Annotated in this window: 46 protein-coding genes, 1 tRNA gene and 1 pseudogene (2 of these 48 only partly in view); 17 read left to right on the top strand and 31 right to left on the bottom strand. The window is 40.5% G+C overall.

Annotation, left to right across the window (positions count from 1 at the left end; translation table 11 throughout):
* The 3 genes in view from addA to LfDm3_RS02165 are tightly spaced (each overlapping or abutting the next) and all read right to left on the bottom strand, a layout consistent with a single transcriptional unit that may run on beyond the window.
* Positions 1-1,689, bottom strand: the beginning of a protein-coding gene (gene addA / locus LfDm3_RS02175; protein WP_052236572.1) for a helicase-exonuclease AddAB subunit AddA. Its footprint begins 2,049 nt before the window's first position; 1,689 of the gene's 3,738 nt are visible here — the first part of the coding sequence; its start codon is at positions 1,687-1,689; the stop codon falls past the left edge of the window.
* A complete protein-coding gene (locus LfDm3_RS02170; RefSeq protein WP_039143707.1) occupies positions 1,676-5,263 on the bottom strand; it encodes a PD-(D/E)XK nuclease family protein in 3,588 nt (1,195 codons plus the stop codon). The genes addA and LfDm3_RS02170 overlap by 14 nt, the downstream gene beginning before the upstream one ends.
* On the bottom strand, positions 5,263-5,838 hold the full coding sequence (locus LfDm3_RS02165) for an NAD(P)H-binding protein (RefSeq protein WP_052236571.1): 576 nt from the start codon (positions 5,836-5,838) through the stop codon (positions 5,263-5,265). Before LfDm3_RS02165 ends, LfDm3_RS02170 begins: the two co-directional genes overlap by 1 nt.
* 174 nt (positions 5,839-6,012) lie before the next feature.
* Between LfDm3_RS02165 and LfDm3_RS02160 the strand changes: the two genes are divergently transcribed.
* Positions 6,013-7,326, top strand: coding sequence for an NCS2 family permease (locus LfDm3_RS02160; RefSeq protein ID WP_039143704.1), 1,314 nt, complete (start codon positions 6,013-6,015; stop codon positions 7,324-7,326).
* Between the two features lie 234 nt (positions 7,327-7,560).
* Positions 7,561-8,985: an NAD-dependent succinate-semialdehyde dehydrogenase gene (locus LfDm3_RS02155; RefSeq protein WP_039143701.1), complete on the top strand. Its 1,425-nt coding sequence runs from the start codon at positions 7,561-7,563 to the stop codon at positions 8,983-8,985.
* 60 nt (positions 8,986-9,045) lie between these two features.
* Here the strand turns inward: LfDm3_RS02155 and cls are convergent, their stop codons facing one another.
* Entirely contained in the window at positions 9,046-10,518 is a 1,473-nt protein-coding gene (gene cls, locus LfDm3_RS02150; protein ID WP_039143698.1) for a cardiolipin synthase, read from the bottom strand.
* A 120-nt stretch (positions 10,519-10,638) separates the two neighbouring features.
* Between cls and LfDm3_RS06825 the strand changes: the two genes are divergently transcribed.
* Positions 10,639-10,797 (top strand): hypothetical protein, encoded by a 159-nt coding sequence (locus tag LfDm3_RS06825; RefSeq protein ID WP_153218755.1) that lies wholly within the window; start codon positions 10,639-10,641, stop codon positions 10,795-10,797.
* 63 nt (positions 10,798-10,860) lie between these two features.
* Here the strand turns inward: LfDm3_RS06825 and LfDm3_RS02145 are convergent, their stop codons facing one another.
* Positions 10,861-11,046: a hypothetical protein gene (locus LfDm3_RS02145; protein WP_039143696.1), complete on the bottom strand. Its 186-nt coding sequence runs from the start codon at positions 11,044-11,046 to the stop codon at positions 10,861-10,863.
* A 977-nt stretch (positions 11,047-12,023) separates the two neighbouring features.
* On the opposite strand from LfDm3_RS02145, the gene LfDm3_RS02140 reads away from it, so the two are divergent.
* Complete coding sequence (locus LfDm3_RS02140) at positions 12,024-12,659, top strand: transmembrane-type terpene cyclase (protein WP_039143693.1); 636 nt, start codon at positions 12,024-12,026, stop codon at positions 12,657-12,659.
* A 76-nt stretch (positions 12,660-12,735) separates the two neighbouring features.
* Here LfDm3_RS02140 and LfDm3_RS02135 read toward each other — a convergent pair whose 3' ends face one another.
* The 3 genes from LfDm3_RS02135 to lepB form a co-directional block, all read right to left on the bottom strand.
* Complete coding sequence (locus LfDm3_RS02135; RefSeq protein WP_039143691.1) at positions 12,736-14,061, bottom strand: C1 family peptidase; 1,326 nt, start codon at positions 14,059-14,061, stop codon at positions 12,736-12,738.
* 76 nt (positions 14,062-14,137) lie between these two features.
* Positions 14,138-15,226 carry a hypothetical protein gene (locus LfDm3_RS02130; RefSeq protein ID WP_052236570.1) on the bottom strand — a complete coding sequence of 363 codons (1,089 nt, stop codon included), beginning with the start codon at positions 15,224-15,226 and terminating at the stop codon, positions 14,138-14,140.
* A 62-nt stretch (positions 15,227-15,288) separates the two neighbouring features.
* Positions 15,289-15,891: a signal peptidase I gene (gene lepB, locus LfDm3_RS02125; RefSeq protein WP_039143688.1), complete on the bottom strand. Its 603-nt coding sequence runs from the start codon at positions 15,889-15,891 to the stop codon at positions 15,289-15,291.
* A 162-nt stretch (positions 15,892-16,053) separates the two neighbouring features.
* Between lepB and LfDm3_RS02120 the strand changes: the two genes are divergently transcribed.
* The 3 genes from LfDm3_RS02120 (at position 16,054) to LfDm3_RS02110 (ending at position 19,705) form a co-directional block, all read left to right on the top strand.
* Positions 16,054-17,241 (top strand): multidrug effflux MFS transporter, encoded by a 1,188-nt coding sequence (locus LfDm3_RS02120; RefSeq protein ID WP_039143685.1) that lies wholly within the window; start codon positions 16,054-16,056, stop codon positions 17,239-17,241.
* A 158-nt stretch (positions 17,242-17,399) separates the two neighbouring features.
* Positions 17,400-18,905, top strand: coding sequence for an RNA-binding domain-containing protein (locus LfDm3_RS02115; RefSeq protein ID WP_082019950.1), 1,506 nt, complete (start codon positions 17,400-17,402; stop codon positions 18,903-18,905).
* 203 nt (positions 18,906-19,108) lie between these two features.
* The gene (locus tag LfDm3_RS02110; RefSeq protein WP_039143680.1) at positions 19,109-19,705 is read left to right on the top strand and encodes a cadmium resistance transporter; all 597 of its coding nucleotides are present in this window, start codon (positions 19,109-19,111) and stop codon (positions 19,703-19,705) included.
* 21 nt (positions 19,706-19,726) lie between these two features.
* On the opposite strand, the gene LfDm3_RS02105 is transcribed toward LfDm3_RS02110, so the two are convergent.
* Positions 19,727-20,635 (bottom strand): alpha/beta hydrolase, encoded by a 909-nt coding sequence (locus tag LfDm3_RS02105; RefSeq protein ID WP_039143678.1) that lies wholly within the window; start codon positions 20,633-20,635, stop codon positions 19,727-19,729.
* Positions 20,636-20,953: 318 nt separating this feature from the next.
* On the opposite strand from LfDm3_RS02105, the gene LfDm3_RS02100 reads away from it, so the two are divergent.
* The gene (locus LfDm3_RS02100; RefSeq protein WP_052236577.1) at positions 20,954-23,728 is read left to right on the top strand and encodes a cation-translocating P-type ATPase; all 2,775 of its coding nucleotides are present in this window, start codon (positions 20,954-20,956) and stop codon (positions 23,726-23,728) included.
* A 63-nt stretch (positions 23,729-23,791) separates the two neighbouring features.
* Here LfDm3_RS02100 and LfDm3_RS02095 read toward each other — a convergent pair whose 3' ends face one another.
* Positions 23,792-24,331 (bottom strand): TetR/AcrR family transcriptional regulator, encoded by a 540-nt coding sequence (locus LfDm3_RS02095; RefSeq protein WP_039143673.1) that lies wholly within the window; start codon positions 24,329-24,331, stop codon positions 23,792-23,794.
* A 104-nt stretch (positions 24,332-24,435) separates the two neighbouring features.
* Here LfDm3_RS02095 and LfDm3_RS02090 point away from each other — a divergent pair, with 104 nt between their 5' ends.
* The 5 genes from LfDm3_RS02090 (at position 24,436) to LfDm3_RS02075 (ending at position 27,681) form a co-directional block, all read left to right on the top strand.
* On the top strand, positions 24,436-25,248 hold the full coding sequence (locus tag LfDm3_RS02090; protein ID WP_039143671.1) for an oxidoreductase: 813 nt from the start codon (positions 24,436-24,438) through the stop codon (positions 25,246-25,248).
* Positions 25,249-25,319: 71 nt separating this feature from the next.
* Positions 25,320-25,823 carry an NADP-dependent oxidoreductase gene (locus LfDm3_RS06915; RefSeq protein ID WP_225349300.1) on the top strand — a complete coding sequence of 168 codons (504 nt, stop codon included), beginning with the start codon at positions 25,320-25,322 and terminating at the stop codon, positions 25,821-25,823.
* A complete protein-coding gene (locus LfDm3_RS06910) occupies positions 25,823-26,275 on the top strand; it encodes a zinc-binding dehydrogenase (RefSeq protein ID WP_225349299.1) in 453 nt (150 codons plus the stop codon). The genes LfDm3_RS06915 and LfDm3_RS06910 overlap by 1 nt, the downstream gene beginning before the upstream one ends.
* Positions 26,276-26,447: 172 nt before the next feature.
* The gene (locus LfDm3_RS02080; RefSeq protein ID WP_039143669.1) at positions 26,448-27,092 is read left to right on the top strand and encodes a hypothetical protein; all 645 of its coding nucleotides are present in this window, start codon (positions 26,448-26,450) and stop codon (positions 27,090-27,092) included.
* Entirely contained in the window at positions 27,052-27,681 is a 630-nt protein-coding gene (locus tag LfDm3_RS02075) for an Abi family protein (protein WP_082019949.1), read from the top strand. Before LfDm3_RS02080 ends, LfDm3_RS02075 begins: the two co-directional genes overlap by 41 nt.
* Positions 27,682-27,822: 141 nt before the next feature.
* Here the strand turns inward: LfDm3_RS02075 and LfDm3_RS02070 are convergent, their stop codons facing one another.
* From LfDm3_RS02070 to LfDm3_RS02045, 7 genes are all read right to left on the bottom strand, one after another.
* On the bottom strand, positions 27,823-28,620 hold the full coding sequence (locus LfDm3_RS02070; protein WP_039143664.1) for a fructose permease: 798 nt from the start codon (positions 28,618-28,620) through the stop codon (positions 27,823-27,825).
* A 13-nt stretch (positions 28,621-28,633) separates the two neighbouring features.
* The gene (locus LfDm3_RS02065) at positions 28,634-29,647 is read right to left on the bottom strand and encodes a zinc-dependent alcohol dehydrogenase family protein (RefSeq protein WP_029327137.1); all 1,014 of its coding nucleotides are present in this window, start codon (positions 29,645-29,647) and stop codon (positions 28,634-28,636) included.
* Positions 29,648-30,011: 364 nt separating this feature from the next.
* Positions 30,012-30,320, bottom strand: coding sequence for a helix-turn-helix transcriptional regulator (locus LfDm3_RS02060; protein ID WP_052236569.1), 309 nt, complete (start codon positions 30,318-30,320; stop codon positions 30,012-30,014).
* A 520-nt stretch (positions 30,321-30,840) separates the two neighbouring features.
* Positions 30,841-30,969: a hypothetical protein gene (locus LfDm3_RS06965; RefSeq protein WP_259739973.1), complete on the bottom strand. Its 129-nt coding sequence runs from the start codon at positions 30,967-30,969 to the stop codon at positions 30,841-30,843.
* A 162-nt stretch (positions 30,970-31,131) separates the two neighbouring features.
* Positions 31,132-31,689, bottom strand: coding sequence for a DapH/DapD/GlmU-related protein (locus LfDm3_RS02055; protein ID WP_039143662.1), 558 nt, complete (start codon positions 31,687-31,689; stop codon positions 31,132-31,134).
* 23 nt (positions 31,690-31,712) lie between these two features.
* The gene (locus LfDm3_RS02050) at positions 31,713-32,039 is read right to left on the bottom strand and encodes an LbetaH domain-containing protein (protein WP_191978912.1); all 327 of its coding nucleotides are present in this window, start codon (positions 32,037-32,039) and stop codon (positions 31,713-31,715) included.
* A gap of 113 nt (positions 32,040-32,152) precedes the next feature.
* The gene (locus tag LfDm3_RS02045) at positions 32,153-33,379 is read right to left on the bottom strand and encodes an ammonium transporter (RefSeq protein WP_039143660.1); all 1,227 of its coding nucleotides are present in this window, start codon (positions 33,377-33,379) and stop codon (positions 32,153-32,155) included.
* Positions 33,380-33,563: 184 nt separating this feature from the next.
* Here LfDm3_RS02045 and LfDm3_RS02040 point away from each other — a divergent pair, with 184 nt between their 5' ends.
* Both LfDm3_RS02040 and LfDm3_RS02035 read left to right on the top strand, forming a co-directional pair.
* Entirely contained in the window at positions 33,564-34,313 is a 750-nt protein-coding gene (locus LfDm3_RS02040) for an SDR family oxidoreductase (RefSeq protein WP_039143657.1), read from the top strand.
* Positions 34,314-34,463: 150 nt separating this feature from the next.
* A complete protein-coding gene (locus LfDm3_RS02035) occupies positions 34,464-35,201 on the top strand; it encodes an SDR family oxidoreductase (RefSeq protein ID WP_039143654.1) in 738 nt (245 codons plus the stop codon).
* Positions 35,202-35,291: 90 nt separating this feature from the next.
* Here LfDm3_RS02035 and LfDm3_RS02030 read toward each other — a convergent pair.
* The 6 genes and pseudogenes from LfDm3_RS02030 to LfDm3_RS02005 all read right to left on the bottom strand — a co-directional run bounded on the left by LfDm3_RS02030 (position 35,292) and on the right by LfDm3_RS02005 (position 39,629).
* A pseudogene (locus tag LfDm3_RS02030) lies at positions 35,292-35,671 on the bottom strand (DUF2255 family protein).
* 15 nt (positions 35,672-35,686) lie between these two features.
* Positions 35,687-36,730, bottom strand: coding sequence for a zinc-dependent alcohol dehydrogenase family protein (locus LfDm3_RS02025; protein WP_039143651.1), 1,044 nt, complete (start codon positions 36,728-36,730; stop codon positions 35,687-35,689).
* Between the two features lie 24 nt (positions 36,731-36,754).
* Positions 36,755-37,357, bottom strand: a complete 603-nt coding sequence (locus LfDm3_RS02020) for an NAD(P)H-binding protein (protein ID WP_039143649.1) — start codon at positions 37,355-37,357, stop codon at positions 36,755-36,757.
* Positions 37,358-37,380: 23 nt separating this feature from the next.
* Positions 37,381-38,217, bottom strand: a complete 837-nt coding sequence (locus LfDm3_RS02015; RefSeq protein WP_039143646.1) for an aldo/keto reductase — start codon at positions 38,215-38,217, stop codon at positions 37,381-37,383.
* 122 nt (positions 38,218-38,339) lie between these two features.
* Positions 38,340-38,828, bottom strand: coding sequence for a GNAT family N-acetyltransferase (locus LfDm3_RS02010; RefSeq protein ID WP_039143644.1), 489 nt, complete (start codon positions 38,826-38,828; stop codon positions 38,340-38,342).
* 81 nt (positions 38,829-38,909) lie between these two features.
* The gene (locus LfDm3_RS02005; RefSeq protein WP_039143641.1) at positions 38,910-39,629 is read right to left on the bottom strand and encodes a nicotinamide mononucleotide transporter; all 720 of its coding nucleotides are present in this window, start codon (positions 39,627-39,629) and stop codon (positions 38,910-38,912) included.
* A 206-nt stretch (positions 39,630-39,835) separates the two neighbouring features.
* On the opposite strand from LfDm3_RS02005, the gene LfDm3_RS02000 reads away from it, so the two are divergent.
* Together LfDm3_RS02000 and LfDm3_RS01995 are read left to right on the top strand one after the other, a co-directional pair.
* A complete protein-coding gene (locus LfDm3_RS02000; RefSeq protein WP_039143638.1) occupies positions 39,836-40,975 on the top strand; it encodes a trans-sulfuration enzyme family protein in 1,140 nt (379 codons plus the stop codon).
* A 307-nt stretch (positions 40,976-41,282) separates the two neighbouring features.
* The gene (locus LfDm3_RS01995) at positions 41,283-42,209 is read left to right on the top strand and encodes an L-lactate dehydrogenase (RefSeq protein WP_039143636.1); all 927 of its coding nucleotides are present in this window, start codon (positions 41,283-41,285) and stop codon (positions 42,207-42,209) included.
* A 73-nt stretch (positions 42,210-42,282) separates the two neighbouring features.
* Here the strand turns inward: LfDm3_RS01995 and LfDm3_RS01990 are convergent.
* The 8 genes from LfDm3_RS01990 to asp2 form a co-directional block, all read right to left on the bottom strand.
* Positions 42,283-42,355: transfer RNA gene (locus LfDm3_RS01990), tRNA-Lys, on the bottom strand.
* 289 nt (positions 42,356-42,644) lie between these two features.
* A complete protein-coding gene (locus LfDm3_RS01985) occupies positions 42,645-52,778 on the bottom strand; it encodes a KxYKxGKxW signal peptide domain-containing protein (RefSeq protein ID WP_052236568.1) in 10,134 nt (3,377 codons plus the stop codon).
* 180 nt (positions 52,779-52,958) lie between these two features.
* On the bottom strand, positions 52,959-53,912 hold the full coding sequence (locus LfDm3_RS06675) for a helix-turn-helix domain-containing protein (RefSeq protein WP_052236567.1): 954 nt from the start codon (positions 53,910-53,912) through the stop codon (positions 52,959-52,961).
* 5 nt (positions 53,913-53,917) lie between these two features.
* The gene (locus LfDm3_RS01975; RefSeq protein WP_010022144.1) at positions 53,918-54,106 is read right to left on the bottom strand and encodes a hypothetical protein; all 189 of its coding nucleotides are present in this window, start codon (positions 54,104-54,106) and stop codon (positions 53,918-53,920) included.
* A 20-nt stretch (positions 54,107-54,126) separates the two neighbouring features.
* Positions 54,127-54,981: a hypothetical protein gene (locus LfDm3_RS01970; RefSeq protein ID WP_039143632.1), complete on the bottom strand. Its 855-nt coding sequence runs from the start codon at positions 54,979-54,981 to the stop codon at positions 54,127-54,129.
* On the bottom strand, positions 54,959-56,425 hold the full coding sequence (locus LfDm3_RS01965) for a glycosyltransferase (RefSeq protein WP_039143798.1): 1,467 nt from the start codon (positions 56,423-56,425) through the stop codon (positions 54,959-54,961). The genes LfDm3_RS01970 and LfDm3_RS01965 overlap by 23 nt, the downstream gene beginning before the upstream one ends.
* A gap of 35 nt (positions 56,426-56,460) precedes the next feature.
* Entirely contained in the window at positions 56,461-57,189 is a 729-nt protein-coding gene (asp3, locus tag LfDm3_RS01960) for an accessory Sec system protein Asp3 (protein ID WP_225349310.1), read from the bottom strand.
* A 13-nt stretch (positions 57,190-57,202) separates the two neighbouring features.
* Positions 57,203-57,671 carry the 3' portion of an accessory Sec system protein Asp2 gene (gene asp2, locus LfDm3_RS01955; RefSeq protein ID WP_052236566.1) on the bottom strand. The gene runs 1,106 nt beyond the window's last position, so 469 of the gene's 1,575 nt are visible here — the last part of the coding sequence; the start codon falls outside the window, past its right edge; the stop codon is at positions 57,203-57,205.

Below are 57,671 nucleotides of genomic sequence, written 5' to 3'. Positions count from 1 at the left end.
TATCAAATCCTGAATCTGATCGGCCACCATGCGAACTTGACCTTCGGAATTAGTGTCAGGTTTCAACGTTAAATTTTCGTCATCATCTTTAGAATTATCATCAACATACATCATGACGTTGGCGTTTGATTTGACGGAATTACCATAATAGGTCGCACCATACTTCAACTTGGCGTTTCCGGTATAGTCCATTTCACCAAGACCACGATCCATGATCTGAGAAAAAACCAAGTTGGTAAAATCATCGACGTTTTTAACCGAACGGAAATTGTCAGACAATTCAACCGCGGTATCCTTATTATCAGATTCCTGATAATGATCCAGTTTTTCCAAAAACATTCCCGGATCCGCCAAACGAAAACCGTAAATTGACTGCTTAACGTCGCCCACCATAAACATGTTTTCGTGCTGCTGATTCTTCATCGCATTTAAGATCGCATCTTGTAGTCGGTTGTTGTCCTGATACTCATCAACCATGATTTCATCAAAGTAATTCTGCAATTGTCGCTTAATTTCTTGGCTGTCTTCACTCTTACCAGTCAGGATGTTCAACGCAAAATGTTCAATATCAACAAACTCGTAAGCATGCTTCTGTTTTTTGACTGCTGCATAACGCTTTGAAAAAGTTTGAACAACCTCCACTAATTTCTTAACTAATTTTTCCGCCTGCTTAATGACATCTAAATTAGCATCTTCTTTGGCAAAGAAGTACTTGGAACCAATTTTATCGATAATTTTTTTAGCTTCTTTGCGCGAATCCATTGCAACTTTCTGGAACTCTTTTTGAGAATCATCTATTTTTTTACTTATACCCTTTTGATTCATAGATTCCAACTTAAAGGGGTTAAATAATTCATAAAGTGCATCCCACGTTGCGGTACCTAGCCGATCGTAGATTCGATTTAATTTTTTAATATCTTTATCAATTAAATCCGCACGACTAGAGAGCGCCCCATCCAAGAATTCCTGCTTAGCCTGTTTGAAAATTCCAATGGCTTGCTTAATCTTATTTTGAATTTCAGGCAGCAGGTACTTCTGGTAAAAATTGCTTTGGGTAATGTTGTCATCCATTTGGTACAAATCAACTAAATGATTAAGCCATGCCTCAGGATCTTGATTGGCGTTAGAAAAATCATAAAGACTCAATACCACGTCAGTTAAACCATCATCGCCACGATCGTTAGAAAAGTTTCTGGTTAATCTGGCAAATGAACCGTCTTCGTCATTACCGTATAGATCCTCTCGGACGTCTTCCCAGACGGAATCACGCAACATTTCTTGCTCAGTTTTATCGGCTAAAATCCGAAAATTAGGATCTAGATCAATGGCGTAGTAATCCTTCTGGACCAACCACTGACAGAAGGCATCCATCGTAGAAATGTGCGCAACCGACAACTTTCGGATCTGTTTTACCAGGTTACGCTTCTGTTCGTCATCATTAGACTGATTAACCTCGTCCTGTAAACCTTTTTTGATCCGATCACGCATTTCCTTAGCGGCTGCTTTGGTAAACGTCACAATCAAAAGGTGGTCAACATCGACCCCGTGTTCCACCTTATTGAGTACCCGTTGCACCAAAACTCTGGTTTTTCCCGAGCCAGCTGAAGCTGACACCAAGGCGTTTCCAGGAAAATTTTCCGTGATGGCCTTTTTCTGTTCTGGGGTAAAATTCATACTATTGTCCGCCATTATTGCGTTCCTCCTCTCTTAAGAAGTTAATAACATCCTTATTATTCCCCATGTCTTTCACAATTCGATAATTATTTTCAGTTAATAATGAGTCAAATTGCATAACCGATTTGTAAGGAGAATAATCAATCTTTGATTTATCCTTATACTGAGACGGTTCCAACTTAATGTTCCCAGCAAAAATTTGTTTCCCAGCATTCTTAATCCGTTCCTCAGTTCGTCTCAACAGTAGTTCCAAGTCATGGGGCTCAATGATACTTTTTTTAATGGAAATTGCGTCCAATTCTTTACCACCTTTTTTAAATTTATAAGGATAGATCATGGAAGAATCAGCAACGTTATTCACCATGTCTTTCAACATGCCATCGTTATTAACCAATAAGCCACTGTACTTATGTTTCTTCATCAAAACTGCTTCAATCTGTTTTATGTCATCGAAATTTTCGACTTCACTAGGTTTTAAAACCGGATCAAAGATGTGCATGTACAAGGCACTAGCTAATTTCGCCTTGTCGGTACTGGAGAGCTTATCTTGATTTTGAACGACGGCATCGAGGTACGTCATCATCTGCATCCGCGTCCCGTCGTAAGCCTCCGACAGATCAATATCTCTGTCACTAGATTTGTAGTCAACAACACCAAGATACTCAGTCCCATCGAGGAACATTTGGTCAATGCGGTCAATTCGTCCCCGCACGTTTACCGAATGATGATCGCCCAAATCAAAGTTCAAGCCGTCAATGCCGTTGGTTTCACTTGGTTCACCAAAGATGATTTCGGTGTTCTTCGGACGCATCTTGGTGTAATGGGACTGATCACGCAAAGTGGTCGCCATCTGCATTACCGTTTGAACCAATTGTTTAGAAATGTATTCCATTCGGTTAGAACTCTTTAAAATTTCGTACTGCAGGTCCGGATCATCCTCAATAATGGAACCTGTAATTTCGTTCACCATGTTTCTGATCTGTTCATTGGAAAGATCCGTAATATCAATGTGCTTATCGTTAATCTCTTTAATCAACTTATCGAGTGATTCGTGATAGAAGGTTCCGGTACTGCTGGGATCGAGATTAAATTCATCTCGTTCTTTCAAGCGTAGTCCGTACTTTAAGAAATACTCATACGGGTCATAGTAAAATTCTTCTAGCTTAGAAATGGAAGTTGTGATGGAATTACCGTACAAGCCGGTCACAATCTCTGGTTTTAAAGCGGCGGGAACATTCTTGTACGTCAAACTCCCCATTAATTTCTGGGTGATAGTTCGCATGGTTGGATCGTTTTCTAAGTACGCTTTAATTTGAGTCCAGGCTTGCCCTAATTGCTTGCCATTAACTTTGGCATCAAGTGAAGCCTTTACCAGGTATTTCAACGTGGCTCGCTTGGAACCAACATACTGCCGAATATCATTTGAATCAGGACTGGGAGTAGCGGAGACGTGCTTTTCTTCCAGGTTGAAATGATCCTTAATTCGAGCTACATATGGTGAAATGGCCTGGGTTACGTCACTTTCTCCCCCACCCAAGTTATACGAAAAGACCAGCTTGGAGTCGGGCGTCATGAACGCCAGGTAGTTTAAGTAGGGTTCGTTAACCATTTGCGTCTCACTATTATCATTTAAGTACTGATCATCGGTGAATTGTTCATTCATCTGATCGCGATCGGCATCGTTTAAAAGACTGTTGTTTTCAATGGTAGCTGGCATACTATTGTCGTCGGCCCCCATCACAAAGGTTACTTTTTTATTATTGAGCTGGACTAAACCAGTTTCAGAAATGGTGACCTGATCCAAGGTTGATGGGATCTGGGAGTATGAAGCTCCCTCAAATCCAGCTTTCAAAAGATCCAAGAAGTTATCCATTTCAAAGGGATGGTCACCTAGAAAGGTCACAAAGTCATCCAGCAAACCACACAGCGTGTTCCAAACTTGTTCAGATTGACCAGCTTCCTGTAAATCACCACGTTCGGTGGCCTCATCCTGCCAGTGTTTTAGTTCATTAATGACTCCGTTCTCATCCAAAAATTGATACAGGATGTTGGCGGCGTCTTTCCCAGTTTTGGCCTTAGCCATCTTCTTATAAAATGGTGGTAACGTGTCTTTTACAAAATGGCGAATCACGTTGATGTCAGCGGAAATTTCCTTATTCCGATTGGAGACAATGCCAGTGTCATTATCAGAAATGGTGGCGTATTCCCAGTCTTCATCTTGTGTCCAACGTTTCCCCTCGTAACCATTTTTTAGAACTAAATTTTCACACAACGAAAGACAACGACGATAACGATCGATATTCATCGGGTTGCCATCCTGGTCATGAGGAATTAATAACTCAGACTTAAGTAAACGCATCACATCGTCATAACGATAGTTACGCTTGCGATCCGCGCGATAGATAGAGAACAACGCATCAATTAGTTCCACTAGAGGATGATTATCCATGTGTTTCTGAATGTCCACGAAGTACGGAATTTGTTGCATCTGAAAAATGGGATCGATGACGTTTTGATACTTATCCAAGTGTCTAGTAACCACCATAAAATCAGAGTATCGGAAACGTCCCGTTGCGACCATTTGGCGAATCATCGTGGCAATGTTCATCAGTTCATCGTAGTTTGAATCAGCCCGAAAGAGGGCTACGTCAGGATTACCATTTGTCTTGGGTTGAATTGGGGAACCAACTTCACTACTTGCGATCCAGTAGTCCTCAAGTTTCCTTAACCCGTCACTACAACGACAGCCGTCAGCGTACTGGTCGGTCATAACCTTAGTTCCACTTGCCCGAGCGTACTGGTACAACTGATGATAAAGTCGTCCTGAGCGTAAGAAGAACGCCGAACTATCTGGCATTTCGTTTGGATAGGCATGGTCAAGGTTGAGGTCAATCGTGATGTCATTAGCCTTATCAATTAGAGCCTTGACGATCTCAAGTTCTTGGGCCGAAAACTGCGAAAAACCACTGATGTAGAAGTGCATCTGGGACAAATCGGTGTCAGTCAGATACTGATTCAACATTTCCAGTGTGACAGAGGAATCAACGTATTTTCCGTCCGTCTCTTTCAAAAATTCACGATAAATTACGCTGATATCATGCAATTTTCCCTGTAATTCGGGATTAATCGTTCCGGGATCGAGATCAGCAATCTTGTCCAACGTATCTGGGTCGATCTTCCCCTGCTGCAATTCGTTAATTTGATCTGCCACTTGGGAAATAAAACCAGGTTGGGCTCCCTCACCCTTAAACACGGTCAGCTTGTCCTGGTAATTCTCAATGATCTGAAAGATGATCATGTTAACGGCATCCTTTGAGAGTCGGGGTAGTTGATAACCTTTACTGTTACCAAGGAAATACCACATCAATCGAGAAAACGAGAAGACCTGAACGCGAGTCTCGGCAAACGTGCTCTGGTCATCATGATTCAGTTGTTTGAGCGTTCCTAGTTCGGACTCGAACTTAATGTGATTCGGTACCAAATAGAAATAAGTATCATGTGGATGTTGCTGCATGGAGTGGTCAAGGTTATCGATCACCTTTTTAAAGTGATCGTTACTGGCCTTGCCGAGTACGAATTGTAGTGCCATTATTCTTTCCTTTCTGAGCGTTCCTCAATGAGAGCCTGGGACTGATTCTTAAAACTGCCGTTCACGATCGCATCAATCACGAAATGGGCAATCGTTTCATGTGAAACATTTCCAACCGGCACGGGCTGCCCTTCTTCAATCGTGTGGCCGTCATTGTGCTTGGTATTAACTACGTTAACGAGTCGAAAAATGGTGTACGGAATTTCTGATTCATCAATAACTTTAATGGCGTACTGTTGTTGTTTTAAAAATTCACTAACGTCATCGACCCCAGGGTAATCCAGTTCACCGTCGACTTCCTTATCAATTCCCGCGGCTGACAGAAAAATGATCCGAGTGGGATTTAGACGTCCCGAATAAATGACGGAAAAGAGTGCCTCCATGTCTAAATCAACGTCCAAAGGTCCTAAAAAGGAAACGATCACGTCGACATCTTTCAGGTGACCTCGGTACGTCTGTTCCTGCGTAAAATCACCCGTCGTTATTTCATGAACTTTAAATTCATTTTTTGAATTAAAATAGTTAAAGACCATTTGTTCGGCCTGCGTTTTTCCAAGTAGTAAAATATTTTTCATCTCTAAAACCCCATTTATATCTTTATTCTATCAAATTTGTCAACGACCGTTAATGCATATTTTTTTGCGACCAATTAACATTGTTCGTGATTTGACACATTTTAACATTATGTTATCCTAATATCGTGGTTCATTTTTTTAAAACCGAATATTAATGTGATAGGAGTTGTGGAAATGGCTAATCGAATTGCCTCGTTTTTTCACTTTCAGGAACTGGGAACAAACTTTACCCGTGAAACCATCGCGGGAGTCACGACCTTTGTTTCCATGGTGTATATCTTATTCGTAAACCCGAACGTTTTGGGTGCTGCAGGAATGGATAAGGGTGCCGTCTTTACCGCGACCGCTCTTGCCTCTGCATTTGGCTGTTTCCTAATGGGAATCATCGCAAACTACCCGTTTGCGTTATCTGCTAGTCTGGGTCTGAACGCTTTCTTCGCTTACTCGGTATGTATTGGGATGCACATCCCCTGGCAGACTGCCCTTGCTGGTGTGTTCGTTGCCTCAATCCTCTTCGTTATCTTGACGCTACTCAAGTTGCGTGAAAAGATTATCGACTCGATCCCGTCCGACCTTAAGTCCGCCATTGCTGGTGGAATTGGATTGTTCATCGCCTTTCTTGGCTTAAACAATGGTGGACTAGTGGTTGCCAACAAGTCAACCCTAGTAGGCTTGGGATCTTTCAGTAACCCACTCACGTTGCTGACGGTCGCTGGACTGGTCATCACGTTATTCCTGATGGCCGCTAACGTTCCCGCATCCATCTTCATTGGAATGGTTGCTTCAGCTGTAATTGGCGTGCTCTTCGGTTTAATCAAGATGCCTACCGGGATCGTCTCCGGAGTTCCAAGCATCAAGTCCACTTTCTTAGTTGGACTATTCAACGTTGATAAAATCAACACGCCTCAACTAATCGTTGTCGTGCTAACGTTCCTACTGGTAACTTTCTTTGACACCGCCGGAACACTGGTTGGTTTGGCCGAACAGGCTGGTTACATGAAGGACAATAAGATTCCCCGCATTGGTCGTGCTTTGGGTGCTGATTCCGTAACCATGCTGGTTGGATCACTTCTAGGAACTTCACCAATGGGTGCCTACGTTGAATCATCAGCGGGAATTGCTGTTGGTGGACGTTCTGGATTCACCGTTATCATTACCGGAATCCTATTCTTACTCGCCATGTTCTTCTCACCACTTTTGACCGTCATTACCAGTCAGGTCACCGCACCAGCCTTGATCATCGTGGGAATTTTGATGGCCAAATCACTTGGAAACATCCACTGGAACAAATTCGAAATTGCTGCCCCAGCCTTTCTAATTGCGATTGGGATGCCGTTAACCTACAGTATTTCAGATGGAATTGCGCTCGGTTTCATTGCCTATCCAATTACCATGATCGCCGCTAAGCGAGGTAGGGAAGTCGGTTGGATGATGTACGCCTTAGCCATTATCTTCCTGGTCTTCTTGTGGATCTTGAACATTAAATAATTAAAAACAAAAATATCTTCATAGAATATATATTCTATGAAGATATTTTTTAATTCATATTCTCTTACAATAGCATATATAGGCTCACTTATTTTAAAAATTCAAGCTACTCTTTTGCATATGCTCACTAATGAACTATACTAAGGGTGAGATTTGAGTTAGCTAACTGATTCTCATAGTTATTGGTAATTAATGTGATAGATCGTGTTTTTTATAAAACAAAGGAGAATTACTATGGCATATGAGACTGTTAATCCATTCAACAATGAAACTATCAAAACCTATCCCAACGCTACTGACAAGGAGTTAGAGCAAGTCTTAAAGACTGATGATGCCCTCTACAAAAAGACCAAGAAACAAGATATCAAAAAGCGGGCCAAAGTCCTTCATAACGTTGCTAGCGCACTACGAGACAACAAAGACGAACTCGCTAAGACCGCCACAATCGAAATGGGTAAGTTATTCCGTGAATCACAAGGTGAAGTTGAACTATGTGCGATCATCGCTGATTGGTTTGCCGATCACAGTGAAGAACTACTTCAGCCTAAAGCCCTTACTTCAGCGGTTACTGGTCAAGCCGAGATGCACTATCACGCTCTTGGAACACTAGTAATGGTTGAACCTTGGAACTTTCCTTACTATCAAATCATGCGGGTCTTTGCCCCTAACTTTATGGTTGGAAATCCCATGATTTTAAAGGATGCTTCTAACATTCCTAAGTCAGCCCAGTCGTTTGCGGACGTAATCAAAGAAGCTGGTGCTCCTAAAGGCGCATTGACCAACATGTTCTTATCATACAACCAGGTTACTAAGGCCATCGAAGACAAACGGGTTCAAGGTGTCGCCCTAACCGGATCCGAACGTGGTGGATCATCAGTTGCTGAAGCGGCCGGTAAGAACCTTAAGAAGAATTCGATGGAACTCGGTGGAATGGATCCGTTCATCATCTTGGACGATGCTGATTTAGATAAAGCTGAGGACATTGCCTGGCGGGTTCGACTCTATAACGATGGTCAAGTTTGCTGCTCTGACAAACGGTTCATCGTGATGGATAATGTCTACGACAAGTTTGTTGCAAAATTAAAGGAGGACTTCAGCAAGGTTAAAATGGGTGACCCGATGGATCCATCTACTACCCTTGCTCCAATGAACTCAAAGAAAGCGAAAGATAAACTTCAAGCTCAAGTTGATGCAACCGTTAAAGCGGGAGCTAAGGTGGTTTACGGTGATCAACCAGTTGATCTCCCTGGCCAATTCTTCATGCCAACCATCTTAACCAACATCGACAAGTCCAATCCAGGTTATTCAACTGAATTCTTTGGGCCAGTTGCCTCGGTCTACAAAGTTCACAGTGAACAGGAAGCCATTGAGATGGCCAACGATAACCCTTATGGATTAGGTGGAATTGTCTTCTCTGGCGATCCTAAACGTGGTGCCAAGGTAGCCGATCAGATTGAAACCGGCATGGTCTTTGTCAACAACTTTCTGGCATCCCTCCCATCATTACCATTTGGTGGCGTTAAAGGATCTGGATACGGCAGAGAAATGAGTGACATTGGTCAAATGGCGTTCGTTAACCAACAATTAATCGTCACCGCGCAGGAACCAGACATGCATAACTTAGCTGGGGCCTTAATCGCGACCGATCCACAAAAATAAATAATAAATAGTCATTAAAAAGGGATGAACCCAGTGAGGTTCATCCCTTTATTTTTTAATTTATAGAATTGGTGACAACAAGCGGCTAAAATGCTGCTTGAAGTTCAACCACCATGACTCAGACTCAAACATCTTAGTGGTTTGTAGCGTGCTCTTCTTTAGGTCTTCCTCAAAAATCTTTCCCATTCGTTTCCCAAACTCTTCATCGTAGGTAAACGAATTAATTTCAAAGTTCAACTTGAAACTTCGGTAATCCATGTTGGCAGACCCAACCGAGACAATTTTGTCATCGACCACGACGGTCTTAGCATGCATGAAGCCATTGTTATAGTAGTAGACTTTCACACCCAATTTGGTTAATTGACTTGCGTAGTACTGCGTAGCTCGATAAACAAACGGATGATCCGGCATGTCGGGAACGATAATTTGCACATCGACCCCCGACATGGACGCAATCTTTAGGGCGTCTAAAACGGATGGATCAGGAATCAGGTACGGAGTTGTAATCTGCACCTTATGTTTGGCCATCTCAATCATCTTGATGTAACCAATCTTGATCTGCTCCATACTGGTATCAGGACCACTGGAGACAATCTGCATGACCGCTTCCCCAACAGTATGAATGATAGGATAGTACTTTTTGATCATCTCTGGATTGTTAGGATTAATCTGAAGTTTGCCATCGGTTGCGTTCCAATCCAAAATGAATTGTGACTGTAATCCGTAGATGGCATTCCCATGAATTCGAATGGAACAATCCTGCCAGTTACCGAACTTCTTACTCCAGCCCATGTACTGGTCACCGATGTTAAAACCACCAACGTAGCCGTGTTCGCCATCGATTACCAAGATCTTGTGGTGATCCCGAAAGTTAACCCGGAAATCAAAGAAATTGGAATGGGTGTGTAAGAACGGATAGGCGTGTCCGCCCGCTTCAAACAGCGGTTTAAAGAATCGTTGGGTCGTTCCCATTGATCCCCATGAATCATAGATGACCCGAACGTCGACGCCTTCTTTGGCCTTCTCAACCAAAGCCGCCAGCACTTTTTTACCGATCTTATCGGCGTAAAACGTGTAAAACTCAAGGTTAATGGAACTTTTGGCATTCTTAATGTCATCGAACATTTGGTCCATTAACTTGTCACCATTCGTAAAAACATCAATTTTATTATTATCATAAAGTGGCGAGGTATCAGAATTCATAAACATTCTAACCATGTTAGCTGATTCCCACGCAATCTTCTTCGACGGCGTATCAGCATCTTTTGGCTTCTTCAACATCGCTTTTTCTTCGTTAAGTTCATGTTTAACATGTTTCTTCACGCTCCCCTTTAATCGGAAGAATTTAATCTTGGGTAACTTCCTTCCGAAGAAAGCGTAAATAATGAAGCCTAATAATGGTAGAAATACCAACACTAGTAACCATGCCCATGTTGCGGCAATGTCCCGTGGTTGTCTGAACACAGTAATAATCGCAAATAACGCATTACCAATTACGATAATGTGCCAAATTAACATCCAATCAATTGCCATAGTTGATCCTCCTAGGTTTTATACATCTATAATACATAACTTTGGAGGACTTTGCTTACTTTTTTCACGATTAGGGATTAGAATAATAAAGAATTTCGCAAGAAAACGTAGGTGATGAAAATGAATTCATATTTTGTCCTCGGATTACACGGGGTCCACAGCTTTTCGATTCTTCATCGAGTGGTCGATGCTTTAATATCCAATCCCAAAATTGCCACCCTGGTCTTTGCGGCGTTAGTGATCGCAATCCTGGTTTATCAGTTGTTTTTGAAAAAATAAAAAGTGTCCCATAGTGGCTAGACGAGGGTCTAACGATTATGGGGCACTTCTTTTATGATCAATTCATTTATAATGATTATTAATTGTACTTTGAACCCGCTGATTGATGATCAGCAAAAAGGCCAAATTAGAAAAAAGTAATATCAGCATTGGGAAATAATCGATTGGGAGCTGAATTAAAATCAATGCTAATAACCCAAATGTCATTACTTCCACAACGTACAATCCAATTTTTAAAAACCACTTCATCTTACTCTCCCACCCCATTTCTCTTGCTCATACATTAATTATTGGTGCAAATTATACAGGCAAACTAACGTAGTGTCTATGGGATAAGGGGCATGTTATTTATAATTAACGGGATGTTTACGAAACTGTAATACTGTAATAGTGTATAATGTCACAAAAGTATTATCACCGCAGGAGGACATCCCATGAAAAAGATTTTGAGAGTTGTGACAGAAATCATCATTGGTTTCACAGAAAAAGTAAAACAAAAAAGTAACCGTCTTAGCCACGCCATAAAGATGATTACCTTATAATAAAAATATACAATCTCTTGAATATTTATATATTTTATTCCAAAAGATTGATACAATAATTAAAGAGAAAAGTTAAGACGGTAGCTACTTTAAACTTCAAAGGAGTGGTTAATATGCGATGAAATCTATTCGTATATAACCATCCTGATGAAAGGAGTAGCGCGTGTCCTTATTTGACACGTTAGAATTAGTATTTCAATTCTGTCATTTCATGATAGAACTAATCCAACTAATTCTTAAGTTGGTCCCAGACCAACAAAAAAAGTAACCGTCTTAGCCGCACAAGGCTGATGGTTACTTTATAGAATTATAATGTAGCTACCGCTTTAGCGGATCTCGAAGCAGTTGCACATAATGCAACTGCTTTTCTTTTACAATTTAAGATTATCATATAGAAGAAAATTGTCAACTAAGAACCTAAAAAAGCCACCCATAGCATCCACTACAAGCAGCTCAAAAAATCAATAAAAAATAAACGTTTTAGCTTAGCTGAGGGAAATAACATCCCTCACGTTTTCATCCTATCATACAGGATAAATAAGTCAAAATAATTTATTTTCCCTGCTCATGTGACAAATCTATTGGAAACTAATTTTACAAAGACTATGATAATACTAGGTAATGGTTTACATAGTCCAAATGCTGATGACCTTAAAAGCTGAACTTATAATTGGAGATTTTATTATGGCAGTCAATCTTTTAACGGGTTTAAGTGGCATCTGCTGGTCACTTGTTTATATCATGATGATCTACATTGGTTTTAAGCACAAAACCTACTGCATGCCGCTCTGGGCAGCCGGTTTAAATATTGCATGGGAACTTCTTTATTCCATTAGTAACATCAATACCCTCGGATTCGCGTTACCAACCGTGATTCACGTGTTCTGGTTTTTGCTAGACATTGGCGTTATTGCGTGCTACTTCATTTACGGTAAAAAATATCAAATTAAAGATTTACAGCCATACTACATTCTGCAAGGAATTACCGTTATCCTTGCTTCATTTATCATCGAATACGCCTTTTACGATGCCTTAGGTGCAACGAACGGATCCAATTATTCCGCCTTCTCCCAAAATCTGTTAATGAGCGTCTTATTCATCGTGATGTTCTTTAAACGTCCTAACTTAGAGGGTCAGTCGTTAACGATCGCGATTGCGAAATTTATCGGCACCCTCGCTCCCACCATTTTGGATGGATTTATTCTAAGCTACCGTTTTGTAACTTGGATTGGTTTACTGTGTGCGGTTTGCGACATCGCATACATCATTTTAGTGGCCTTAGCCAAAATCGATCTGCATCACGCCAAAACCGCTCAATAATTAAAAAAGCAACTAACCATAATGGTTAGTTGCTTTTTGTTTGGATCAATTCGAATTAGATCGAAATCAATTATTTTTATTGTAATGAATCCCATGGGTCCAGTTTGATTGGAGTCTTCTTCAAAACTTCCTTTTGGGTGTGCTTCAGGTAACTCTTCTTAACAACCACTTCGTAGACAAAGTCCTGTATCCACTCGTCGGTCATTGCGAAGTAACCGTCGTCTCCGACCTTCTTACCCCAGCTGTTCTCAACCTTCCATTTGGTGGGAACATCGTTGATCAGGTCAACACCAGTCAAGGTCATCGCATGAGAAACTTCGGCTTCATGATACTCTAATCGTTCGGCCTTCGTCATGGTCATGTCAACGCCGAATAAAGCAGCTTGACGGTATAACTTACTGTCCAAGTAGCCCTTCTGTCGGTTCATTTGGTGCAACACATCGTTTCCAAACCAGACGGTCTCGCCATCCTTTAACTGTTTGATGGCAGCTTCCTTCAACTCATCCATTGGAGCGTTCAAGAATTCAATGGGCATCCCGCCCTCAACGTTATTCTGACTTGGGAGTGAGTACATCTCGTCCATCTTCTTGTCAGGTGAATTGGTCAAGACAACGTAGTCGTTTAAATCAACGCCAATGTACTTGTCGTAAAACTGTTTTGGTGTCAAACCTTGATCTAAATGATACTTCTTATCGTCATCACGATATTCAAGATCAAAGGTCTTGGGTGGAACGCCAAATGAATAAGCAGTCATCCGGTAGACTTCTGACATCATCTTTTGTTTCATTTGATTAATGTCATAATCAGAAGCGTCCGAGTTAACTAGGTTTCTGAGTACCATTCCGTCATGGCGGAGCTTGCGATCCATCACCTCGTCGTAATCGGTGGTGTCATCAGTTACCGCCGTCTCAGGGAAGGCTTCCTTAGGAATTACCCCATATTTCTGAACCAAAGCGGCTGCCATGGCCCATTGACCGCCATCTTCACCAGGCATGCTCAAGTAAAAATCTACATCTCTATCACTGGTGGGACGATCCGCTAGCGTGATCATTCGATCGTAAAACATGTTAGCCCGTTCAATCTTGTCCCAGAAGAACAGGTAGTTTTGTGATAGTTCAAAGTCCTTCTTGTTGTACTTAACCGCGAACTTGTGTCTCAAAGTGTTTAGCAGTGAGAACAACCAGCATCTTCCACTGTGCTTTTGGTTGGAAACGGTTCCGGTCTCCAGGTCAACGGAAAAGGTCCGATTCAAACGAACTGCGGTTCGCGGATCTTCTGAAGCCTTGTCAATGCCGTTGGTCATAATGGCCCGCGAGATAACCTCGTTTTTGGGTTGCACTTCAAGGTCAGCCTGCATTTGATCGATGTCATCTGATGTAATTGGATGGTTAAATTCAGTCATTATCTTCGTCCTTTCTTTCGATTAATTAGTTAATTGTAATTCTAAGTCTCAACTAATCGTTTTACAAGCGGAAGGACTAAAAATTAGGATTCGTCATTCGCATCAACTCGGGTCCCCGGTTCACTAGCAGCATTCCCTTTCCGTCTTCAAAGGAGAGCCCTTCAAATTCACGATGTCCGTCGGTAATGATGGTTCGAACGTCACTCTTCTTTAAGTGACCTAGCTTACTGACTGGGATGCGCATGATGCCACCGTTTGAGACCAAATACAAATTATTATTTTGGGCATTATAAGCTAATGACTGTGGAACAGTTCCCGGAGCATATCTAATCACCTGGGGAATCAGTTTGAACTGCACATCATTGTCGCTAATCTGACCCCGATATATCTTAACGGATCCCTTCGGCGCAATGCCATGGTGCGTAATACTGTAAAAATAGGCATTCCCACGTTTGTCAAATGCCAGTACCATTCCCATGGGAACTGGCCCACTGGAATTAATTTTTACTTTGACTTCCTGCATCGGCTTTAGGGTATCCATGTCGAGCCGCTGAACGACCGGTTTAAACCCATTTTGTTTCACAAACCACATTTGTTTATTCTTTGGATTGTAGGCCAAGGACTGCCCGTGCCCAGTCTTAAAAATGGGACCAATCTTAATCCCGTCTAGTTGGGTCTTACTGTGTCTGAATTTACTCATATAACCAGGTAAATTAAATCCTAGTTGTTGAAGCTTTTTAAGATCATAGCGGACCACAAAGCCTGTATCAGAACCACCATAAAAGGTGTACATCACATAGGCATACTGTCCGTGTAAGACCACACTTTGAGGATTCCGCATTAGTCGGTGATTTTCGTCGTTCATTTGGAAATATCTACTGGTGTAAGTGGGAAGAAAGTACTGGGTGATAAAATCAGAATGTCCTTCTCCCCGAATTGTATGTAAAGCATTAGGAAAATTATCGCCTTGTTTATAAACTGGGACGTATTGGTAGTTTCCCCGTGAATAATCTTGATTGTTAACCACTTGATAATGCTGCGGTTTCTGTGGTGATTGGGCTGTCTTAGAGTTCGGTTTCATGAACTCCAAAATATAAAACACTGCCGCAAACCCAATGATCACTAAACATATGACAATTGAAAACTTTCTTACCAAGTCTCTCATATCATCCTCCAAAAATTAATTTAAATAAAAAGCCCACCATAAATGATGAGCTTTTTATTGATTTAATATCCTAATTCATTGATATTATAACGCTTTTGTTTAGTTGTATTCCATGGGAAAGTCTTCACAACCCCAACAACCTTATTCTTTGGAACAAAGCCCCAATAACGACTGTCGTTGGAAACACTTCGATGATCCCCTAAAACAAAGTATTCTCCCTGAGGAACCTTCACAGCACCTTTGTTTTTAGGCCAGTTCTTAGACAAACTGGTTAGATCCCAGTCACCGGGCATGCGGTTATAGTAAGTTCCCTTTTGTTGCTGATCCTTACTGATGTAGTCCTGATTAACCTTCTTGTTGTTCACGTAGATGTTTCCACCACGAAAGGCAACGGTGTCACCAGGAAGACCAATGACCCGCTTGACGTAGTCAGTGTTAGGAGCTGCGGTGGGATCTTCTCCCGCTGCATCAAACACAACCACACTGCGGTGCTTAATCTTAGCCTGTCTGAAAACCATGATCCGCTCGCCACTCTCAAGGTTAGGTTGCATCGAAGGGCCATCAACCTTGGCCAGCGTAAATAAATACTGTCTGATTAGTAAGGCCAGGATCAGTCCAATCGCAATTGGAATCACCCAACTCATGACACTCTTAAAAAATTTCATTTCAACTTCTCCTCAATCATTATGTATAATTTTATTCTATCACTAATGATTTACTAGGGTATGAACTGAATCCCTAAAATTTTCTTTATATATTTAGTAAGTATACCTTATAATAGCAATTAGTGCGTCATTGATCGAAAAATTTTTACTAGGGATGAAAAAATGGAAACAAAAAAGAGTCATATCATATGGTTAGCGGTTCTTCTGGGAATTGTAAGCGCAACCGGTCCACTTTCAATGGACCTCTACATGCCAGCACTCCCCCAGATGATGGCAACCTTTCACACCAACGCTTCCATGATGCAGCTAAGTATCACGGCCTGCTTAATTGGACTAGCGGTTGGTCAGGTTATCATCGGTCCCTTAAGTGATCGATACGGACGAAAACCACTCTTAATCATTGGTTTTCTCCTCTTTTCCCTCTCATCTGCCATGATCGCCTTCATTCCTAACATCTATGCCCTCATCTCACTCCGGCTGATTCAAGGGATTGCTGGAGCAACGGGTCAGGTCATTTCTAGGGCGGTAGCTCGGGACATGTTTGAGGGTAAAATTCTTACGCGGTTTTACTCATTATTAACCGCCGTCAACGGGATTTTCCCCATTATTGCCCCCATTTTTGGTGGCTTGATCATTAAAGTAACGGATTGGCAGGGCATCTTCCTAATTCTCGGAGTCATCGGGATTATAATCGTTCTAATGTGCATCTTTGGTATTCCTGAAACGCTTTCTCCTGATAACCGTAGTACCGGCTCCCTATTTCAGTCTGAAGTTCAGATGTTTCACCTGCTTAAAGATCCCAAGTTTTTCCGGTTAGTACTAGCTACCGGCCTTGTCTACGGATCCTTATTTAGTTACATCTCTTCTTCATCGTTCGTCTTTCAAAGTCAGTTTCACATGTCCGTTACCGACTTTAGCTTCTTATACGCCATCAATGGAGTAGCCATTGGAGTTGGAAGTGCCCTTCCAGGACGCCTGGTAATGAAAACCGATTCCATTAAACTCCTAAAAGAATTCATCAAGGCTACCATCGTAACCAGCCTCATCTTGACTCTTAGTGCCATCTGGTTCAAAAACCTCCTAGTAGTAATGATCTTAGTTTTCATTATTTTACTGTTTATTGGAGCCTTACTGACCCTCTCAACGACCGTCGCCATGAACGCTGCTGACCGCAATGCTGGCAGTGCTTCTGCGTTAGTTGGATTAACCCAGAACGCCATGGGTGGGATCGTTTCACCATTGGTCGGCATTATGGGTGAAAACACCTATCTACCGATGGGACTCATCATTTTAATTGCCATGGTTCTCATCAACATGTTGTTAGTTAAACCAAAAAGGGTGAAAAAATAAAGCCAAGTGATTGAATTTTTCTGCAGGTTTTCTGCAGGTTTTCTGCAGGTTTTTAATAACTTTATACACATAAATGCTGTTAAAACAACGCTTTTAGCTTATTTTTTCTGCAGGTTTTCTGCAGGTTTTCTGCATGATTATTATAATATTAAGGAGAAATGATGGATTTTACTAAGAAATTACCAAACGAAAGCGAATATATTGAATATAAAACAAATGCCAATTCTTTGTCTCACGATATGTGGGAAAGTATCTCTGCTTTCGAAAATACTGATGGTGGCATAATATATCTAGGTATTACTGAAAAGAAACATAAATTTTATCCCACAGGTATAGATCCCCAAAAAATACAGGGTATTTTGGATCAATTTTGGTCTGCAATCAATAATGAAGCTGTCTCTCACAGTACAATCCAAAATGAAGACATAAGTCAACATAAATTAAACACAGGAAATATTGTTATAGAAATCAAAGTTAGAGAAGCACTTACGGATAAACCAATTTGTGTAAAACATAATTTTAGTCAAGTATTTATTCGTAAGGGCGCAACAGATGCTAAAGTATCACATTCAGAGTTTAAAACTCTTATGAGAGACGCAAAAACAGATTTAGATACTGCTGTTTTACAAAACTTCTGGATAGAAGATCTAAATGAAGAAAATATAAATGATTATAAACAACAGATAACTAAAAGAAAAAAATCAATAAACTATAATAAATTAAACACTGAAGAATTTTTACAAAGAATTGGAGTAATTTCAAAAGATTATGAAAATGATGGAAAACTTGGAATAACGGCTGGGGGACTATTATTTTTCGGAAAAAATAATGCTATACTGCATGCTTTTCCAAATTTTCAACTCGATTACTATGATAAAAGTGATCCAATGCAGGATAGGTGGAAAGAAAGGGTCTCTTCAATTGAAGATGATTTAAATATTTATTCATTTTTTAAAATTGTTAATGAAAAACTTCGAATATCCACAAAAGAACATTTTAAACTAGACAATGATAATACAAGAATAGATACTAGTGGACAAATGCAAGTGGCACTAAGAGAAGGATTATTAAATACCCTAATACACGCAGATTATTATAGTGACATTGGATCTAAAATAAACTATTTTCCCAATTACTATGAATTTACGAATCCAGGTAAAATGCTGATAAATAAACAAGACTTTTTCGATACTAATAAATCTAAAACAAGAAACCCTATTATATCTAAATTATTTATTCAAATTGGATTTGGAGAAAGAGCTGGAAGTGGTGGTGAAGCAATTAAAGAAGCTGCTTCAAATAGTAAATTAAGGTTACCAGATATCGAAACTAATCTTATTAATACTAATTTAAAAATTTGGAAAGTTACTTATGCAAGTTCATTCTCAAATCATAAAATAAATAAAAGAGAAGCCAACATAATAAAATTAATCCAATCATCACCAGCATTATCGCTTACCCATAAAGAACTAGAAGAAAAGACAGGTTATAGTAGAACAATTGTAACTACAAATATAAACAATCTAAAAAGCAAACATATTATTATACAAGAAGGAAGGGGAAGATCAACAAGATATAGTCTTCCTAGAAGCAACGAAAGAATAATTATGCTCATGGATCAAGTCAAAAATATTTTAAAAAAGAACATGAAAAATAATCAGTAAGGAGACCCACCTATAATTACCACCAAAAGCAAACGCTTTGACTCCTTCTCACTCGTCGGGTTTTACTTCTTGTCGCCCTTTTATTATTCATGAGACCAATTGGATCATTTATAACCAATATGGTAAGCTTGCTTACCATTTTCTTTTTTCTTTGTCGTTGACAGTATTGTCATCGCAGTCCGCGAATTTTAAGGAGTTAATCAATGATCGAAATCATTTTCAACTCAGTTGTGGCTTATTTTTCAACTAATCTGGATTACCTGTTGGTTCTAGTGCTCCTGTTAGGATCATACAAAAATCCAAAGCTAGTCTTAACCGGCGACTTAATTGGGACGGTCGGATTAACCCTCTTGCCAATGGCAATCGCACGTATCCTGGGGGCAGTTCCTGAAATGTGGATCCTAGGATTACTCGGAATCTTCCCGATCCTGTTTGGAATTAAGGAACTAATTCCACTAAAACCACACTCCAGGGATGAAATTGATGGTGACTCCAACATTTCTAAACTAAGAATCGTGACAAAGGTCATAGCGATTACCATCACTGCGTGTGGCGCTGATAATGTGGCAGTTTTCATTCCCATCTTTATTAAAAAGACCAATCTAGAATTATTCTCAGCCCTCATTACTATGATAGTAATGGCAGTTATTTTTTTCTTTGTTGCTATTTTAATTGAAGATAACAAGCCCATCAAAAATATTTTAGGTAAATACGGTCGCTACTTCTCATCAGTCGTGTACATTATGCTAGGAATTTCTGTTCTAGTTCAAAATGGTACGATTGCTCACTTCTTTCATTAATTAAAATAAAAATGCATCCCACTAGGATGCATTTTTATTTTGTTTCATTACTCGTTTCATAAACTGATCTTTTTGATCAAAGACGGTCTCGTTCATGAAGCCGCTTGGACCATGGGGAACACCATCAATGATATGGACTTCAACGTTCTGCTTGCCAATGAACTTAATAAGTTCAGCGGCCATGTTAATGGTCTGAACATACGGCACCACCCGATCACCAGTTCCAGCATAGAGTAGTGCGGGCACCATCGCTTCATTCAAGTACGTGGTTGGATCGGCCTCAGCCACCAGGTCAGGAACATCAACGGGTCGATGAAATCCCAACATTGCACCTTCAAAGGAATCGGAGTCTCCCGTCTCCTTAAAATTAGGAACCTGTCCGAGGGCTTCAAACTCCGGCTTCAAAAGTGCCATGTCGTACAAACCATACGACGAAATTACCCCATTGACCTGACTAGAGTAGTCAAAATCAGAGCCGAAATCGCTTTCCAAGTGACCGCTGGCTTCAGAAGCCGCCAGTAACATGGCCAATTGAGCCCCTGATGATTCCCCCATCATGAAAACTGCGTTACTATCAAAGTGATAGCTATCAGCATGGGCTTTGACGAACCGGACCACGGCTTTTAGCTCATAGATGGCGATCGGAAATGGCTTCATGTAACTCAGAGAATAATTGGGACTGACAACCGCGTAACCACGCTTTAAGAGTTCCAATGCTCCATTTAGTTTAAAGGAACTTTTCTGGCCAAAGTACATTCCCCCACCGTGCACGTCGATGATAACTGGGTAACTATCACGCTTCTCATTTGGTAAATAGATGTCTAGTTTATGTCGTTCTCCCTCAGCATACGGAATATCAATGAATTTGCGCTCCACAAAATCCGTATCGGCTGGTGAAAACGGATGTTCACGTTCAATAAATTTAACCATTTTAAGACTCCTTTGCAGTAGTTAAATTTATGATAATTCAAAAAAGATAGTGCGGCAATTATTCCCACTTAATAGGAAGAAAGCCACCCCAATTTCAAAATAAATTAATTTATTGACGTAGCTAGCCGTTACTGTCAGTAAGGTAATTCATCCATTTTGTTCATTTATTTCTCAAATGTCAGTTTTTTCTATTGCTTTTTTGAAAAAAGAGCCTAAAATCAATCCACGGTTGTTTAGAAGCAGTTTCTAAGCGATATTTGGAAAAAGGGGTGAGAAACATTGGATAACAAAATTCTAACTGACGATGACTACGCCAAAATGTCATCGTCAGATCTCACTAGCAAGCTAGACACCTCAATCACAAAGGGCCTAACTACCAGCGAAGCAAAACAAAAGTTACAAACTGACGGCTACAACGTCATTAAGAAGGGGAAGCAGCAATCTGGAATCGTTGCCTTTCTGAAAAACTTCACCTCATTAATGGCGATGCTGTTGTGGGTCAGTGGTGTAATCGCGATTCTTGCGGGCACCGTTGATCTAGGAATCGCCATTTGGGCGGTTAATATTATTAACGGACTCTTCTCATTTTGGGAGGAACACGCGGCTAAGAAGGCCACCGATGCTTTAAGTAGCTTATTGCCAACCTACGTTAACGTGATTCGAAACGGCAAATCGATCCAGATTAACGCAGATGAGATTGTCCCTGGCGATCTCCTACAGTTGCAAGCTGGAAACGCCATTCCCGTTGATGGGGTTGTCGTTCATTCGGCTTCCCTTCAAGTCGATGAATCCGCCTTGACCGGTGAATCGCTTCCCGTTGACAAGGATACTAAGTATCACCACGGCGATGGCAAATTTGCCATCTCCAACGTGGTCTATGCCGGAACGGTGGTTACGAACGGAACTGCCACGGTACTAGCCGTTAAGACCGGGATGAACACTGAATTTGGTAAGATTGCTAGTTTGACCCAGAATCAAAAGGCCACCGTTTCACCACTTACCAAGGAGCTGAATCGCTTAACTCGTCAGATTTCAATTATCGCCTTTGCGATTGGAATTACCTTCTTCATCTTAGCCATCTACTTCGTTCATTATCCACTTGCCAAGTCATTTATCTTTGCGCTTGGGATGATCGTAGCTTTCATTCCTGAAGGACTTCTACCAACCGTCACGCTTTCCTTAGCTCACGGAACTCAAGTCATGGCTAAGAAACACGCCCTCTTAAAGGACCTAGACAGTGTTGAGACCTTGGGTGAAACCAACGTGATTTGTTCCGATAAGACCGGGACTCTGACGCAAAATCAGATGACGGTCAACCACGTTTGGCTTCCCGATAAGGAATACAACGTCACTGGAACCGGATATTTCAATAACGGAAAGATCCAGTTTAACGGAAAAGACGTTGATTTATCTAACGAAAAAGATCTCGCGCTCCTGTTAAACATCGCACTATTAAATAACGATACTTCAATTAAATACGACCCAGACGACAAAAAGGCTCCTTCAATTTTAGGAACTCCAACCGAAGCTGGGTTAAACATTTTAACCGACAAGGCTGGGCTGAAAAAAGATGACTCAGCAGAAAAGAATCCACGTCTAAAAGAATTGCCATTTGACGCCAACCGCCGTCGAATGACCACGATTCAAAAAGATCCTGAAAACGGCGAAGACGTCATCTACACCAAAGGTGGTCTAGACAACATCCTCTCCATCTGTAATCGCATCCTGGTAAATGGCCAGGTTCGTCCCATCACTGAAGACGACAAAAAGAAAATTAACAAGGCTAACGCGGATTACGCCAAAAACGGACTTCGTTCTTTAGCCTTTGCCTACCGTGATAACGATACCGATGATCCAAACAAGGCCACGGTTGATAACACCGAAAAGAACCTTGTTTTCGTAGGTTTGGCCGTTATGTCAGATCCACCACGAGAAGAAATCTTTGACGCCGTTAAGAAATGTCACAGTGCTGACATCAAGATCATCATGGTCACTGGTGACAGTTCCCTAACCGCTAAGAGCATTGCCGTTCAGATCGGCATTACCTCCGATAAGGCACGAGTCATCACCGGCGAAGAATTATCAGCCATGTCAGACGATCAACTTCAAGAGGCTGTTAAGGGAGAAGTCATCTTCGCCCGGGTGGCTCCTGAAGATAAGTACCGTATCGTCTCCATGTGTCAAAAGAATGGTAACGTCGTTGCCGCAACTGGTGATGGGGTCAACGATGCACCTGCCCTAAAGAAGGCTAACATCGGAATTGCCATGGGTGTAAACGGAACTGACGTTGCCAAAGATGCCGCCGACATGATCTTAACCGACGACAACTTTGCTTCAATCGTTGCTGCGATCGAAGAAGGACGAACCGTCTACAGTAACATTCAGAAGTTCTTGCTCTATATTTTGAACAGTAACATGGCCGAAGCTTTCCCATCCATCCTGTTCCTAATCTCTAACGGTGCTATTCCCCTACCATTAACGGTAATGGAAATTCTGACCGTTGACCTTGGAACTGATTTACTTCCAGCTCTAGGACTGGGAACCGAAAAGAGTGAACCAGGAATTATGGATCAGCCACCACGTCCCCGTGATTCTCATTTGTTAAACAAGGGAATTATCGCCAAGGCGTTTGGTTGGTACGGACTGTTTGCCTCCATCATTTCAACGGGAGCCTACTTCTTCGCCAACTACCAGCACGGCTGGCCTCATGTTCCATTGTTTGCCAGCGGAAACATCTATGCTGAAGCCACGACGATGACACTTGCTGCCATTGGATTCTGTCAGATTGCCGCCGTCCTAAACTGTCGTACTCGTGTAACCTCATTGTTCAAGATTGGGATCTTCAGTAACCATCGTATTATGTGGGGGATCGCATTCCAGATTGTCTTGATCACCCTGCTAATCTACGTACCGTTCCTACAAAGTGTCTTTGGAACCTACTCAATTGGTGTCAGTGATTGGATCTACCTGATTGCCATCCCAATTCCACTAGTATTGCTCGATGAGCTCAGAAAGTACTTCGTAAGACGCCACATTCACAACAAGATCAACAAGCGAATGGGTCATTTACAAAAATTAGAAAAGATTTTATAGAATATCAAAAGGGATGCTGAACGATGAGTTCAGCATCCCTTTTTTGTACATAACCACAACTATTTAAATATTTTGAGTTAAATACGGCTTTAAAATTGTCTTCACGTTGCTAGCTAACTTAGCCTTATCAATTGGTTGTTCGGATAAAATGATCTTTTCGATAATTCCGTCAATCCCATAACAAATGAAATCCAACTCAGTTTGACTAATATCTTTGATGACAAAAGCGAGCTGCTCCTTCGTAAAAGCATGGAACTCTTTACGAAACTGATATGAATTTTGACTTTTAAGTAAATTACTGAAAAAGGTTTGATTCTGGGTGAAAAAATCGATCCAGAGTTCAATTTTTGCTTGGATTTTAGTGTCATTGATATCTCGACAGGTCAATTTTAATTCGTCAAAATAAGAATCCATGAAATCCAAAACCAATTCAGACTTATCAGCATAGTGATCGTAGAAGGCTTTCCTCGTGATATCAGCTTTATCACAGATCATTTTAACCGAGAGATCATCTAAACTGGTTCCCGCTTGTAATAATTCTTTAAAGCTAGCTTGGATGGCTCCTTGCGTCTTACGAATTCTTCGATCTACCTTTTGTTCCATTTGTGATCACCTTTTTTAAGTATGTAGTTGCTAAAGTAACAATTGTATTATAATATACACGTGTAACTTATTCAATAAAATCTTATATTACGAGGAGATAACTAATGAAAACCGTTTTAATTACTGGAGCTAGTTCTGGAATGGGATACCAAACTGCCAAATTACTGGCAAAATCAGGTTTCCAAGTTTTTGGAGCTGCCAGAAACATCACTCCCATGGATTCTTTAAAAGATTTAGGTGTAACTCCAATTAAAATGGATGTTACTAGTCAAGCATCGATGCAAGTCGGGGTTAATCAAATTATCCAAAAGGCTGGCAAAATTGATGTTTTAATTAACGGCGCCGGATACGGTTCTTTTGGTGCCATCGAAAACGTCAGTATTGAGGAAGCCAAACGTCAATTTGACGTCAATGTCTTTGGCCTTGTGGCTTTAACTAAATTGGTTTTACCACTTATGGAAAAACAACACTCAGGAGAAATTATTAATATTTCTTCCATGGCCGGAAGATTTAGTAGTCCCCTCGCTGGTTGGTACTTCGCCTCCAAACACACCGTCGAAACCCTAAGTGATTCATTACGGATGGAAGTCAAAAGATTTGGGATCAAAGTCGTTTTAATTGAACCAGGCGTAGTTAAAAGTAATTGGTCTAAAATCGCAATGAAAAAATTAGTTGATTCATCGATGGGAACCAAATACGAACAAGCCGCTAAAGAGATGGAAAAGAAAAATAACCAGCTCTATGCCTCTAAACTGGCTTCACAACCAGCATTAATTGCTAAAACGATCAAAAAAACCATTGAAGACAAGCATCCCAGACCAAGATATCTAATTGGATTTGGGGCTAAACCAACGATTTTCTTTAACGCCATCTTACCCACTCGTTTGATGGATCTGATTGTCCCTAAATTCATGTAGGAGGAAACTAAGATGATTAACATCCTAAGAAAATGCCCGCCCTGCGGCTTATCAAATATCGACACCCATTTGTGAAAGACACCATTCCCGTTCCACACATAAATGACAATGAGGTCTTGGTATCAATTAAGGCTTCGTCTCTAAATCCGATTGATTACACGATTCAATCGGGTAAAGTCAAGATCATCATGCCATATAAATTACCCATCACGGTTGGCAATGACTTTTCGGGCACCGTCGTTCGTGTGGGTAAAAAGGTTACTAAATTTAAACTGGGTGATCAAGTATACGGACGTCCCGATGATTTTCAAAGTGGTACGTTGACCGAATTTATTTCCACTAATGAAAATGACATCGCCAAAACTCCCAGGAACCTATCACTAACCGATGCGAGTGCTGTCCCTTTAACTGGATTAACGAGCTATCAAGCGCTAATCGAAATTGGGAAACTGAAAAAGGGCCAAAAAGTCTTCATCCAAGCCGGTTCAGGTGGAGTGGGCACCATGGCAATCCAAATTGCTAAAGCAGTGGTGCTTACGTCGCCACTACTACCAGTAAAAAGAACTTTGATTTAGTGCGCTCACTAGGTGCCGACCAAGTAATTGATTACCACACCACGGATTTCTCTGAAGTATTAAAAAATTACGATTTGGCTTTTGACACTCAGGGTGGCAAAACCCTATCAAAGACCTTTAAGATCCTGAAACCTGGCGGCAAACTAGTTACAGTTAATGGCATTCCCACTTTCAAATTTGGCGCACAACATCATTTGGGCCTCCTAAAATCAATTTTATTTGGAATTGCCAGCAGTCCCCTGAAGCTGTTAGCCAAAAAATACCACGTTGAATATACCTTCTTTATTATGCACCCCAGTGGTCGTCAACTAGAGCTCTTAACTAACATGATTGAAAACCATGAACTTAAACCGATTGTTGATAGGGTCTTCCCCTTCAGTGAGGTCTTTGAGGGATTTAAGTTACTAGAATCGCATCATGCCACTGGTAAGGTTATCATTGAGATGAAGTAATATATTGATTTCTTTAAAACTTAATGTTTGTTAGAACTTGCATCAATTCTATAAATATTCAATATTTTTATTGTAATTACAAATTGTTCATAGTATGATTAGAGTAACAGATGTTGGTTGGGCGTGATAACTATTATTACGGACGTGACCAACCTTTTTTTTGGAGAAATTTATGAAGAACAATAAAATATCCTTTTTTATTAATGAAGAAATTATAAGAAATGGTAAAAAAATAACCTCAAATATCAAAATAAAAAAAGACATTATCTTATTTTACCTTGATGAAAAAAGGTCTAATAAAAAATCTAATGTGTTAATTGTTCCAATGAAAGCATATAATTATGAAATTCCCGTAGAATTTAAGAAAAGGGTATTAAAATTCCCCATTAAATACGAAAATACTGGTATTTCTAAAATCGATGATCCACCTATTCCGCTAGATAACATAGAACTTACCAATCTAGTAAAAAGAAAGTATGGAATAAGATTTAACAAAGATTTTGATGAAAATGCTTTTATCTCTTTGCTCTCGACAGTTATATATAGTAAATTTAGACCATTTTTATACCACTGTAAAAATGGATCCATGAATGATGTAATGGATCTATATCATCTTAATAATCTTTTTAGTAAAAAATTATCTACTTTAATTCCGCCCATAGAAAATCATTTAAAAAACACTCTTGTTAATGAAATAATTGATTTTTCAGAAAAAAACAGTGATTGTAAGGTTAATAACATAGCATTTATGTATGATCATTATAATTTAACGATATATGAAAAATGCTCCAATCACAAAAAAAAGATCCAATTATAATAATTGGATTAATCATACAGTAATGGAATTAGAATCTTATGAAAAACAAGGATCTGATTTTAACAAGTGTTTAGATAAGTATAACGGTAATATTCCCTTATGGTATATGATCGATAAAATAACTTTTGGGACTTTTAGCAAATTTTTAATTATTTTAAACAAATCATTAGCGAGAGAATTTGCTGTTACTATTTATCAATTAAATAAAGATTTACAAAATAATAAACCCAGGACACCATCAGCAATTTTTCAGTTTACACAAGCATTAGTGGTGTTAAGAAACTCTGTAAATCATTCAGACAATATTTTATTTAATAACTATATACAAATAAAAAGATCATTTTTTAATCAGAAAGATCTTGAAATTTTGAATGCAGAAAACAATACAATTTTTAGAGGTTTATTTTGGGAACTATTAATTCTTAAGTATAACTATGTAGGAACACCTCAACAAAATAAGGATGATTGGAATTCTTTCATTAATGAAATAAATGAATATATTACTCCTACCATTGCAAAAAAAATAAATTTCCCAAAAAATTGGGATAAAGTTTTAAAAATTGTCATACCTTCTGATATTTCATTATAAAAATGCTCCATAACCATTAGATATCTTCGCTAATAGTTATGGAGCATTTAAAATTTTATCTCTTAGTTTCAGTAAACCCTAATCTATTGAGATTCCAATATGCTTAATTTTTGTAAAATGATAATTAATGATCATTAATTATCATTTTCTTTTCCCGTTTCTATCTTTAGTTGCTTTTTGCTTGTCAGTATCAATATCCTTTGCAACCATCGATTCACTCTTAGCCGGGGTGGTACTAATACCCTGATGCTTTAATCTTGGGAAAACCAATCGATCGGCAACTCCCGTGATACTTCCCTGAAATAGGAAGGCAAAGATCGTCCCAATTCCGTAGTATTCGATCTGATGAGTGATGAGAAAAGCAATGATTTCAACAATCGTAGGAGGAATGTAGGAAGCCCACATTGCTTTAGTAGCGTTACCCTTGAAATACTTGAAACGGAGAATTTGCATCAAATCATCGTTGGGATGCAGTACCAGATTAACCCGTTGATAAATCGAAATCGCGATTCCGATTAACGCCACTCCTATAAAATTAACAAGGACATAAATCGTAATTAATAATGGAGTGTGAGCATCAGGTAACCTAATAATTTGAGTGAATAAATCATAAAATACCTGAACTAACCAGGAAAACGGGATCATAAAGATGAGATTACCAACCGCGCGTCCCCAGTCCCATTTACCAATCAAAATTGCATTTAAAATGATGATAATAATTCCAACCAGGACGAAGGTCCAGAATAAATCCCAGTGAATGGCGATACTCAGATTAGTTTCAGCAGCGGTCCAATACGCCGATCCCAAAAAATGTGGAAAGACCTTGGCGCTGGTAACTAAAGTTAAAACGTTCCCAAGCGAATTAATGATAATCGAGATGATAAAGTAAACAATTGAGACGGGCATTGAAATCGTTCTTGGCGTTTTTTCCTGAGCCATAATATCACATTTTCTATTTAAGATCTGGATTTACCGCAACAACGATCTTACCCACCTTAGGAGTAGTGTGATTCAAGGCACCTTCAACTTCATCCAGTTTTAGGATATTATTTTGAAATGGTTCAGTTTGAACGGCTCCGGACTCTAATAACGCAATTGAATCTTCAAAAGCGTGTGGATTAATGATTGAGCCCTTAATGGTCAATTGTTTCTTAAAGACGTTGTAAGTATTCATGGAGAAAGTTTGATCTGGCTTTCCAACTCCAAACATCATAACTTGTGCACCTTTATTAGTGTGCTCAGCGGCTTCTTCCTGAGTTTCGGGACGGCCGACCGCCTCAACTACAAAATCATAATTTTCTTCAATCGGCGTCTTAGACGTATTAATCACTTTATTTAACTTAAAATCAGTTTTCATTTGATGTAAGACCTGATCATTGAGACCAGCCATATCAATGCTTTGAATGCCATAAGCTCTAAGGATTTGGGCAAATAGTTTCGCCATGAATCCATCACCAATAATTAAGGCTTTTTGGTATGGAGTAATATTTTCAGTAATTTTCATGGCGTGGACCACACATGAAATCGGCTCAAGTGAGCAAGCTGCTTGTAACGAGATGGAGTCAGGTAATTTATAAACCACTTTTTCTGGCGCGGTAAAGTATTGTTCAAGACCACCATTTCGTGTAACTCCAATCGCTGACAAGTTATCACATAACTCATAACGACCAGTTCTACAGTAAAAACACTTGTCACAGTAAATGTTTGGATCAACCGCAACCCGATCACCCTTCTTAAAATCTTTGACGTTTTTACCAACTGCGGCAACAACACCTGAATTTTCGTGACCTAACACAATTGGTGGAGTGGCATCAGTCGACCCTGGTAAGCCATTAAATAACCCATTATCGGTTCCACATAAACCAGCGTAGGCCGTTTCAACCAGAACTTCATCATCTTTTGGAGTGGGTACGTCAAGTTTTTCCATTTCCATTTTTTGTTTTTTAGTCATTACTAAAGCATTCATTTTTTCATTCATAATAAACGGTGTCCTTCCTACATTTATAAGTATTATCAATTAGTAGTAAGTAAAATAAGCGCTTGTTTTTATTTACGCCCTTAATATAGACTCACAAGGTTGATAATGCAACCGCTTACACAACTGATGTGGCAATGTATAATGACTTCACAAACATTTATAGATCGATGAGCTAGTTTAAGATCAACGTTTTATATATGATTAATTTAATTTTTATTTTGACTAAAATGCCAACATAAAGATTCATTTCACAACTAATTTATAAGTAAATAAAAATACAATTTATTAAAAAGCTGGGTATTATAAAAATAATACCCAGCTTCTCTTCATTTATTTAAATATATCGACAATTTCAGGAACAAACCATCCCAGAAAACCGCCAAAAGCAAACAGCAGCCACCAATAATGAGAAATAAAATACCAAAAATTCATACTGCGTGTGCTTTACCACCACATCACTAGATCCAAAAATGAGGTCATCAATAGTACAATTAAAAATCTTGGTTAGATTAATTAAATTAGTTAGATCAGGAGTAGAAATTCCAGCCTCCCAGTTATCAACTTCTGGCTTTGAGACGGATAACTTATTAGCAACTTCCATTTCAGACAGATGATTTGCCTGCATGTAGCTTTTTAGTCTTTCTGGAAATACGACATTCATTTGCAATCTCTCCTATCTCTCACATAAGTAATAAACTTATGATTATTGAGAGTATATTACTTTTGGAGAATATATCAAATCGATTATTTAAGCATTTATTATATCATATAATAAATAATTATTTGTGTTAATAAAAATGCTAAATTAATGATAAAATAATATAGTTGGCTCGTCGCAAATCTATTGCGAGGAGGAATTCATATTGCTAATGCTCTTATCGTCATTTATGTTACAACTTGTTGGCGGAATGATACTTTTATTATTCCAACATTGGCTAAACAAGTAGTAACAAGTGAGCCAACATTTTGGTCATGCCACAAAAAAGCCCTTAACTACTGCAATAGTTAAGGGCTTTTGGCATTCATATTGTTAATCTCTTATATTTTTATTGTAACACATAAATTCATTGTTTATAAAAAGAGTTTACCAGCTCTAACTAATAAGCTACTCTCATTAGTTCATCACAAATTTATAATCTGTGTACCTCTCACTGATTTAATTATATATTATATTTAATCAATTATTTTCTTTCAAATCTAGGATTTCCATATATATACGACCAAGCCGTGATTCCAATAATGGAAATTGCTCCTAAAATTAGAGAACCAACTAATAATGGAGTATCACTATAGTATTTTTTGTTTTTCATGTTAATCCTTTCTTCCTTTTTCTCTTATATTACCATTTTAGTCATACAACAAAAAAGCCCTTAACTATCGCATTAGTTAAGGGCTCTTTGGCATTCATATTGCTAATCATTTACATTTTTATTATAACACATAAACCTAAATACTTACTAAACCAAAAATCATTATTTCCCCTTCATCGGCTTCGCCGGATCACCGATCACCGTTGTATTTGCAGGCACATCTTTAGTAACGAGAGATCCAGCACCCACGATAGCATTTTCGCCAATCGTCACTCCAGGTAAGATAATTGCTCCCGTACCAATCCACGCATTTTTATGGATGTGAATTGGTTTCAAAATAACCAAATCACGGTAAGCTGGCCGTTGATCATGGTTGGCAGTGATTAGCGATACACGAGGACCAATCAAGACATTTTCATCAAGATAAACTCCACCAAAATCATCAAACAGGCAATCAGTATTAATCAAGACTCCCGATTTTAAGAAGATATGCCCACCAAAATCAGTTTTTAACGGCGGGAAAACCATGACATTATCTGGAACATCCCTACCAGTTATTTTTTCCAACAATTCATGTTGTTTGTCAGGATCATCCTCATTATTGAATTCCATTAATAACTTAGCCTTCTGGTCGTGGACCTCAAAGAACGGTTGAAAGTCAGGTTTGCGAAAATCAAAGGTCCCACCATTTAATGCCTCTTTAAAAATATCACTTGTCATTATCTTCACCCTTATTCATCAATTTATTTGAACCATTTTACGTAAAGATAAACACCACCAGCATCATCAAAAAGACAATCAGTATTGATTAGGACCCCTGACTTTAGGAAAATATTACGACCAAAATCAGTTTGTAGTGGTGGAAAGACCATGACATTATCAGGAACCTTCCTACCGGTAATTTTTGCCAACAACTCTTGTCTGGTAGCGGGGTTAGCTTCACTATTAAACTGCTTTAGTAATGCCGCATTTTGATGTTGAATATCAAATAGTGGTACAAAAGATTTATCACGGAAATTAAAGGTGCCACCGTTTAAAGCGGCTTTAATTAATTCGTCTGCTTGAGTCATAATTATCTACCCCATTCTCTATTTTTTTAGAGTCTTAAAACTCTTGTGATAAGAATAACATTATCTAATTGTAATTAGTACCAAAAGCCCTCCAAGTCAACTTTAAAACGCTTTTAATCATTAATTACATCACAATCAATCCGTTCCTTGTGTTCACTTAAGTCGAGCCCCCTTGTCTCTTCCTCAGGGGTAACTCGCATCTTAGTAACGTGCTTTAAGACTAGCACAATTAGGAACACCATGATGGCAACAAACACAATACTAAAGGTCGTTGCAAGCAGCTGAATCCAGAACTGATGTAAAGAGCCGCCAGCAAAAATCCCACTGAATTTTACCTGAGGATTGATGGCCTTGCTGGCAAACAGTCCAGTCAAAAGACTTCCGACGATTCCAGAAATACCATGACAACCAAAGGCATCGAGCGTATCGTCAACGTGCAAACGTGGTTTTAAGTATTTAATGAACGTGTAACTGCACAGGGTGGCAATGATTCCAATCACAATGGCACTGCCAATACCGACAAAACCACAGGCCGGTGTGATGGCAACTAGACCACAAAGGGTTCCGGTACATGCGCCCATCAGGGATGGAGCTCCTAAGATGAAGACGTCTAAAATGATCCACGTCAACATGGAAGTGGCAGTGGCAATCGTCGTAGTCAACATGGCCTGAAACGCAATGTGATTAATGGCAAGGGCCGAACCGCAGTTAAAGCCGTACCAACCAAGCCACAGGATGACGGTTCCAAGAAAGACCCATGTCAGGTTATAGGCCTTATCGTTTTTACCACGATGATGTCTCCCAAGCATAATGGCCAAGACCAGCGCGGTAATCCCAGCGTTAATGTGAATGACCGTACCACCGGCAAAGTCCAGCACACCCATTTGTTGTAAGAAGCCTCCACCCCAAACGATGTGAACCAATGGGTAATAAATCAAGATACACCAGGCAATTGTGAACAGAATCAGAAATTTAAACTTCATCCGACCAACGATGCCACCAATCCAGAGGGCGGGCGTAATTACCGCAAACATCATCTGGAACAGCATGTAGGATCCGTTTGAAATGGGTCCAGCAGTAGCCGGAGCGGTGAAATTAAAGTTATGGAGCATAAAATCATGCAAACCCCCAATAATATTGAAGTAGTTTCCAGAAAACGACAGTGAGTAACCAATGATCACCCACAAAAGTACTGGAATACTGCACATGATGAACACCGACATGAGCGTGTTAACCACGTTTTTTCTTGAAACCATCCCGGCGTAGAAGAACGCCAGTCCTGGTGTCATGAAGAACACTAGAATCGTACATATAAACACAAAAACTTCGTTTGCTGCCATTTATGTCACACCCGTTTTCTAATTTAATGAATAACCATATTTTAGGCTTAAATTTACATTTGAACAGGTTTGATGTCTCAATATGTGACATAAGATGAATAATTTTTGCCAAGTCGCCTTTCTTGACGAGCTTCCCATGTCAGGGTTTAGTATTACATGCGTAAGTTGAAAGGAGTTAATGATTATGTCTGTTGAAAATAAAGTAGTCGTAATTACTGGTGGTTCTTCCGGCATGGGAGAAGCTACCGCTAAACTAGCACTGACAAGGGGTGCCAAAGTGGTCGTTGGATCACGTAATGAAGAAAAATTAGAACGAATGGCCGATGAAGTTGACCATCCCGAAAACTTTGCCTACAAACTAACTGACGTTACCAAGAAAGATCAAGTTCAAGCCCTAGTTGACCTGGCTATCGACAAATTTGGTAAGTTAGACGTCATTTACAACAACGCCGGCATCATGCCCCAAGGTCCAGTTGATGATCCCAATAAATTAAGTGAATGGCAAGCCATTTTGGACACCAATATCATGGGAGTCCTCAACGGAATTGTCGCTGCTGTTCCCCAAATGAAGAAACAGGGTCACGGTTTGATCATGGCAACTGATTCCGTTGCTGGTCACGTGGTTTACCCTGGTTCCGCCGTTTACAACGGTTCCAAGTACGCCGTTAAGGCCATCATGGAAGGCTTACGTCAGGAACAACACAAGAATGGTATCAAGACGGGAGTTGTTTCACCAGGTTCCGTTAACACGAACTTGATGTCCACCATTCACGATGACACCATTAGAAAAGGTATCGAGGACACCAGCAACAGTACCAAGAACGGCTGGTTAAGTTCAGATGATATCGCTGAATTGGCCGTCTTCATGATGAGCCAACCAGAAAACGTTGATATTAACGAAATTCTGGTTCGTCCAACCGACCAAGACATTTAACTTAAACCTAGTTTAAATTCAACTCCTACTCATGCGAGTAGGAGTTTTTCGTTACACAATCTTAATCATTTTGAGCGTTCATTTACTTGAATCAGACCTAAATTAAGCGTTAAATGGTTTCATATCGTAAGTTAAGAGAGGAGTTTTGATATGACAATTGAAAATAAAGTCGTCGTTATCACCGGCGGTAGCTCTGGGATGGGAGCCGCTACTACGAAGTTAGCCCTAGCACGAGGTGCTAAGGTAGTGGTTGGTGCAAGAAACCAAGATCAACTAGAACAACTCGCCACTGAAGTTGATAATCCCAAAAACTTTTCTTATCGGGTCACCGACGTCACGAAGAAAGAAGACGTCCAAGAACTAGTCGGCATGGCCATCAGTCAGTATGGTCAGCTTGACGTGATGTACAACAACGCTGGGATCATGCCTCAAGGGCCAGTTGATGATCCTGATCGTTTGATTGACTGGGAAAAAACCATCAACACCAATATTATGGGAGTCTTAAATGGCATCGTCGCTGCCGTTCCCCAGATGAAACAACAGGGACAGGGCCTCATCATGGCAACCGATTCCGTTGCCGGTCACGTGGTTTATCCTAATTCAGCAGTTTATAATGGTTCTAAATACGCTGTAAAAGCCATCATGGAGGGCTTACGTCAGGAACAACACAAAAACGGCATTAAGACGGGAATCGTTTCACCAGGATTTGTGGATACGAACCTGATGGATACCATCAACGACGATGAGATTAGAAACCAAATTGAAGCCGGTAAAAAAGGCTGGTTGAGTCCAGAAAACATCGCGGAAATCGCGGTCTTCATGATGAGTCAACCAGAAAACGTTGATATTAACGAAATTTTGGTTCGTCCAACCGATCAAGATGTTTAATTGAATTAGATATAAATAAACCTTCACTCAATGAGTGAAGGTTTTTTGTTTAAAAAAAGAAGCAACCATCACGTTACTTCTTTTAAAACATTATTTAGGTTCAATCTGGACCGTGGCACTCACTGGTCCGTCTTCTAACATTGGTGGCATGTATGGACTGCCAGCGTACTTCTTTTTGTATTCGTCACTAACCGCTTGTTTCGTCTCGTCGTCGTCATCGGCTTTCACGAAATTAACCTCGTAGTCCTGGTCAGCTAGATGAATCCGACCAGCGCCTTGCTTCATAGCCGATTTATACCAACTAGAGTTTTGACCATTAGCGGCACGAACGTACAACTTACCGTTTACAACCACTGACCAAATCCACGTTGGGGTTCCATAGGTCACCCCATCATCATAGAACGGTGAACGTGCATATCATCAGCTGGTGCAAACGCGTCTAATTGTTCTTTCGTCCAGTTTTTTGCCATATTATTCCTCCTCAATTAATCTTTATCAACAATGACCAATGATTTAATAGCCTGGCGTTTATCCATGGCCTCATAGGCATCCTGAATGTGATCAAGATCAAACCGCTTGGTAAAGACCTTTCCTGGATTAATCTTGCCATCTAAGACCGCTTTCAACAAAACTTCTCGGTCATAAGTGGTAACGGGTGCGATTCCACCACGTAAGCCAGTGTTGTTAAAGAACAGATTGTTAGTATTCATTTCGGCCTTTTGTGGAATTCCCACTCGACCAACCACGGCACCTGGTCTAGCAACCTTAGTTGCGGTATTAACCGATTGTTCGGTTCCAACACATTCAAGAATTGCATCGGCACCAGCTCCATCGGTAAGTTCCATGACGTGCTTAACGGCGTCATCCCCACGTTCTGGGACAATGTCAGTGGCGCCAAATTCTTTGGCTAACTTCTGGCGATCTTCGTGACGACTCATAGCGATAATCCGCTTAGCGCCACGCAACTTGGCCGCAATCACACCGCAAAGACCAACGGCTCCATCACCCATGACGACAACCGTATCACCGTCTTTGACTTCCGCACTGGCAGCGGCATGATAACCCGTTGCCATTACGTCAGCAAGGGTCACGAATGAATTCAACATCTCATCCGAGTAATCAGATGGCTGACCGGGAATCTTAACTAGCGCCCAACTAGCATTGATAAAGCGCAAGTATTGTCCCTGATAACCACCGTTAATGCCATTTTCCTTATTCATACAATTGCCGTCAAATCCAGCCCGACAAGCCGCACAATGACCACAACCATGTGTAAATGGTGCAATCACGAAGTCACCTGGTTTGACGTTTTTGACATCTGAACCGACCTCTTGCACAATGCCGATTCCCTCGTGTCCCACGGGACTACCGTGTTTTCGATCAGAAATACCACGATACCACCAAAGGTCAGAACCACAGACACTGGCTCGAACCATTTTAATGATGGCGTCAGTCGGTTTCTTAATCTTGGGCATCGGTTCGTCAACGACTTTCACTTCACCCGGTTTGATAAATTCAGTTACTTTCATTTCAATTCCTCACAATTCAAATCATTAGGATTTTCGGTTAATGGCGATGCTCTCCCTGACGTCTAGTTGTCGATCCTGTAACAGGCGGGTGGCCAGATCGGCAATACTGGCGATGGCAACCCGATTGCCACTAACGGACTGCCCCTTATACGTAATCTCGTACTCACTACTACCGTTATCAAACCAACCTGGTCGAATCAGCGTGTAGTCTAAATCAGAGCTTTCAATCACGTCAGCGGCTTTCCGGTACGGTTCCAGACGCGAATTATTCTTTAAGTTTCCACTGGATGAAACCTTAGCGGGAACCTCATTGTAGATTCCCATAGACGTGATGAAGATCAACCGTTTGACGTTTTCGTCATCCATTGCCTGAACAATGTTCTTAGCCATTTCGGGTAAATTTCCACTAAGAGCCACGAACACTTCGTCCTGACCTTTCACCACTTTTTCTAAGGCCGACAAATCATTCACATCACCACTAATGGCTTTTTCACGATCATTATTACTAAATTTTTGACCAGAACTTCTGGAAAACAAGGTCAGAAAGTCATCAGTCTGATCCAATAAATTTCTTCTGACGGCTTGTCCCACGTTGCCAGTTGCTCCGATAATTAAAATTTTTTTCATATGATAAGCCTCGTGTGCTTTAATTATTTAACAAAGTTCTGAATCGTAACGGGATCACGGTGATTGAAGAATTGGCTTTCACCCTTGTCTAAGTTGGCGATTTGCTTCATATCATCGTCACTTAATTCAAAGTCAAAGATATCGATGTTTTCTTCCATTCGGTTCTTATGAGTTGATTTTGCAAGCGTTACGATGCCACGTTGATATTCCCAACGTAAGATGACCTGACCAACACTCTTACCGTACTTTTCACCGATTGATTTCAACGTTTCGTTGTTGAAAATGTCATGCTTACCTTCCGCAAAGGGTGCCCAAGCTTCGGGACGAACCCCGAATGATTTAAGGTAATCAACTGAGGTCTTTTGTTGTTCCCAAGGGTTAATTTCGATTTGATCAATGACGGGTTTAACGTCGTTGAACATTGCTAAATTAGTGATTTGGTCGTCGTAGAAGTTGGAAACTCCGATGGACTTAATCTTACCCTCTTTTTGCATCTCTTCAAGCGCTCTCCATGAGCCAAAGGTGTCACCATAAGGCTGATGAATCAAGTACATATCAAGATAATCAAGTCCTAGTTTCTTGAGACTAGTCTCAACCATTTTCTTGGCCTTGTCGTAGCCACTGTCAGTGAACCAAACCTTAGAAGTCACGAATAAGTCTTCACGCTTAACGCCCGACTTCTTAAGTCCCCGACCAACGGCCTCTTCGTTCTTGTAGTATTGAGCGGTATCAATCAAACGATATCCTGAGTCAATGGCATCAATCACCGATTGTTCCGCCTGTTCAGGATCGGTAATTTGAAAGGTTCCAAAGCCAGTTGCTGGAATCTTGTTGCCATCATTTAAAGTAAAATATTCCATAATAGATCTCCTTGTTTACCGTTATTTGTTAACTAACCATAATTTACACCCTCACTTGGGATTCGATGCAAGTAAAGTGTTTCTAATATCAAAAAGGACAGCCACTAATGGTTGTCCTTAATTTATGCATTTTCAAATTTGGCCATCCAGTAAACGTCACGGTACTTGCCGTTGACATAAAACTGGCCCTTTAAAGTTCCCTCAATCTTAAAGCCAAACTTTTCGTAAATGTGAACGGCAGGCTTGTTTTCCACGTCCACGTACAGAAAAATTTTGTGAAGATTCAACGTCTCAAATCCATACTTCACGCAGGCATCAAACGCTTCTTGTGCGATCCCATTGCCCACGAATTCATCACTTAGGGCAATCTCAATTTCAGCATTACGGTCCCGTGAGTTAATGTCAATCAGTGCCACAATGCCCGCGAACTTTCCGTTCACATCAATCGCAAAATTGCGAATGGTGGGATCGTTGTTCTCACGTTCATACCTCGCTTCTAGTGACATCATCGATTCGTATGGTTCGGCAAACCAGTAATCCATGGTTGGCTTATCATTGAATAATTCATGAAGTTTTGGTAAATCAGTTTTTTCTAAGGCTCGTAATTTCATTCAAGTTCCCTCAATCGTTTTAGTTAATGGCATAATCTTATCAATTTTAGGCCACTTTGACAATTGGACGGAAACGATTCTCTATTCAGTTTTCGGCGTCTTTAAGACTGGTTTCTCCCAGAAATCGAGCGCCGCAATCGAATTAATAATGTAGTAAATGTATTTGCCAACGTTCGCGAAGTTGCCCTGAACGACGGCTTTAAGAAACTGGATCAGATTATAAATGAACCAGTATTTCCACTGCACGGTCAACTTCATCGCGTTCAAAATGTTGGCCGATAGTGACAGATCAAAGGCAATCACGACAATCCAGAATAAGAGGTGGGTAGATCCACTTGGCCAGCCAACTAGATTGGCCGCAAATGAAAACAGGAAACTACCCAACAAGATCCCAGTCATAACTAACCACTTCTTGACACCAGTGAAAGGGCGACTGGCCTGATATTTTTTCGTTTTCATCCATTTATTAATCGCAAACGTGTAAATGATGAAGGTCACGGGATACGTGACCACGGCGGCCTTATTGCCCAAGACGTAATCAATGAAGGCCGATAGCACGACGTTAATTAGCCCAATGATGTTTCCCAGATTGTTCATCCGACCGGTCAACCGGGTGGAGTAGATCGATAGGATTGAGTTCACGATCGAAATCATCCCAAAGGGCACAAAAATCGTCCATCCACCCCAGTGAGTCACATCCGCCAGATTCTCGGTTAGATAACCACTAGCAATCGAGGTAACCACCACAATCGCAACCCCAACTAGATCAAACCACTTACTTTTCGCTAATGCATGCCACATTATGAACATCTCCTCATTGTTTTTAGCGAGGCGTACCGGAAGCAACCCTCGTTATTGATTTTTATCACAAATAGTTGAACAGTTTAAGTATAGCATTTATCCGAGAAAATACTTAACAAAATTACCTAAGAAGTAATCCCTTCTCTTCAATTCATCATTAGTCTATAATCGATCTCAATAATCATATTCTATGGAGGTTTTTTATTTTGCACATTGACACGAAATTAATTCACGGAGGAATCAGTGGTGACAAGGAAACGGGCGCCGTTTCAGTTCCGGTCTACCGCACATCAACCTTCAAACAAACTAAGCTTGGTGGGAATCCTCGCTGGGAATATTCCAGAACTGGAAATCCCACTCGTTACGCCCTTGAAACCCAGATGGCTGACCTTGAAAATGGAACGGCTGGTTTCGCATTTAGTTCCGGAACGGCTGCCATCAACACGATCCTTTCGATGTACTCACAGGGTGATCACATCATCGTCGGACAGGATCTGTACGGTGGCACAATTCGTCTGATTAACCAGGTTATGAAACGCTTTGGCTTGGAATTCACAGCCGTTGACATGCAGGATCCTGACGCGGTGGAGAATGCTTTTCGGGATAATACCAAAGCGATTTACTTTGAAACCCCAACCAACCCACTGTTGACGGTCGCTGACATCAAGAAATTATCGGAAATTGCGAAAAAGCATGGTGCTAAAACCATCGTCGATAACACCTTTGCCACTCCGTACAACCAGAACCCGTTGGATTTAGGAGCTGACGTAGTCATTCATTCCGCTACGAAATACCTTGGCGGCCACAGTGACGTCGTAGCTGGGATTGCCGTGACCAACGACGACAAGATTGCCGAACAATTGGCTTTCTTACAGAATTCCATTGGGAGTACGCTTGGTCCCGATGACAGTTGGCTGGTTCAACGTGGGATCAAGACGTTGGGTGCTCGCATGCGAGTGCATCAGGACAACACAAACGCCATTCTTGATTTTCTTAAAAACGAACCTAAAGTGGCCAAAGTTTATTATCCTGGCGATCCCGAAAATCCGAACTACGAAGTTGCCAAGAAACAGATGCGCAACTTCGGTCCGATGATTTCATTTGAACTGCAACCAGGGCTCTCACCAAAAACATTTGTCGAAAGTCTTCAAATTATTACCCTGGCTGAAAGCCTCGGTGGAGTTGAAAGTCTGATTGAAGTTCCAGCAGTCATGACCCACGGATCCGTTCCACGAGAAGAACGCCTAAAGGACGGCATTGCCGATGGTCTGATTCGTTTGTCAGTCGGAATTGAGGATAAGGAAGACTTGTTGGACGATTTGAAGCAGGCGTTTGGGAAAATATAACAATTATTACTAGTTCTATTATTTAATATAATGCCATTGATTGTCTCAACAAGACATAAATAGACCTGTTAGAAATCTAACAGGTCTTTTTTATCCATATTAATAAAAAAAGCTAATCATCACTGATTAGCTCCACCAAATTAACGCACCTGAAATACGTGCTTGGAAGAGATCACACATATCTCTTCCTTTTTTATTACACTATTATTATATGTGATAAATTAAAAGTTGTCAATTCAACCTATTTTTACTCTCAATCGAAATTAATCTGTTAAACTAAAACCAAATAATCAATGGGAGGTACATTATGACTAGAAAAATTGGAATCATTGGTGACGGACACGTTGGAGCTACCGTGGCTAACTACATTGTTGTCAACGGTTTAGTTGATGACCTAGTAATGATTGACAAAAATGAAGCTAAAGTGAATGCTGACGCAATCGATTTTCGGGAAGGGATGCCTAATCTACCCTTTCACACCAATATCACCGTCAACGATTACGACGCTTTAAAAGACGCTGACATCGTTATTTCAGCCCTTGGTAAAATCAAATTGTCTAATAATGACAGTGATAATCGGTTTGCCGAATTATCTTTCAACATTGATCAAGTTAAAGAGGTTGCACCTAAGATTCGTGATTCAGGCTTCAATGGAATCTTGATCGCTATTACTAATCCGGTTGACGTGATTACTCAGTTGTACCAACAAATTACCGGCCTACCTAAGAAACACGTTATCGGAACTGGTACCCTTCTAGACTCTGCCAGAATGAAACAAGCAGTGGGCGAAAAATTAGGCATTGATTCGCGCTCCGTAACTGGCTACAATTTGGGTGAACATGGCAATTCCCAGTTTACCGCCTGGTCTACTGTCAGAGCACTTGACCAACCAATTACTGAACTGGCCAAAAGTCGCAATCTCGATCTAGACGCTTTAGACCAAGCAGCTCGTTATGGTGGTTTTACGGTCATGCAAGGTAAGGGCTACACGAGTTACGGCATTGCCAGTGCTGCAGTACGATTAGCCAAGACCGTTCTGTCAGATGCACGAACCGTTCTTCCAGTCTCTAACTATCGATCTGATTACGGAGTCTACTTCTCTTATCCAGTCGTAGTTGGCAGAGACGGCATCATTGAAGACGTCCCACTAGACTTAACCGACGAAGAAAAGGATAAGTTGCAAGCATCCGCTGACTTTATTAAGAAGAACATTGAAAAATATGGTGAAAAATAAGTGAAACATTTTCATTGAAACCATAAAAAAATGATTGCCCCAATCAGGCAATCATTTTACTTTCTATTTATAATGAGCAGCCAAGGACTTGAACCTCAATCTCACGAATAAAGAATTCGTTGCTCTAACAGTTGAGCTAGCTGCTCGCAATCAAAACTTAACTACAAATAATATTATAATGCATATTGTCACATTCGACAACACTTTTAGCCAATCAACTTCTTAAGTTTTTCGCAATGATTGGATTATTATTTGACTTAAAATACCCTACAATTGTTAGACATCATCTAATAATTATGGGGTATTTTTTATGGTTAAATCTTCAGCTAAATCATATACAAAAAGCGATCAAATTCATAATGAATTTGGTCGCTTAATGTTAACAGATATCAAAATCCCTTTTTAATTTATTATCTTAATACCTGGTTAAAACTACTATTGGTTCTCTTTGCGTTTCTTAAGTCCTTTAAGAGCTCCACAAAGTCCAATCATAGCAAGTTCAAAGATACCTACAGCAGCTAGATCATTGCTACTTTGTCCGGTTTGAGGTAACTTGCCTGCTTTACTATTTTTCTTAGCAGCGTTATTACCGTTGTTTTCCGAAGTATTAGTTGAACCATTTGTACTTACACTAGTTGAAGTGTTGGTTGAGCCATTAGTACTCATAGATAAACTATCACTGGTTGAAGCACTGCCGCTCATTGATGTGCTTGCACTGGTACTTGCAGAGTGGTTGTTGCTCATCGAAGTGATGGTTGAACCACTGGCACTCGTTGATTGACTAGCACTTACTGAAGCGCTATCGCTTACGGATTCACTAGCACTAACACTTGCGGAATTATTTTCACTCATAGAAGCACTTGATGAATCGCTAACACTTGTAGATTGGCTACCACTTACTGAAGTAGTACCGCTCATTGAGTCGCTGGCACTAACACTAGTAGAGTTACTTAAGCTATCACTAGTTGAAATACTATTGCTGTCGCTGTTACTCAATGAAGTACTAATGCTAGTAGAATTACTCAAACTGTCACTAGCACTTGTCGAAGCGCTGTTGCTAGTGGAAATACTATCACTGGCTGAAGCACTGCCACTTACAGATTCGCTGGCACTAGTACTCTCTGAGTGATTGTTGCTCATGGAAGTACTGGTTGAACCGCTGGCGCTCGTTGATTCACTACCACTTACAGAAGCACTGCCGCTCACTGATGCGCTGGCGCTGGTACTTGCAGAGTGATTGTTGCTCATTGAAATGCTGGTTGAACCGCTGGCACTCGTGGATAAACTATCGCTTGTTGATTGGCTACCGCTCATTGATGAACTAGCGCTGGTACTTTCAGAATGATTGTTGCTCATTGAGGTACTGGTTGAGCCGCTTGCACTTGTGGATTCACTACCACTTACAGAAGCACTGCCACTTACTGATGAGCTTGCACTGGTACTCTCAGAGTGATTGTTGCTCATCGAAGTACTGGTTGAACCACTAGCACTCGTGGATAGGCTATCACTTGTTGATTGGCTACCACTCATCGATGCGCTGGCACTAGTACTCTCGGAATGATTATTACTCATTGAAGTACTAGTTGAGCCGCTTGCGCTAGTTGATTCACTACCACTTACAGAAGCACTGCCACTTACTGATGAGCTTGCACTGGTACTCTCAGAATGATTGTTGCTCATTGAAGTACTGGTTGAACCACTCGCACTTGTGGATAGACTATCACTTACGGATTGGCTACCACTCATTGAGCCGCTGGCACTAGTACTTTCGGAATGATTGTTACTCATTGAAGTACTGGTTGAACCACTCGCACTCGTGGATTCACTACCACTTACAGAAGCACTGCCACTTACTGATTCGCTTGCACTGGTACTTTCAGAATGATTGTTACTCATTGAGGTACTGGTTGAACCACTGGCACTCGTCGATAAGCTATCGCTAGTTGATTGGCTACCGCTCATTGATGCACTGGCGCTGGTACTTGTGGAATTGTTGTTGCTCATTGAGGTACTGGTTGAACCACTTGCACTCGTTGATTGACTAGTACTTACGGAAGAACTGTCACTTACTGAGCTGCTGGCACTAGTACTCTCGGAGTTATTATTGCTCATTGAGGTACTAGTCGAACCACTGGCACTCATGGATTGACTACCACTTACAGAAGCACTGTCACTTACTGATTCGCTCGCACTGGTACTTGCGGAATGATTGTTACTCATCGAAGTACTGGTTGAACCACTTGCACTCGTGGATAAGCTATCGCTAGCTGATTGGCTACCGCTCATCGATGCGCTGGCACTAGTACTCTCAGAATGATTGTTACTCATTGAAGTGCTTACGGAAGTGCTGCCGCTTACTGATCCACTAGCACTGGTAGATAAGCTATCACTTGTTGAAGTACTGTTACTATCGCTAGTACTCAATGATGCACTGCCACTATTGCTAGTTGAGATACTCTGACTATCACTCGTACTTAGTGAAACACTGCCACTGTTACTTGTGGAAATACTTTGACTATCACTGGTACTCATTGATGCGCTGGCACTAGTACTCTCGGAGTGATTGTTGCTCATCGAAGTACTGGTTGAACCACTGGCACTGGTAGATAAACTATCACTTACGGATTGGCTACCGCTCATTGAGCCACTAGCACTGGTACTTTCAGAATGATTGTTACTCATTGAAGTACTGGTTGAACCGCTAGCACTCGTTGATTCACTACCACTATTACTAGTTGAGGTACTGTTGCTATCACTAGTGCTTAGTGAAGCACTGTCACTATTGCTAGTGGAAATACTTTGACTATCACTCGTGCTTAGCGAAGCACTGCCACTATTGCTAGTAGAGATACTTTGACTACCGCTGGTGCTTAGTGAAGCACTGCCACTATTGCTAGTGGAGATACTTTGACTATCGCTGGTGCTTAGTGAAGCACTAGTACTGTTGCTAGTGGAAATACTTTGACTATCACTGGTACTCAAGGAAGCACTACCACTATTGCTAGTGGAAATACTTTGACTATCACTGGTACTTAGTGAAGCACTGCCACTATCGCTAGTGGAAATACTTTGACTATCACTGGTACTCAAGGAAGCACTGCCACTATTGCTAGTGGAAATACTTTGACTATCACTGGTACTTAGTGAAGCACTGCCACTATCGCTAGTGGAAATACTTTGGCTATCACTGGTACTCAATGAGGCACTACCACTATTGCTAGTGGAAATACTTTGACTATCACTGGTACTCAATGAGGCACTACCACTATTGCTAGTGGAAATACTTTGACTGTCGCTAGTGCTCAAGGAAGCACTGCCACTATTACTTGTTGAAGTACTTTGGCTATCGCTGTTGCTTAGTGAAGCACTAGTACTGTTGCTAGTGGAGATACTTTGACTGTCACTCGTACTTAGCGAAGCACTAGTACTGTTGCTAGTGGAGATACTTTGACTATCACTGGTACTCAATGAGGCACTACCACTATTACTTGTTGAAGTACTCTGACTGTCGCTAGTGCTCAAGGAAGCACTGCCACTATTACTTGTGGAGATACTTTGACTGTCACTCGTACTTAGTGAAGCACTGCCACTGTTGCTAGTAGAGATGCTCTGGCTATCACTGGTACTTAGTGAAGCACTGCCACTGTTGCTTGTTGAAGTATTATTGTCACTTTCACTAGTTGAAGTGCTTAAGCTATCGCTTGCACTGGTAGATAAGCTGTCGCTCATGGAAGTGCTTGCTGAGTCACTTGCACTAGTTGATTGGCTGTCACTCATTGAGGTGCTGGTAGATTCACTACCACTTACAGAAGCTGAATCACTCTTGCTAGTTGAGTTACTATCGCTCATCGAAGTACTTGCAGAGTCGCTGGCACTCATTGAGTTGCTTGCAGAATCACTCTTGCTGGTAGATTGACTGTCGCTCATTGAGGTGCTAGTTGATTCACTACCACTTACAGAAGCTGAATCACTCTTACTAGTTGAAGTGCTGTTACTGTCACTCATTGAAGTACTTACTGAATCACTCGCACTGGTTGATAAGCTATCACTCATCGAAGTGCTGGTTGATTCACTACCACTTGCAGAAGCTGAATCACTCTTGCTTGTAGAAGCACTATTACTATCACTTTGGCTAGTGGACTTGCTTAAGCTATCGCTAGTACTTGTAGAGTTGCTGTTACTCATCGAGGTGCTTGCGGAGTCACTGGCACTAGTAGATAGACTGTCGCTCATTGAAGTGCTTGCTGAATCACTGGCACTGTTTGATAAGCTGTCACTCATGGAAGTACTTGCGGAATCACTGCCACTTACAGAAGCTGAATCACTCTTACTAGTTGAAGTGCTGTTGCTGTCGCTCATTGAGGTGCTTGCCGAGTCGCTAGCACTAGTAGATAGACTGTCGCTCATCGAAGTACTTGCTGAATCGCTGGCACTGGTTGATTGGCTGTCGCTCATCGATGTACTTGCAGAGTCACTTGCGCTGGTAGATAAACTGTCGCTCATCGAAGTACTTGCTGAATCACTTACACTAGTTGATAAACTGTCACTCATTGAGTTGCTTGCTGAATCGCTCTTGCTAGTGGATTGACTATCACTCATTGAAGTACTAGTTGATTCGCTACCACTTACAGAAGCTGAATCACTCTTGCTTGTTGAAGTGCTATTACTGTCACTCATTGAAGTGCTTGCGGAGTCACTGGCGCTAGTAGATTGACTGTCGCTCATCGAAGTACTTGCTGAATCGCTCTTGCTAGTTGATTGGCTGTCGCTCATTGAAGTGCTGGTAGATTCACTGGCACTGGTAGATAAGCTGTCGCTCATCGAGGTACTTGCCGAATCACTTGCACTAGTTGATAAGCTGTCGCTCATTGAGTTGCTTGCTGAATCACTGGAACTTGTTGAAGCACTGTCACTCTTTGAGGTACTTACAGAGTCACTGGAACTTGTTGAAGCACTGTCACTCTTTGAAGTACTTGCGGAGTCACTGGCGCTAGTTGACTTGCTATCACTCATGGAAGTACTTGCCGAATCACTGGCACTAGTTGATTGGCTATCGCTCATCGAAGTACTTGCGGAATCACTTGCACTAGTAGATAAACTATCACTCATTGAAGTGCTTGCGGAATCACTTGCACTGGTTGACTTGCTATCACTCATTGAGATGCTTGCCGAATCGCTACCACTTACAGAAGCTGAATCACTCTTGCTTGTAGAAGTACTGTTACTGTCGCTCATCGAGGTGCTTGCGGAATCACTTGCACTAGTAGATAAGCTGTCGCTCATTGAAGTGCTTGTTGATTCACTACCACTTACAGAAGCGGAGTCACTCTTACTAGTTGAAGTACTGTTGCTATCACTCATCGAAGTACTTGCAGAATCACTTGCACTTGTTGACTTGCTGTCGCTCATTGAAGTACTTGCGGAGTCACTGGCACTTGTTGATTTACTGTCACTCATTGAGGTGCTTGCAGAATCACTTGCGCTAGTAGATAGACTGTCGCTCATGGAAGTACTTGCTGAATCGCTTGCACTAGTTGATAAACTATCGCTCATTGAGGTACTTGCGGAGTCGCTTGAACTTGTTGACTTGCTATCACTCATCGAGGTGCTTGCGGAATCACTTGCACTAGTTGATAAGCTGTCGCTCATTGAGTTGCTTGCTGAATCACTTGCACTAGTTGATAAGCTGTCGCTCATTGAGTTGCTTGCTGAATCACTTGCACTAGTAGATAAACTATCACTCATAGAAGTGCTTGCGGAATCACTTGCACTAGTAGATAAACTATCACTCATCGAGTTGCTTGCAGAATCACTCTTACTAGTTGAAGTACTGTTGCTATCACTTTGGCTAGTAGACTTGCTTAAGCTATCACTGTTACTTACTGAGTTACTGTCACTCATCGAAGTACTTGCTGAATCACTGGCACTGGTTGAAGCACTGTCACTCATCGATGTGCTTGCAGATTCACTACCACTTACAGAAGCAGAATCACTCTTGCTGGTAGAAGTACTGTTACTGTCGCTCATTGAGGTACTTGCTGAGTCGCTGGCACTTGTTGATCGGCTGTCGCTCATTGAAGTGCTTGCTGAATCACTTGCACTTGTTGATAAGCTGTCGCTCATCGATGTGCTTGCTGAGTCGCTGGCACTTGTTGATCGGCTGTCGCTCATTGAGGTGCTTGCGGAATCGCTGGCGCTAGTTGATTGGCTGTCACTCATCGAGGTACTTGCAGAGTCACTGGCACTTGTTGATAAGCTATCACTCATCGAAGTGCTTGCACTAGTTGATTTGCTATCGCTCATTGAAGTGCTAGTTGATTCACTACCACTTACAGAAGCAGAATCACTCTTACTAGTTGAAGTACTGTTGCTATCACTCATGGAAGTACTTGCAGAGTCGCTGGCACTGGTAGATAAACTGTCACTCATTGAGTTGCTTGCTGAGTCACTTGCACTTGTTGAAGCACTGTCACTCTTTGAGGTGCTTGCGGAATCACTTGCACTAGTTGATAAACTGTCACTCATTGAGGTACTTGCGGAGTTGCTGGCACTAGTTGATTTGCTATCGCTCATTGAAGTGCTTGCTGAATCACTGGCACTGGTTGACTTGCTATCACTCATCGAAGTGCTGGTAGATTCACTGTCACTTACAGAAGCAGAATCGCTCTTGCTTGTTGAGTTACTATCGCTCATTGAGGTACTTGCAGAGTCACTTGCGCTAGTTGATAAACTGTCACTCATTGAGGTGCTTGCGGAATCACTGCCACTTACAGAAGCAGAATCACTCTTACTAGTTGAAGTGCTGTTACTGTCGCTCATTGAGGTGCTTGCGGATTCGCTCTTGCTGGTAGATTGACTATCACTCATCGAGGTACTTGCAGAGTCACTGGCACTGGTTGACTTGCTATCACTCATTGAGGTGCTTGCGGAATCACTTGCACTAGTAGATAAACTGTCGCTCATTGAAGTACTTGCGGAATCACTGCCACTTACAGAAGCTGAGTCGCTCTTGCTTGTCGATTGACTATCGCTCATTGAGTTGCTTGCTGAGTCGCTCTTGCTTGTCGATTGACTGTCGCTCATTGAAGTACTTGCGGAATCACTCTTGCTTGTTGATTGACTGTCGCTCATCGAAGTGCTTGCGGAATCGCTGGCACTAGTAGATAAACTGTCGCTCATCGAAGTACTTGCTGAGTCACTTGCGATTGTTGACTGACTGTCACTCATTGAGGTACTTGCCGAGTCACTCTTACTTGTCGATTGGCTATCACTCATTGAGGTACTTGCTGAGTCGCTTTCACTAGTTGATTGACTATCGCTCTTACTAGTCGATTGACTTAAACTGTCACTCTTGCTAGTGGAATTGCTTAAGCTATCACTTGTACTTACCGAGTTACTGTCACTCATCGATGTACTTGCCGAATCACTTTCACTAGTTGATTGGCTGTCGCTCATTGAGGTACTTGCCGAATCGCTTTCGCTAGTGGATTGACTATCACTCATCGATGTACTAGTTGATTCGCTACCACTTACAGAAGTGCTATCACTCTTGCTGGTAGAGTTACTTAAACTATCACTTGTACTTACTGAGTTACTATCACTAGTTGAGTTGCTCAAGCTGTCGCTTTGGCTAGTTGAATTGCTTAAGCTATCACTGTTACTAGTGGATTGACTTAAACTATCGCTGTTACTAGTTGAATTACTCAAACTATTACTATCACTAGTTGAGTTGCTCAAACTGTCACTCTTGCTAGTGGAATTGCTTAAGCTATCACTGTGGCTGGTTGAATTGCTTAAACTGTCACTCTTGCTAGTGATTTTACTAGTTGATTCACTTTGAGAAGTACTAGTACTCTCACTGTTGAATGCGGTACTAGAACCAAATTGAAGATACTTTGGTTGGTTTTGATTATTTAATAGGTTCTTAATTTCTTCTGATTCGTCATAGTTGCCAGGAACACCTACTACAACTTTACCAATTTTCCCATCATAGCCGATCTGGAAATATAAATAACCAACAGGTGAGGAGAAAGTTTGATCTCCAATTTTGACAGTGGAACTATTAACAATAAAGCTAGTGTTAGGACTAGCAATTAAACTATTAGGATTAATATTCTTGGTTAAATCAAATACCGCATTATTAGGATCAGTAATATTAACGGTGGCATTATCTCCAGAGTTATTTAACAGTGTAACTCGTTGGCTACCTGTTGATACTAATGATAATTTCCCATTACTCTCAACGGTAACAGCTCCACCATTATTTAAGTACAGTAGACTCTGATTGTTACTGTCTGTATTACCAGATTGATGATACGTAATATTAAAGTTACCACCACTGGTAATATCAACACTAGAACCAGTGCCAAGGAAAACGATGCCTCGTTGAGAAGCACTACCAGGCATAAAGCTCCCGTCAGCGGTTACATTTAAAGTTCCGCTATCACTAATTTGAGTGTGACCAATGGAGTAAATGGCACCAACTTGAGAATTAGAAAATGTATTATTTAAGTTAATGTTTAAGGTAGCACCCTTACCAATAATAATATTTCCGCTGTTAGTGACAATGCCGTAAACAGTACCATTAATATTGTGTTCATTAGAACCACTATTATTATTAGGGTTTAAAGTAACAGTCGCACCATTTTCAATGATGACGTCGCCACTTCCACGACCATCTTGAGTTAATTCAATCACATTATCACTATTGGTAGTCCCAGTGAAATTGGAATTAGCAGCGAAGGTAATCGAAGTAGCTTGAATTACCTGCTGACCACCAGCTTCTGTTGGGATAGATTTACCATTAGTAAATTTATTAGTATAGGAAGAAACTGAATGAGCAGTTACATTACCTTCGATCGTAACGTCAGTACCAACTCCAGGAGCATTGAAGCCAGAACCACCGATTCCATAAATGAACTGTGAACCAGTATAATTTACGTTGTTAACAACATATGATTTAGCTTGACTAATAAAGCCGTAGAAACATCTACCATAAATATCTAAATTGTCATATTCAATTATGGCATTACTATTGTTAACACCGTTATTCCAGTCATTAAAGGTGTAACCCTTTATGTCAATTGTGTAATGATGTCCTGCAGCTGAACCAATCGTTAAATTACGTGGATGATTAATTTGAGTGACTACTTCTTCTCCGCCGTTAAAGTTCCTCAAATTAGCAAAGTTAATATCACCAGTAACAACAATGTTATTAGCGGTACCGTTTACTAATTCATTGTATAATTCGTTGGCGTTGTTAACGTACACAGTATTTTGATCTTGAGCTGCTAAGACAACATTATTAGAATTAGTATTTTGTTGAACTTCACTAGTTGAATTCTGTGCACTAGTAGATTGTTGATCAGTTTGACTAGTAGAAGTGCTGCCGCTTTGTGACATTGAAGTTGAGTCATTTTGACTTGTAGATGCACTATTATTAGATAATACATTTTCACTGTTTGCCAAAACGTTGTCAGCTACAGTCGAAGTACTATTAGCTTCGCTATTCTTATTGCCACTTAAGTCCTTGATGTTAACGGACATATTGTTGTTTTCACCAATACTGCTTAATGCAGCTAAGGTACTGGTGTTAGGAGTTAACCCGTTTGCTAGGCCAACGTTAATTACTTGGTGTTGGGAGTCAACCGTAACGGTAGCATCGGCTGGTACCACTGCCTTAACCTGGTTATAAACCTTTTGGTTATTTGCTTCACTGGTACTTGTATCAGCAGAAGTTGAGGTACCGTTAACACTGTTGCTTTCGCTGTTAAGATTTGAAGCAGAAGTGATGCTCTGACTATTTTCTGTTTGACTGTTGCCTAATGAATTACTGTTAGCAGTCTCACTGTTAAGTCGTGCACCTGGTTGTAATGGAGCAATTGGCTGATTGTTGTCAGTAATTGTTTGACTAGCAGCTGTAGTAGAGTTTACTTGGCTAGTAGAATTAGCTAGCGGATTATTACTATCAGCTTTAGCTGTCTTACTGTCAGAAGTAGATGCAACTTTATTAGTTGTAGAGTTTTGATTAGATTGTTGATCGGACTTAGTTTGATTATTAGCCTTAGTAGAATCTGCTTGAGTAGCAGAATCAGCGGTTGAAGTATTAGTGTCAGCCTTCTTTTGACTATTAGCCGTTGTAGAACCGGAATTAGAACTAACCTTATTATCACTTGTTGAGTTAGTTGAATTAGCGATTGACATGGAAGCTGATGTCGAATTCGACAATGCTTCACTCATACTAGTAGAAATCTGGTCAATCTTGGCTTGTGAGTCTACCTGACTGCCGGCTGTAGAAGACGTGGTTTGTGAAGTTGATGAAATCGTTGCCGAGTTCTTATTCGGTAAGACATCAGCATCCTTATTTTCTTTACTAGTGTTGTTACTAGTTGTGGTAACGGAATTAGCAGAAACAGAAGCAATTCCAATGTTAGCGCCTAGTAATCCACCAATTAGTGAAATTCCAGCAACCATCCACTGCTTTCCAGCTTTGTACATTTTATAATGCGTTCTAGCATCGTCTTGAAGTGCTAAACGGATGTTTTGCTTTTTATTTCCTTTTCCTCTCATAAAAAAACTTTCCCCCTTAAATTTGTGAATAATCTATACTTAGATGGTCTTACTATATATCCAAATAAAATAATTTAGCCCATATTCCCAAAAATGGGACGATTTTTTCACTTGCAAACCCAATTTAATTTGAATATAAAAAAACAGCTGGAATTACCATCATTCCAGCTGTTTTTTGTATTAGTTGATATTCATTTTAATGAAGTTGTGAATCTCATTCCAAAAATCATTCTCATAATTAAAGACCGGCTGAGTCTGCAAAATAGATTGTGAAAAGCTTGGGAAAGTCACTTTATTCGTTAGCAATTTACCAATTTGTTCGTAACAATTACGAAGATGATCATCCATGGCTCCGCTCGCATTGATCGCTTGATAGACTTGCTTTAAGAAGTCAATGGCCTGATCTGCCTGGTGATTAATGTAAAAGTTCATTACAAAATCAATCGCGCATCCCCAATAAACATATATCCGATCCAAATCATTACTTTTAAGGCCGCTCAAAATCTTTTGTGATACCAAGAAATCACTATTGATCTGCTTTCCTGGAAACAAGGAGCGCTTTAAATTTAAATTTAAAATATTCAAATAGATATCAAAATCCGTTAGATCATCACAATCTTTAAAATATTTATCATTATTCTTAAAGAAGGATGACACATCCGGTTTTTGATTCTGCGCGATTTGACTAATAATCTGAGTATACGTATAAACCTTAAAAAAAGGTGACGTAAGCTGCAGACGATACTTATCAAGCCGATTTAAAATTGTTTCAAGTTTATCCGGATTATAATTATAAGTATTGTAAAAAGAAGCTAATGCTAATGTATCAATTAACTCATCCGTCGAAGGACTCAGTAATGCCAAAAATTCTTCATCAGAAATTCCCAACAATTTTTTAATCCCGAAAATGTACTCAAACGGAATGTCAATTTCATAATTGACCCACCGATAGTAACGTGAAGTACTTAAGCCCACTCGATCTAAAAATGAACTTATTTTAACTTTCCGTTGCTGAATTAATTCAGCTATCTTTTTCCGATCAATACTGACCGCGGCAACACTATTTTGTGGAATTTCTTTATTACGACAATGCAAATCGATATAATATGCAACTCCTAATGAAGGAAAATTCATTTTTATTACCCCGCTAAAGTGATAAAACTATAGACCAAACTGATAATAACTACGAATACCATAATGACTGAAACGATAATCATAATTACTTTCCCGCTGCTCTTGGTGTCTGATGCATCAACAACGTACTTCTTCTCTTCATCAAAACGTGACTTAATATCCTGCTGCAATTCTTTCAACTTAATTTTTTGCATTTTATTACCTACTTTAAAAACTAATCAACTACTACCTTTTTGGTGGGAATCCCCTTGTTTTCTAGTTCTTGCAAAAATTCCTTACTCATATGCACATCTTGAATGTAGGAAATTCTATCCGTCAGAATGTCTAACAAATTTTGTTTGACTTTTCCATCGGCATTAAAGGGTGATTCTTCCAAATAAAGCGTATTGTGTGACTTAGATTGCGATAATGCCCACAACTCAACCCCCATGTAGCTAATCCCAACGGAATCTTTAGGCGTTAAATACTTCCCAACGGTGTCAGCATAAAATTCATCTAAATTATTGAACTGGCGCTTGGTTTTTAACGAATCAAAATCTTCAATGGTAACCCAGTTCAGCTGCTTTTTATAAAAATAAAAGCACAAGACCGGAACGCCGGCATCATTATAAAAATCAATTCGTTGTGGTTGTCCCCGCGTATAGATAATGTTGCTGAACTTTTTCCCGTCGCTAACAAATTCCTCGATATAATCCAATTCGTCGTTTGGGAAAACATAGTCAACCTCTTTAACGTGCCGACGCGTATTCGGCCACAAAATGACATGCCCGATCGTGCTGCCGTTGGAGATGATATTGATGGTAAAATCAGCGTTCATAAATATCTCTGCGCCATCAACGGTAGGAACCCGGTTGAAAAACAAAAATGACTTTGGATCCATGTCTAAAGTGCGACCAGTAACGTAATCAACAACATTAAGACCACTGATATCATTTGCTAATAAAGCATCCCGAAAATTAGAAGCCGGTGATAAAGTAATTACTTTGCCATGACTTTTTTTGATTCTGTCCCTTTGGTGCTTCCAGATTAAATTTTGATCGTTTATTTTATTGGTTAGCTCGTAATGCATCAACAAACTCCTTCCACTTATTCGCAATTACATGATTTTGAAATGAAGCCATGGAACTGATGGTTGCTTTTTGAACCTGGGAATAATTTGACTTTAATAAGCGGTTAATTCCATTCGCTAAACTTTTTACATCGAAATCAACGTTATCATCCCCACGTTTGAAGTCTTGCAGGAATCCATTTACGCCATCTTGGATCATTTCAAGCGCTCCAAAACGTGCTTTAAAAGCAATTACTGGTAATCCAGCGCTCAACGCTTCTACCGTGGTTAACCCGAAGCCTTCTGAAAATGACGCTGAAATGAAAGCATCGTATTTGGGATAAACGTCCTCTAAGTGCTTGGACAATCCCTTTAATTTGATATAGCTTTCAGCCTTTTCTTTTTTGATCGTTTTTTCAATTAAATCCTTCTCGCCACCAGCACCATAAATATCCAAAGAAACCGTCTTTCCTTGTTTATGTACCTTAGCAACTGCCATCACCAACATATCAATATGCTTCTCGCCAGCTAGTCGCGAAGCAGTAATTAATTTGAGTGAACGTAATTTTTTATTCCGGGCCCTTGGTCTCGTTTTACTGCTCCCCTTATCAGCAACTCCACCAACCGGAATCGTAGCAAACTTGTCCTTTTTATTAGGAAAATCTTCAATCAGATCATTGGTTTGCATTTTGGTAGCACTAATAATTTTGTCGATATTATCAAGATGAGTTAACGAGTATTCATAGTAGTTATTCCACAATGGATAACGAGGGTCATTTCTGTCAGACAAGTGGTCCGCATGCACAACTTCAACAACTTTACTTTGGGGCATCTTAGGATATAACAACGCCGCTTCACTCTCTTCGCCACGATCCAAGAACCAGTTGTTAGAGTGACCATAAGCTTTATCCACCTGCTCAAAAAAGTATCGTTGGAGTTGAACCTCATTAGGAAAGTAAAGTTGATGACCATTTTGATTATAAAGATGAATATTTTTAATCAGGGTTTCTTTATGTCCGTTGTCATAAAAATCAAATGTGACCTTCTTCTCACCGGTCTTACTTGAATAAATTTCAACCTTCGAAAGGCTCATAATTAACAAATTGTGTTCTTTATTAGGAAATTTAACCATGGTTTCGATGATTTTCATCCCCGAAGCGGTCTGAACCTTTAACAGTCGGGTTGTATTGGTTCCATCAACAACCGTTTCATTTTTAACGGGATAGAACTTTTGAACTCCCTGATGTAAATAGTCGTCACCTAACACAAAATATTCGTACATATTAATAACCTGATCATTTTTTAGATTCCACGTGTCCATGGCCTCGTGTAGATTATTAATTAATTGCACAAAAATATAACGATATGGCAATCCGACTTCATCAAAACGACGAGCGCGATAAAATTGCGCATGTTCCACTCCGGAATTACCAATTCCCATGGCACGATTAATAAAAAAATTCATTGGTTGGTTATTTTTTACTTGTTCTTTCATCAATTTCATTCCTTTGCTTTGTTAATTTTAGAAAGCGGATATCCGTATGACCTTACCCTAATTGGCAGCTTTCCCAACTGCTTATCTTGCTTAATGGCTTTCAATAACTTATCAATTACTGCATCGACCTTGACCGGATCATTAATTTCACTGTTAGACAGTCGATAAAAGATTTGAACATGATCGCTTTGAACGGGAACCGTCCAGCTCCCCGAATCGCGGCGTCCAATGTACACATCCAACCCATTCGCCTTAGGATAGCTGAACTCCGTCAGCTTTAAATCAGGGCTCACCTTAAAACTCAGATTCTTAAAATTATCAGCTTCACCTAAGATAAGATAGCGAAACGTAATGGACTGATTGGATTTCACCACTAAGGATATTTCATACTCTGAGGCGTGTTCCGGATACTCAAAATCACCATCATGACCATTGATAATAATGTCTTTCATAAAATCATGGTACTGATCATATATCGTTACTTTGAAATAAACTGAGTCAGCTGGTTCATCCGTGAAATCACTAGCGAGGTGGTACCTATGCTTACCAAGTAAAATTGGTAATTCCCCTTGCATTCTGGCGTTTTGAAAATTTAGTCGTGAGTGCCAGGTGTAAACGCTCGTGCCAGGAGACAATAAAGGGGATGAATACGTGACCGCAGTTGGTGAATACGTGACCTGAGCTCCATACCTTTCCATGGGCTTAAGATATCTTCCCCACGTTAAAACCGTCATTGCTTCCAATTTCTTAACTCCTATCAAACTTTTCTTGCATCAAATTATGATATTGCCGCACAAACCAATTAACGATGCCATCCGTATCATCATTATGACGGCCAATTAATCCTTTACTGATTACTTTGATGGCTTGTTTTTGCTGCTTAAAATAATTAAATAACTCGTTGTAAGCACCCTTGTCGTAATCGTCTTGTTTCATATAGGCGATGGCAAAAATCGTTTTAGCAAAATGACCGTTCTTAAAATGATTCCAAAAGTATTGGTTAAAATGATCTTGGGCTTTCTGATCGGTACTACCCTCATGCATTAGTAACAAATCTAATGAAGTCAAAAAATCAGCGGGACGATGCAAACGCGAATTCTTAGCGATGGTGCCCAAATTGACTAGCGGCTTTCCAACAATCACAGCCGCCGGACTTAAATCAGTCGCATAGTAGAGGGCGGCGGTCGTTCCCATCGAAATGCCGGATAAAACTAAC

The sequence above is a fragment of the Fructilactobacillus fructivorans genome (assembly GCF_000814735.1).
Classification (GTDB): Bacteria; Bacillota; Bacilli; order Lactobacillales; family Lactobacillaceae; genus Fructilactobacillus; species Fructilactobacillus fructivorans.
Note: the sequence above shows the minus strand (reverse complement) of the source record. Positions and strands in the feature narration are given on the sequence as shown.

What these genes read in the sequence shown, in the direction of transcription:
- LfDm3_RS02090 (WP_039143671.1), top strand. Translation starts at nt 24,436, where the DNA reads ATGAAAACCGTTTTAATTACTGGAGCTAGTTCTGGAATGGGATACCAA.
- LfDm3_RS06675 (WP_052236567.1), bottom strand. Translation starts at nt 53,912, where the DNA reads ATGAATTTTCCTTCATTAGGAGTTGCATATTATATCGATTTGCATTGT.
- LfDm3_RS02160 (WP_039143704.1), top strand. Translation starts at nt 6,013, where the DNA reads ATGGCTAATCGAATTGCCTCGTTTTTTCACTTTCAGGAACTGGGAACA.
- LfDm3_RS02035 (WP_039143654.1), top strand. Translation starts at nt 34,464, where the DNA reads ATGACAATTGAAAATAAAGTCGTCGTTATCACCGGCGGTAGCTCTGGG.
- LfDm3_RS02005 (WP_039143641.1), bottom strand. Translation starts at nt 39,629, where the DNA reads ATGTGGCATGCATTAGCGAAAAGTAAGTGGTTTGATCTAGTTGGGGTT.
- LfDm3_RS02170 (WP_039143707.1), bottom strand. Translation starts at nt 5,263, where the DNA reads ATGGCACTACAATTCGTACTCGGCAAGGCCAGTAACGATCACTTTAAA.
- LfDm3_RS02095 (WP_039143673.1), bottom strand. Translation starts at nt 24,331, where the DNA reads ATGGAACAAAAGGTAGATCGAAGAATTCGTAAGACGCAAGGAGCCATC.
- LfDm3_RS02145 (WP_039143696.1), bottom strand. Translation starts at nt 11,046, where the DNA reads ATGAAGTGGTTTTTAAAAATTGGATTGTACGTTGTGGAAGTAATGACA.
- LfDm3_RS02040 (WP_039143657.1), top strand. Translation starts at nt 33,564, where the DNA reads ATGTCTGTTGAAAATAAAGTAGTCGTAATTACTGGTGGTTCTTCCGGC.
- LfDm3_RS06965 (WP_259739973.1), bottom strand. Translation starts at nt 30,969, where the DNA reads ATGAAAAACAAAAAATACTATAGTGATACTCCATTATTAGTTGGTTCT.
- lepB (WP_039143688.1), bottom strand. Translation starts at nt 15,891, where the DNA reads ATGAAATTTTTTAAGAGTGTCATGAGTTGGGTGATTCCAATTGCGATT.
- LfDm3_RS02065 (WP_029327137.1), bottom strand. Translation starts at nt 29,647, where the DNA reads ATGAATGCTTTAGTAATGACTAAAAAACAAAAAATGGAAATGGAAAAA.
- LfDm3_RS02105 (WP_039143678.1), bottom strand. Translation starts at nt 20,635, where the DNA reads ATGGTTAAATTTATTGAACGTGAACATCCGTTTTCACCAGCCGATACG.
- LfDm3_RS02135 (WP_039143691.1), bottom strand. Translation starts at nt 14,061, where the DNA reads ATGACTGAATTTAACCATCCAATTACATCAGATGACATCGATCAAATG.
- LfDm3_RS01965 (WP_039143798.1), bottom strand. Translation starts at nt 56,425, where the DNA reads ATGAATTTTTTTATTAATCGTGCCATGGGAATTGGTAATTCCGGAGTG.
- LfDm3_RS02120 (WP_039143685.1), top strand. Translation starts at nt 16,054, where the DNA reads ATGGAAACAAAAAAGAGTCATATCATATGGTTAGCGGTTCTTCTGGGA.
- LfDm3_RS01995 (WP_039143636.1), top strand. Translation starts at nt 41,283, where the DNA reads ATGACTAGAAAAATTGGAATCATTGGTGACGGACACGTTGGAGCTACC.
- cls (WP_039143698.1), bottom strand. Translation starts at nt 10,518, where the DNA reads ATGGCAATTGATTGGATGTTAATTTGGCACATTATCGTAATTGGTAAT.
- asp3 (WP_225349310.1), bottom strand. Translation starts at nt 57,189, where the DNA reads ATGACGGTTTTAACGTGGGGAAGATATCTTAAGCCCATGGAAAGGTAT.
- LfDm3_RS02080 (WP_039143669.1), top strand. Translation starts at nt 26,448, where the DNA reads ATGAAGAACAATAAAATATCCTTTTTTATTAATGAAGAAATTATAAGA.
- LfDm3_RS02060 (WP_052236569.1), bottom strand. Translation starts at nt 30,320, where the DNA reads ATGAATGTCGTATTTCCAGAAAGACTAAAAAGCTACATGCAGGCAAAT.
- LfDm3_RS02075 (WP_082019949.1), top strand. Translation starts at nt 27,052, where the DNA reads ATGAAAAATGCTCCAATCACAAAAAAAAGATCCAATTATAATAATTGG.
- LfDm3_RS02010 (WP_039143644.1), bottom strand. Translation starts at nt 38,828, where the DNA reads ATGAAATTACGAGCCTTAGAAAAAACTGATTTACCAAAACTTCATGAA.
- LfDm3_RS01970 (WP_039143632.1), bottom strand. Translation starts at nt 54,981, where the DNA reads ATGCATTACGAGCTAACCAATAAAATAAACGATCAAAATTTAATCTGG.
- LfDm3_RS02140 (WP_039143693.1), top strand. Translation starts at nt 12,024, where the DNA reads ATGGCAGTCAATCTTTTAACGGGTTTAAGTGGCATCTGCTGGTCACTT.
- LfDm3_RS02050 (WP_191978912.1), bottom strand. Translation starts at nt 32,039, where the DNA reads ATGACTCAAGCAGACGAATTAATTAAAGCCGCTTTAAACGGTGGCACC.
- LfDm3_RS02155 (WP_039143701.1), top strand. Translation starts at nt 7,561, where the DNA reads ATGGCATATGAGACTGTTAATCCATTCAACAATGAAACTATCAAAACC.
- LfDm3_RS02110 (WP_039143680.1), top strand. Translation starts at nt 19,109, where the DNA reads ATGATCGAAATCATTTTCAACTCAGTTGTGGCTTATTTTTCAACTAAT.
- LfDm3_RS02100 (WP_052236577.1), top strand. Translation starts at nt 20,954, where the DNA reads ATGTCATCGTCAGATCTCACTAGCAAGCTAGACACCTCAATCACAAAG.
- LfDm3_RS01985 (WP_052236568.1), bottom strand. Translation starts at nt 52,778, where the DNA reads ATGAGAGGAAAAGGAAATAAAAAGCAAAACATCCGTTTAGCACTTCAA.
- LfDm3_RS02115 (WP_082019950.1), top strand. Translation starts at nt 17,400, where the DNA reads ATGATGGATTTTACTAAGAAATTACCAAACGAAAGCGAATATATTGAA.
- LfDm3_RS02055 (WP_039143662.1), bottom strand. Translation starts at nt 31,689, where the DNA reads ATGACAAGTGATATTTTTAAAGAGGCATTAAATGGTGGGACCTTTGAT.
- LfDm3_RS01975 (WP_010022144.1), bottom strand. Translation starts at nt 54,106, where the DNA reads ATGCAAAAAATTAAGTTGAAAGAATTGCAGCAGGATATTAAGTCACGT.
- LfDm3_RS02070 (WP_039143664.1), bottom strand. Translation starts at nt 28,620, where the DNA reads ATGGCTCAGGAAAAAACGCCAAGAACGATTTCAATGCCCGTCTCAATT.
- LfDm3_RS02015 (WP_039143646.1), bottom strand. Translation starts at nt 38,217, where the DNA reads ATGGAATATTTTACTTTAAATGATGGCAACAAGATTCCAGCAACTGGC.
- LfDm3_RS02020 (WP_039143649.1), bottom strand. Translation starts at nt 37,357, where the DNA reads ATGAAAAAAATTTTAATTATCGGAGCAACTGGCAACGTGGGACAAGCC.
- LfDm3_RS02130 (WP_052236570.1), bottom strand. Translation starts at nt 15,226, where the DNA reads ATGAGAGACTTGGTAAGAAAGTTTTCAATTGTCATATGTTTAGTGATC.
- LfDm3_RS06825 (WP_153218755.1), top strand. Translation starts at nt 10,639, where the DNA reads ATGAATTCATATTTTGTCCTCGGATTACACGGGGTCCACAGCTTTTCG.
- LfDm3_RS02025 (WP_039143651.1), bottom strand. Translation starts at nt 36,730, where the DNA reads ATGAAAGTAACTGAATTTATCAAACCGGGTGAAGTGAAAGTCGTTGAC.
- LfDm3_RS02045 (WP_039143660.1), bottom strand. Translation starts at nt 33,379, where the DNA reads ATGGCAGCAAACGAAGTTTTTGTGTTTATATGTACGATTCTAGTGTTC.
- LfDm3_RS02165 (WP_052236571.1), bottom strand. Translation starts at nt 5,838, where the DNA reads ATGAAAAATATTTTACTACTTGGAAAAACGCAGGCCGAACAAATGGTC.